The 55,429-nt window shown below is 40.3% G+C and carries 47 protein-coding genes and 1 tRNA gene; 27 read left to right on the top strand and 21 right to left on the bottom strand.

Annotated elements, in window-relative coordinates; all coding sequences use genetic code 11:
- The first annotated feature begins 344 nt into the window (after positions 1-344).
- The 7 genes from KBF71_00785 to KBF71_00755 all read left to right on the top strand — a co-directional run bounded on the left by KBF71_00785 (position 345) and on the right by KBF71_00755 (position 7,752).
- Positions 345-1,721, top strand: a complete 1,377-nt coding sequence (locus KBF71_00785; protein ID MBP9876855.1) for a peptidoglycan DD-metalloendopeptidase family protein — start codon at positions 345-347, stop codon at positions 1,719-1,721.
- Positions 1,722-1,868: 147 nt separating this feature from the next.
- Positions 1,869-2,765: a hypothetical protein gene (locus KBF71_00780; protein MBP9876854.1), complete on the top strand. Its 897-nt coding sequence runs from the start codon at positions 1,869-1,871 to the stop codon at positions 2,763-2,765.
- A 75-nt stretch (positions 2,766-2,840) separates the two neighbouring features.
- The gene (locus KBF71_00775; GenBank protein ID MBP9876853.1) at positions 2,841-3,494 is read left to right on the top strand and encodes a CatB-related O-acetyltransferase; all 654 of its coding nucleotides are present in this window, start codon (positions 2,841-2,843) and stop codon (positions 3,492-3,494) included.
- Positions 3,495-3,521: 27 nt separating this feature from the next.
- Positions 3,522-4,478, top strand: a complete 957-nt coding sequence (locus tag KBF71_00770; protein MBP9876852.1) for a sel1 repeat family protein — start codon at positions 3,522-3,524, stop codon at positions 4,476-4,478.
- A 137-nt stretch (positions 4,479-4,615) separates the two neighbouring features.
- A complete protein-coding gene (dacB, locus tag KBF71_00765) occupies positions 4,616-5,914 on the top strand; it encodes a D-alanyl-D-alanine carboxypeptidase/D-alanyl-D-alanine-endopeptidase (protein MBP9876851.1) in 1,299 nt (432 codons plus the stop codon).
- Positions 5,915-6,059: 145 nt separating this feature from the next.
- The gene (locus tag KBF71_00760; GenBank protein ID MBP9876850.1) at positions 6,060-7,403 is read left to right on the top strand and encodes a short-chain fatty acid transporter; all 1,344 of its coding nucleotides are present in this window, start codon (positions 6,060-6,062) and stop codon (positions 7,401-7,403) included.
- Positions 7,404-7,416: 13 nt separating this feature from the next.
- Complete coding sequence (locus KBF71_00755; GenBank protein MBP9876849.1) at positions 7,417-7,752, top strand: tRNA-binding protein; 336 nt, start codon at positions 7,417-7,419, stop codon at positions 7,750-7,752.
- A 190-nt stretch (positions 7,753-7,942) separates the two neighbouring features.
- On the opposite strand, the gene gyrB is transcribed toward KBF71_00755, so the two are convergent.
- The 5 genes from gyrB to KBF71_00730 form a co-directional block, all read right to left on the bottom strand.
- On the bottom strand, positions 7,943-10,375 hold the full coding sequence (gene gyrB, locus KBF71_00750; protein ID MBP9876848.1) for a DNA topoisomerase (ATP-hydrolyzing) subunit B: 2,433 nt from the start codon (positions 10,373-10,375) through the stop codon (positions 7,943-7,945).
- Positions 10,376-10,481: 106 nt separating this feature from the next.
- The gene (gene recF, locus KBF71_00745; GenBank protein ID MBP9876847.1) at positions 10,482-11,696 is read right to left on the bottom strand and encodes a DNA replication/repair protein RecF; all 1,215 of its coding nucleotides are present in this window, start codon (positions 11,694-11,696) and stop codon (positions 10,482-10,484) included.
- A gap of 87 nt (positions 11,697-11,783) precedes the next feature.
- Positions 11,784-12,905: a DNA polymerase III subunit beta gene (locus KBF71_00740; GenBank protein ID MBP9876846.1), complete on the bottom strand. Its 1,122-nt coding sequence runs from the start codon at positions 12,903-12,905 to the stop codon at positions 11,784-11,786.
- Positions 12,906-13,071: 166 nt separating this feature from the next.
- The gene (locus KBF71_00735; GenBank protein ID MBP9876845.1) at positions 13,072-14,478 is read right to left on the bottom strand and encodes an alkaline phosphatase family protein; all 1,407 of its coding nucleotides are present in this window, start codon (positions 14,476-14,478) and stop codon (positions 13,072-13,074) included.
- 74 nt (positions 14,479-14,552) lie between these two features.
- Positions 14,553-15,848: a putative O-glycosylation ligase, exosortase A system-associated gene (locus tag KBF71_00730; GenBank protein MBP9876844.1), complete on the bottom strand. Its 1,296-nt coding sequence runs from the start codon at positions 15,846-15,848 to the stop codon at positions 14,553-14,555.
- A gap of 80 nt (positions 15,849-15,928) precedes the next feature.
- Between KBF71_00730 and KBF71_00725 the strand changes: the two genes are divergently transcribed.
- Both KBF71_00725 and KBF71_00720 read left to right on the top strand, forming a co-directional pair.
- The gene (locus tag KBF71_00725) at positions 15,929-16,078 is read left to right on the top strand and encodes a hypothetical protein (GenBank protein MBP9876843.1); all 150 of its coding nucleotides are present in this window, start codon (positions 15,929-15,931) and stop codon (positions 16,076-16,078) included.
- Between the two features lie 73 nt (positions 16,079-16,151).
- Positions 16,152-17,159 carry an NAD(P)-dependent glycerol-3-phosphate dehydrogenase gene (locus tag KBF71_00720; protein ID MBP9876842.1) on the top strand — a complete coding sequence of 336 codons (1,008 nt, stop codon included), beginning with the start codon at positions 16,152-16,154 and terminating at the stop codon, positions 17,157-17,159.
- 15 nt (positions 17,160-17,174) lie between these two features.
- Here KBF71_00720 and KBF71_00715 read toward each other — a convergent pair whose 3' ends face one another.
- On the bottom strand, positions 17,175-17,483 hold the full coding sequence (locus tag KBF71_00715) for a hypothetical protein (protein ID MBP9876841.1): 309 nt from the start codon (positions 17,481-17,483) through the stop codon (positions 17,175-17,177).
- Between the two features lie 10 nt (positions 17,484-17,493).
- On the bottom strand, positions 17,494-20,628 hold the full coding sequence (locus KBF71_00710; protein ID MBP9876840.1) for a hypothetical protein: 3,135 nt from the start codon (positions 20,626-20,628) through the stop codon (positions 17,494-17,496).
- Between the two features lie 146 nt (positions 20,629-20,774).
- Between KBF71_00710 and KBF71_00705 the strand changes: the two genes are divergently transcribed.
- The 6 genes from KBF71_00705 to KBF71_00680 all read left to right on the top strand — a co-directional run bounded on the left by KBF71_00705 (position 20,775) and on the right by KBF71_00680 (position 24,732).
- Positions 20,775-21,161, top strand: a complete 387-nt coding sequence (locus tag KBF71_00705; GenBank protein MBP9876839.1) for a tetratricopeptide repeat protein — start codon at positions 20,775-20,777, stop codon at positions 21,159-21,161.
- Between the two features lie 48 nt (positions 21,162-21,209).
- Positions 21,210-21,848 (top strand): hypothetical protein, encoded by a 639-nt coding sequence (locus KBF71_00700; GenBank protein ID MBP9876838.1) that lies wholly within the window; start codon positions 21,210-21,212, stop codon positions 21,846-21,848.
- A gap of 92 nt (positions 21,849-21,940) precedes the next feature.
- Positions 21,941-22,729, top strand: a complete 789-nt coding sequence (gene sctJ / locus KBF71_00695) for a type III secretion inner membrane ring lipoprotein SctJ (GenBank protein MBP9876837.1) — start codon at positions 21,941-21,943, stop codon at positions 22,727-22,729.
- A complete protein-coding gene (locus KBF71_00690; protein MBP9876836.1) occupies positions 22,713-23,450 on the top strand; it encodes a SctK family type III secretion system sorting platform protein in 738 nt (245 codons plus the stop codon). Before sctJ ends, KBF71_00690 begins: the two co-directional genes overlap by 17 nt.
- A complete protein-coding gene (locus KBF71_00685; protein ID MBP9876835.1) occupies positions 23,429-24,439 on the top strand; it encodes an HrpE/YscL family type III secretion apparatus protein in 1,011 nt (336 codons plus the stop codon). Before KBF71_00690 ends, KBF71_00685 begins: the two co-directional genes overlap by 22 nt.
- A gap of 206 nt (positions 24,440-24,645) precedes the next feature.
- Positions 24,646-24,732: transfer RNA gene (locus tag KBF71_00680), tRNA-Leu, on the top strand.
- 95 nt (positions 24,733-24,827) lie between these two features.
- Here KBF71_00680 and xth read toward each other — a convergent pair.
- From xth to KBF71_00625, 11 genes are all read right to left on the bottom strand, one after another.
- Positions 24,828-25,625 (bottom strand): exodeoxyribonuclease III, encoded by a 798-nt coding sequence (gene xth, locus KBF71_00675; GenBank protein MBP9876834.1) that lies wholly within the window; start codon positions 25,623-25,625, stop codon positions 24,828-24,830.
- Between the two features lie 36 nt (positions 25,626-25,661).
- On the bottom strand, positions 25,662-26,273 hold the full coding sequence (locus tag KBF71_00670; protein ID MBP9876833.1) for a hypothetical protein: 612 nt from the start codon (positions 26,271-26,273) through the stop codon (positions 25,662-25,664).
- 103 nt (positions 26,274-26,376) lie between these two features.
- Entirely contained in the window at positions 26,377-27,900 is a 1,524-nt protein-coding gene (gene gcvPB / locus KBF71_00665) for an aminomethyl-transferring glycine dehydrogenase subunit GcvPB (protein MBP9876832.1), read from the bottom strand.
- Positions 27,897-29,243, bottom strand: coding sequence for an aminomethyl-transferring glycine dehydrogenase subunit GcvPA (gene gcvPA / locus KBF71_00660; GenBank protein ID MBP9876831.1), 1,347 nt, complete (start codon positions 29,241-29,243; stop codon positions 27,897-27,899). The genes gcvPB and gcvPA overlap by 4 nt, the downstream gene beginning before the upstream one ends.
- Positions 29,244-29,618 (bottom strand): glycine cleavage system protein GcvH, encoded by a 375-nt coding sequence (gene gcvH / locus KBF71_00655; GenBank protein MBP9876830.1) that lies wholly within the window; start codon positions 29,616-29,618, stop codon positions 29,244-29,246.
- A gap of 22 nt (positions 29,619-29,640) precedes the next feature.
- The gene (gene gcvT, locus KBF71_00650; protein ID MBP9876829.1) at positions 29,641-30,807 is read right to left on the bottom strand and encodes a glycine cleavage system aminomethyltransferase GcvT; all 1,167 of its coding nucleotides are present in this window, start codon (positions 30,805-30,807) and stop codon (positions 29,641-29,643) included.
- Positions 30,808-30,842: 35 nt separating this feature from the next.
- Positions 30,843-31,679 (bottom strand): protein-glutamate O-methyltransferase, encoded by an 837-nt coding sequence (locus KBF71_00645; GenBank protein MBP9876828.1) that lies wholly within the window; start codon positions 31,677-31,679, stop codon positions 30,843-30,845.
- A gap of 25 nt (positions 31,680-31,704) precedes the next feature.
- Positions 31,705-32,874: a chemotaxis-specific protein-glutamate methyltransferase CheB gene (gene cheB, locus KBF71_00640; GenBank protein ID MBP9876827.1), complete on the bottom strand. Its 1,170-nt coding sequence runs from the start codon at positions 32,872-32,874 to the stop codon at positions 31,705-31,707.
- Between the two features lie 13 nt (positions 32,875-32,887).
- Positions 32,888-33,253, bottom strand: coding sequence for a response regulator (locus tag KBF71_00635; GenBank protein MBP9876826.1), 366 nt, complete (start codon positions 33,251-33,253; stop codon positions 32,888-32,890).
- Positions 33,254-33,332: 79 nt separating this feature from the next.
- The gene (locus KBF71_00630; protein MBP9876825.1) at positions 33,333-33,836 is read right to left on the bottom strand and encodes a chemotaxis protein CheW; all 504 of its coding nucleotides are present in this window, start codon (positions 33,834-33,836) and stop codon (positions 33,333-33,335) included.
- Positions 33,833-36,613, bottom strand: coding sequence for a hybrid sensor histidine kinase/response regulator (locus tag KBF71_00625; protein ID MBP9876824.1), 2,781 nt, complete (start codon positions 36,611-36,613; stop codon positions 33,833-33,835). The genes KBF71_00630 and KBF71_00625 overlap by 4 nt, the downstream gene beginning before the upstream one ends.
- 176 nt (positions 36,614-36,789) lie before the next feature.
- Here KBF71_00625 and KBF71_00620 point away from each other — a divergent pair, with 176 nt between their 5' ends.
- From KBF71_00620 to KBF71_00590, 7 genes are all read left to right on the top strand, one after another.
- Positions 36,790-37,629: a cell division protein FtsQ/DivIB gene (locus KBF71_00620; protein ID MBP9876823.1), complete on the top strand. Its 840-nt coding sequence runs from the start codon at positions 36,790-36,792 to the stop codon at positions 37,627-37,629.
- Positions 37,630-37,638: 9 nt separating this feature from the next.
- On the top strand, positions 37,639-38,946 hold the full coding sequence (gene ftsA / locus KBF71_00615) for a cell division protein FtsA (GenBank protein ID MBP9876822.1): 1,308 nt from the start codon (positions 37,639-37,641) through the stop codon (positions 38,944-38,946).
- Positions 38,947-39,008: 62 nt separating this feature from the next.
- Positions 39,009-41,300, top strand: coding sequence for an NADP-dependent malic enzyme (locus tag KBF71_00610; GenBank protein MBP9876821.1), 2,292 nt, complete (start codon positions 39,009-39,011; stop codon positions 41,298-41,300).
- 107 nt (positions 41,301-41,407) lie between these two features.
- Positions 41,408-42,757, top strand: a complete 1,350-nt coding sequence (gene mgtE / locus KBF71_00605) for a magnesium transporter (GenBank protein ID MBP9876820.1) — start codon at positions 41,408-41,410, stop codon at positions 42,755-42,757.
- A 91-nt stretch (positions 42,758-42,848) separates the two neighbouring features.
- Complete coding sequence (locus tag KBF71_00600) at positions 42,849-43,067, top strand: hypothetical protein (GenBank protein MBP9876819.1); 219 nt, start codon at positions 42,849-42,851, stop codon at positions 43,065-43,067.
- Positions 43,064-44,827 (top strand): hypothetical protein, encoded by a 1,764-nt coding sequence (locus KBF71_00595; protein MBP9876818.1) that lies wholly within the window; start codon positions 43,064-43,066, stop codon positions 44,825-44,827. The genes KBF71_00600 and KBF71_00595 overlap by 4 nt, the downstream gene beginning before the upstream one ends.
- A gap of 1 nt (position 44,828) precedes the next feature.
- Complete coding sequence (locus KBF71_00590; GenBank protein MBP9876817.1) at positions 44,829-46,790, top strand: hypothetical protein; 1,962 nt, start codon at positions 44,829-44,831, stop codon at positions 46,788-46,790.
- Here KBF71_00590 and KBF71_00585 read toward each other — a convergent pair.
- Together KBF71_00585 and KBF71_00580 are read right to left on the bottom strand one after the other, a co-directional pair.
- Positions 46,773-48,023, bottom strand: coding sequence for an MFS transporter (locus KBF71_00585; protein MBP9876816.1), 1,251 nt, complete (start codon positions 48,021-48,023; stop codon positions 46,773-46,775). The genes KBF71_00590 and KBF71_00585 overlap by 18 nt on opposite strands.
- Before the next feature lie 125 nt (positions 48,024-48,148).
- Positions 48,149-48,469, bottom strand: coding sequence for a DUF2312 domain-containing protein (locus KBF71_00580; protein MBP9876815.1), 321 nt, complete (start codon positions 48,467-48,469; stop codon positions 48,149-48,151).
- 175 nt (positions 48,470-48,644) lie between these two features.
- Between KBF71_00580 and glmS the strand changes: the two genes are divergently transcribed.
- On the top strand, positions 48,645-50,468 hold the full coding sequence (glmS, locus tag KBF71_00575) for a glutamine--fructose-6-phosphate transaminase (isomerizing) (GenBank protein MBP9876814.1): 1,824 nt from the start codon (positions 48,645-48,647) through the stop codon (positions 50,466-50,468).
- 152 nt (positions 50,469-50,620) lie between these two features.
- On the opposite strand, the gene KBF71_00570 is transcribed toward glmS, so the two are convergent.
- A complete protein-coding gene (locus tag KBF71_00570) occupies positions 50,621-51,826 on the bottom strand; it encodes a pyridoxal phosphate-dependent aminotransferase (protein MBP9876813.1) in 1,206 nt (401 codons plus the stop codon).
- Between the two features lie 180 nt (positions 51,827-52,006).
- Between KBF71_00570 and KBF71_00565 the strand changes: the two genes are divergently transcribed.
- From KBF71_00565 to KBF71_00550, 4 genes are all read left to right on the top strand, one after another.
- Entirely contained in the window at positions 52,007-52,387 is a 381-nt protein-coding gene (locus KBF71_00565; protein MBP9876812.1) for a hypothetical protein, read from the top strand.
- Positions 52,388-52,470: 83 nt separating this feature from the next.
- On the top strand, positions 52,471-52,965 hold the full coding sequence (locus tag KBF71_00560; protein ID MBP9876811.1) for a SycD/LcrH family type III secretion system chaperone: 495 nt from the start codon (positions 52,471-52,473) through the stop codon (positions 52,963-52,965).
- A complete protein-coding gene (locus KBF71_00555; GenBank protein ID MBP9876810.1) occupies positions 52,962-54,467 on the top strand; it encodes a hypothetical protein in 1,506 nt (501 codons plus the stop codon). Before KBF71_00560 ends, KBF71_00555 begins: the two co-directional genes overlap by 4 nt.
- An 18-nt stretch (positions 54,468-54,485) precedes the next feature.
- Positions 54,486-55,429: hypothetical protein (locus tag KBF71_00550; protein ID MBP9876809.1), on the top strand; the 944-nt coding region annotated here is incomplete at its 3' end.

Below are 55,429 nucleotides of genomic sequence, written 5' to 3'. Positions count from 1 at the left end.
GAAATAACAAACTCATAAGTTGTTTCTTCTACTCTTCTAAGAGTGTTTGATACGAACTACTGTTTTTTGTAAATCAATAATTCTGCTACCATCCAACTCCCTTATCTAGCTTACTGTTTTTCAGATCTTACCGCCTCTCATCAAGGCATTTCGTTTCGGTAATGGAATTTATATACCCTCTTAAAACCTTTTGCAAGCCCTTTTTTTCACTTTTTTCATTTTTTTTCACTTTTTTCTGATTTACTAACATTTCTCATTGACATTAACTGAAAATTTAACAATTATAGGTTAAACATATAAGCACTATATAAACAAAATACAAATAAGAACCTGGGATTGGCTGAGTGAGAAGTATACCTAAACAATATCTAACCTATGCATTTGTTGCTTTTTCTGCTGCTGTTGGCTTGTTTTGTATAAACAAAACCCTTTCAAATATCACAGCACCCCATAATGCTGAGTTCATTGAGCAAGCGGAATCAAATGGTTCCTCATATGTTGCAACCTCATTCCAAAAGACCCTGGTCGATCAATCATCCTCTGCTAAAAAGGCATCAAAGGGTGACAAATCTATTCTTCAAGAGATCGAAACCTTTCTCGATGGCGACACACTTTCTGACGTTTTAAAGCGTCATAACATCCCAGACACTCAAATTTCAGAAGTTAGCCAACTCTTAAAATCAAAGAAAATCCCAGTGAACCATCTAAGGCCTGGTGAAGAAATTGAGCTAAACTACACCAATGACGAAGATGAAACTGTTCTGAAAAGACTGTCTATCCCGCAAGGACATACATCAACAATCCATGTTGTTGATAACGGGACAGGCAAGTATGATGTTATGGTTGAAAAGAAAAAGGTGAACCGCGTTGTTGAATTGAAGATTGCAAACATTGAGGGCAATCTCTACACAACAGGTAAAAAACACAATATCCCATCTGAGATTATTCAGTCACTTGCACAGAAATTTTCCCATCAATTTGATTTTAGAAGAGATGTAAAGGCTGGCGATCAGCTCAAAGTTTTGTACGAAGAATCGCATGACAATTATGGCAAACGTGTCAAAACAGGTCCATTTATCTATGCTGCTTTTGAAGTCAAAGGCAAAACGTATGAGCTTTTCAAATATGACTTCCCGGATGGACATACAGACTACTTCGATCGTCAAGGCAATAGCTACAAAAGATCTTTCTTGGTCCAGCCTGTGAAAAATGCACGCATTTCATCTCAATATGGATACAGAGTACACCCAATTCATCACTCTCGCATGCTTCATAAAGGGATTGACTACGCAGCCCCTAAAGGAACACCAATTGTTGCTGCAGCTGATGGTGTCATCAAAGAAGCAAAACGCAAAAATGGGTTTGGTCGTTATATCCGCATTGCACACAATGCAACCTATTCGACTGCTTATGGGCACATGAGTGGCTTCGGAAAAAACGTTAAGGAAGGCATGAGAGTACGCCAGGGTGATGTTATTGGTTATGTTGGTTCAGATGGCCATGCAACCGGTAATCATTTACACTATGAAGTCCTTGTCAACAATGTTCAAGTGAATCCGAAAGCTGTCAACCTGCCAACAGGTGAAAAGCTCGACAAGAAAAACCTTCAAATTCTTCAAGCTAAGATTCATGATCTTTCTAAAAACTACAGCCAGATTAAAACGCTGACGCCTAAAACAACACTATTGCCAAAAGCAAAGGTACAAGCAGCAGCAAAGTAAGACGAAACGTTGCTCTATCTGCTGGCTATAGTACACCGCAGAGTAAGTTTCAATATTGATTGTGACGCAACGTCGCAGACCACAGCAAAGAAGACTACAGACATTTTCATCACACACTTAACACACAGACTGCAACAGATCTTTAAAATGAATCCCGCACCTCAAACATCTCCTCTCCATCAATTGAATCGATTTTTGACTCTCGCCTTCTTTACATTATCTGGCCTTTTGATGCTTCTTTCCGCAACATCATATGCGGCAGAAGATATTTCCCAGGAACCTGAGCATCAATCACACCAAACCATGAACAGTAATGAGAATATTGCTGAAGCACCAGCCTCTTACGCCATTATCATTAACAAGGTTAAAGATAATGGCTCTCAGAAAGAAGTCACCTTTTCACTCGAGAATCAGGCTGATCAAGCACCTTTAACACTTGATGATCTTGCAGAAGTCCATACAAAGAAACTTCACCTGCTCATCATCAATGAAGCACTGGATGATTACCATCACATCCACCCAGAGGCAAAATCAACACCTGGGCAATATTCTTTCTCCTTTACACCAAAGCCAAATGCACATTACAAAATGTGGGTCGATATAACGCCCAAAACAACAAATCAGCAAAGCTATTTGATGACAGATCTTATTACAGGTACCGAGGCAGCAAAACCGACTGAAAAGCTTGCTCTGCGTAGCACAGTTTATCCCTACTCTTTTGCCTTAAGTTTTGACAAAAAAGTAATCACGGCTGGCGCACCTGTTATGGGGAAGATTGTTGTGAGAGATCTGAAACAGAGGCCCATTAAATCTTTAGAGCCAGTCATGGGTGCTTTTGCTCATATTGTTGCTTTTTCTGCTGACTTTAAAACCATCAATCATGCTCACCCCATGGGCGCAGAACCCAAGACTGATCAAGACAGAGGCGGACCGACTCTTGAATTTCATTATGAACCAACACATCCAGGTTTTGTAAAACTTTTCGCTCAAGTCAAAATCAATGGACAAGATGTTGTTGTGCCTTTTGGTTTTTTTGTCAAATAATCAAGTTCGCTCTTGATCATTGGGCATTGTCTTTCTATAGTTTCTGGAATACCATACAAAAAACAAGGAACACCAATGGCAACCCCTCACCCAACTTATAGAGGCTGGGTTCTCTTAAAAGACCATATAAAATCCAAACACATCATCATTGGAGAGCATACATATTATGCCGGCTATTACCATGATAGGCCTTTTAAAGATTGCATTATGTACTTAGATGAACTGGACGATACTAAAGAAGCTCACGAAGTTGACAGACTCTTTATCGGAAAGTTCTGCTCCATTGCAACAGGTGCCAAAATCATGATGGGCGGAACACAAGAACATAATTACAACTGGATATCCTCATACCCTTTAAGTTGTTTTGGCGATGACTATGACATTTTTTCAACCGTCATGCCCAAAGGACAAATATTAAAAGGCGATACCATTATCGGCAATGATGTTTGGATTGGTGCAGAAGCCATGATCATGCCAGGTGTTCATATTGCTGATGGTGCTGTGATCGCAACCAGATCTGTTGTCACCAAAAATGTCGGCCCCTATGAAATTTGGGGTGGCAATCCTGCAAAACTGATCAAAAAAAGATTCTCTGATGACAAAATAGAAAAGCTCCTCCAGATCAAATGGTGGGATTGGGATGATGCTACGATCAAGGCCAATCTTCCGCTTTTACAATCTGATCAAATTGATACTTTATGGGATATGAGCAATAAAAAAATCAAATGAAAAACTTATAAAAAAAGGGATTTTATGATGGCACATCTTCAACAGACACAACGGACGGATCAATATTTTACTTTTTACTTTTATGAACTTGAGATTGGCCCCACTTTGAAAGTGTGCTCAACACCCCCAAACAATGTCAGCATTCATCAAAAGCAAATCATAACCCAGAATCTTTCATTGTTTGACCGATCTATTGTATATCTCTCTCCTCAACAGCAAAATAGATTACCCGAAACGATAAAAAGCAATAAGGGCCTTCTCAATTTTCTAAACGCTTGTAAGTATATGATTCCCGCCGACACCTTACCGACAGATATGACTGTTCAGGATAGATCAAAGCATCAATATAATAACAAAGTGGCTTTCAAACTTTTAGAATTATCAGCAACACAAGGCTTTGCACCAGCGCAAATGATGATGAGTTATTGTTATAATTATGGTGTTGAGGTTAAAACAAAACGTGATGTAGCGATCGAGTGGCTTCAAAAAGCAGCCAAACAAGGTAACCCAAAAGCGGTATATGAGCTTAATACTTATTTTTTGCATCAAATACATAATCCCTACGAAGCCACACCACTCGAAATTGAAATCGTTAAGCCATGGGCTCTGCCTCAAACAGAACCGGCTATACCATCCCCCTCCTCAACGCCATCTCCGTCTTCATCACAATCAGGGCAAAAAAAACTGACTCCTGAATGGGATTTCATTGTTTCAAAAATCCAATCGATGGAGCAAAAACATGAAGAAGCCATAAGGGCTTTACAGCAATCACACGAGTCGATCATCAAGGTTTATGAAGCTGATGCTGACGCTTTAAGACAAACAAATCATTCATTAACAGAGCGCATTCTATTTTTAGAAAATGAACTCAATGAGGCTAGAAAAAATCATGAAGAAAAGTGTGAGTCAAATAAACGTGTTCAAAGCGTCCAAGACAATCCCCCGAAAAGACAAAAACGAGCCCAAAGAAAGGAAAATAATTGATAAAACACAATGACTTACAGAGCTCAAAGAGATATTCTCATTTTTTACAAATAGACACTGGCAATCGGAAAGGTAATATACTATAAAGAGATAAGAGATAATCCAAATCAATCATTAACAAAAATAATAGGGCCCAGATGATAAAGAATTTTCTTTGCACCCTCTTTTTCTCCTTTTCGCTTGTCATAGCATTCCAAGACTCAGCTCAAGCATTGAATAACAATCTTCAGCAAACAATTAAAGCTTCTGTGAAGGCAAGCAATCCGAGCTTGAATGTGGGCGTTGCTGTTATCCCTCTCCATAGCACGGCCTCGAAGGGTGAGCCTGTTGTTGCCCTTAAAGGAGATCGTTTCTTTACGCTTGCGAGCACAACAAAAGTGATCACATCCATTATGGCTTTGCGTGAATTAGGGGCTGATTATACTTACAATACGTCAATCCACTCGCGCAAAAATGAAGACGGTAGTTATGATCTTTATCTCAAATTTGAAGGTGACCCAACACTCACCAGCAGCCGACTTTTGCAGCTGTTTCAAAACGCGAAACAAAAGCTTGGTGAAAATAGCCGCGTTAGGAAACTTCATGTGACGCTTCCTCGTAATCATTTCACCCCAACAGCCCCTGGTTGGCTTGTTGGCGATACATACTATTGCTATGCATCACCCGTCGGTTATGGCATTTTAGATCAAAATTGCGTTGATATTGATGATGAAAAACAAACAAGTCTTGCCAAAAAGGCCGACGCTAGTTACAAGGCTGATACTGCACGCAGAGCACCAGGCAATCTTGAAGGCTATATCGATGAGAAAGTCAGAGCCATCTTGACACAAACAAGCCTTACCAAAGACCACGACCTTCACCATGGCCCTTTGCCTGAAGGTGTGACTGAAATTGCGAGCACAAAATCGGTTCCATTAAAATCGATCTTAAAACCAATTCTCAAAAAATCAAAAAATCTACCAACCGATGCTCTTTATATCAAAATTGGAACCCATAAAGGCCAAAATCAATGGGGCACTGTTGGATCATCCATTTTAACCTCTTTGGGTCAAGCCTATAATATTGATTTTAAAGGGGCTATCATGACTGATGGATCGGGCCTTTCACGATACAATGCCCTTACACCAATCCAAATGGCAAGACTCTTAGAAAGCGCTTATTACGATCCTAGAACGGGAGATCATTTTTATTACTCTCTCCCACAACTTGGCATTGATGGGTCTCTTCAATACCGACATACAGAAACAAATCTGCGCGGAAAATTTTATGGAAAAACAGGATCCATGAAAGGCATTTCAACCTTGGCAGGCTATATGGAAAAAGGCCAAAATGCTTATGTCGTTGTCATTATGATGAACAACTTCACTGAAAAGCAGAAAAAATATCGAGACTTACAGGATAAAATTCTTGAGATCGTCTATAACAACGTGAAATAATAACAATCGTCAGATTAAATCAGACAAATGGATTTAAAAGTCAGGCTGCGTAAGCCTATATAAATAGGTGCGTAAAGCCGAGTCTTGAAAAATCCGTTTGGATCATTTAAAAATGGCGTTTGTTATAACAAAAAGGAGCCTTATCATGATGAGCAGAATCGCCCTTCCCTTTGTACGCCTTTTTAACAGATGGATGCCTGATCCTTTCATTTTCGCTCTCCTATTAACTCTTGTCACTTTTGGCTTTGCAATTGGTGCTGGCCATACAAGCCCTATTGAAGCAACTCAAATCTGGGGTAGCAATATCTGGAAACTCCTGGCTTTTACAGCCCAAATCGGAATGACACTCATTACAGGTCATGTACTTGCTCATACCCCTATTGCACGAATGCTCTTGAGCAAATCTGCAAATCTTGTTCGGACCTCATCATCTGCCTATCTGATTGTTGGCTTCATTGCAGCCGTTGGTTCATTTATCAATTGGGGAATTGGTCTCATTGTGAGTGCCATTATTGCACGTGAAGTTGCTTCAATCTGCTACAAGAAAAAAATCAAAGTTCACTATCCACTTTTGATTGCAACAGCCTATTCTGGCTTTGTGGTTTGGCATCAAGGTCTTTCTGCAACCATCGGTCTTTCGATTGCATCACCTGATCATCTTCTCGTTGAAATGATGGGACAGGTTCCTGTTTCAAAAACAATTTTTTCTGCTTGGAATTTAACAACAGCTGCCATTGTCATTCTCACAATGCCAATTGTCATGATGCTTTTAAAACCAAAGAAAATAGATTGTTTTCCAATGAGCAAAGATCTGGTCTTTGAAGATGAATCAACAACAAACGATACAGAAAAGCACGAATTCATCAAGACACCTGCAGGATGGGTAGAAAATTCGAGATTGCTCAACATTATCTTCGGCCTGATAGGACTTGTTTATATCATTCATCATTGCTTTATTCTAAAGGCTGGCCTTGATCTAAACCTTGTCAATTTCACCTTTTTACTACTTGGCATTTTGTGCGCAAGATCACCTATCCACTTTGTGAATCTTGTTTCACATGCAGCAGCATCACTAGGCCCAATCATGATTCAATTCCCTTTTTATGCAGGAATTATGGGACTCATGCTTGATTCAGGCGTCGGAAAACTCATCATCGACTGGTTCTTAACATTCTCAACAGCTAAAACACTTCCTTTCTGGTCATTCATCAGCTCAGGCATTTTGAACATCTTTGTACCATCAGGCGGCGGTGGCTGGGCTATTCAAGGACCAATTGCTGCTGAAGCTGCTCTCAAACTTAATGCTGATATGGCACGCGTTGCTATGGGGGTTGCGATGGGCGACCAGTGGACCAATATGATTCAGCCTTTCTGGGCCATTCCTGCTCTCTCTATTGCAGGTCTTCAGGTCAAAGATATTATGGGCTACTGCGTGATCTCTCTGATCTGGTCAGGCCTTATTTTCTCAATTGCTCTCCTTTGTTTCTAAGAAAGCTAATAACATGACAATTTCGTATGACGATTTTGAGCGCGTCCAAATACGCTCAGGCACAATTATGAAGGCAGAGCTCTTCCCAAAAGCAAAGAAGCCAGCCTATAAAATCTGGGTTGATTTTGGCGAAGATATTGGCGTTCTGCAAACATCGGCACAAGTAACGGTCCATTATAGTCCGGATACTTTGATTGGCAAACACGTTGCAGGCTGCGTCAATTTAGGGGAGAGAAATATTGCTGGTTTCATCTCGCAATTTTTACTGCTCGGCTTTTCTGATGAAAAAGGAGATATCGTTCTGATCTCTCCCAGCTCAGCTGTACCGAATGGCCAGAAATTACATTGATGAGACTGCTGCGAAAGTCTAATGAAACCAAAATTACGACTTTCTTCCGTCATTCAGAGTCACCGCAAGGCGACGTGGAATCTTATGTAATCAACAACTAGCACAATTTTGTTGAGAAGCTGCAGAGACTCCACGGGCCCTTCAGGCCCTCTGAGTGACGCGGATTAGATTTTCACAGCAGTCTTATTGATTACACGTCTAAGTTCGACACCTTTAGCGCATTACCCTGAATAAAGTCACGACGCGGCTCAACAACATCACCCATGAGGGTTGAGAAGATCTCATCAGCCTTATCCGTGTGATTCACTTGGACCTTCAAGAGAACACGATTCTCAGGATTTAATGTTGTATCCCAAAGTTGTTCAGCATTCATCTCACCAAGACCTTTATAGCGCTGAATATTCACGCCTTGTCTGCCAATCACAATAATGGCTTCATAAAGACTCATGGGCCCTGAAATCAAAGCCTGTTCCTTGCCACGATAGAGCAAACGTCCAACTGCATTTTTATAAATTGACACATTTGATTTCAGTGCATAAATACGGCGTGATTCAAGTGAATTTACAATATCGCGATTGATCTTGAAAACGCTCGTTACGCTTCTTTTGGTCAAAGACAAAATAAACCCACGATCAAGTTCATAATCTGCCTTCCATGCTCCTGCATGAATGCCATAAAGAGACTGCTCTTTTTCTTGTAAGAATTTAACAAACTCTTCTAAAGAAGCTTTTTTAGTCGCTTCATCACCCTGTTCAAACATATCTGGCGTTAAAATGCCATGCAGAAGAGCCATCTCTGTTAAGTCTACATCACCAACTCTTTGAGCTAATTTTTCAAGATGAGGTTTTAACTGACGCGCACTTTCTGCATACTGACGCAAAGTCTCGCTATCAAGCACTTGACCATTATTAAATTCAAGAGTGACATCAGCTGTTCCTTGCTCAATTAAATAATTCTCGAGAGCTCTATCATTTTTCAAATAGCGTTCTTTGGCGGTGCCACGTTTAATTTTATATAGAGGCGGCTGAGCAATGTAAAGGTTACCTTGCTCAATCAACTGAGGCATTTGACGATAGAAAAATGTCAATAGCAGCGTTCTGATGTGGCTACCATCGACGTCAGCATCGGTCATGATAATGATTTTATGATAACGCAATTTCTCAAGATTAAATTCTTCATGACCAATGCTGGTCCCTAAAGCTGTAATGAGCGTTCCAATTTCTTGTGATGAGAGCATTTTATCAAAACGTGCTCTCTCAACGTTCAAGATCTTACCACGCAAAGGCAAAATTGCTTGGAATTGACGTGAACGGCCTTGCTTTGCTGAGCCACCCGCAGAATCTCCCTCAACGAGGAACAATTCAGATTTGGCGGGATCTCTTTCTTGGCAATCTGCCAGTTTTCCAGGCAATGATGTAAAATCAAGCGCGCCTTTACGACGGGTCAGCTCTCTTGCTTTACGCGCAGCTTCTCTGGCAGCTGCAGCTTCACATACTTTCTGGACAATTTTTTTAGCTTCAGTTGGATGCTCTTCAAACCACTCTGACAGTGCTGCATTGATCGCAGATTCAACAGCAGGACGGACCTCTGATGACACAAGCTTATCTTTTGTTTGAGATGAGAATTTTGGATCAGGCACTTTCACTGATAAAACGCACGTAATTCCCTCACGAATATCTTCACCTGTAATTGCGATTTTTTCTTTCTTGAGCATGCCAGATGTTTCTGCATACTGGTTCACAACACGTGTCAATGCACCTCTAAAGCCAGCTAAGTGCGTTCCGCCATCCCTTTGCGGAATATTATTTGTAAAGCAAAGAACATTCTCATGATAACTGTCTGTCCATTGCATCGCTGCTGCAACAGTAATATCATCTTGTTTCTTTAACATAGAAATTGATGGTTTGTGAAGAGCTGTTTTTGCTCTATCCAGCCATTCAACAAAAGCCTCAAGGCCTCCTTGATATTGAAGATCAGTCTTTTTCTCCTCTGGCATTCTGCCATCGCAGAGAATCAAGCGGACGCCAGAATTCAAAAAAGCTAATTCCCGTAAACGATGCTCAAGCCTAGAAAAGTCAAACTCTGTCTGTGTAAAAGTTTCTGTTGATGGCAAAAAAGTAACTTCTGTTCCTGTTTCAGTTGCCGGAACATCATCAATTGCTTTCAAAGGGGCTTCTGCAACACCATGACGGAACCGCATAAACCACAATTTACCGTTACGCTTAATTTTAAGATCGAGGCGCTCAGAAAGAGCATTTACAACAGAAACACCCACGCCATGTAGACCGCCAGATACTTTATAAGAATTCTGGTCAAACTTACCACCTGCATGTAACTGAGTCATAATGACTTCAGCAGCAGAAACACCTTCTGAGTGCATATCAACTGGGATACCGCGCCCATTATCACGCACTGTCACCGATCCATCAGAATTCAGGACCACATCAACATGATCACAATGCCCCGCTAAAGATTCATCGATTGCATTATCAACAACTTCATAAACCATATGGTGAAGCCCTGATCCATCATCAGTATCACCAATGTACATGCCAGGCCTTTTACGAACAGCATCAAGACCTTTTAAAACTTTAATTGATTCAGCATCATATTCCTGAGTCATTTTTTCAGGATTTATTTCTTCATTCTGATTGGTCAAATTATCCATCTCTTTTTTAAGTGCTTGCTCTGACATTATTCTGACTCACATTTTAAAATATTTCTGCGGATTATACGAGCATTTTCGTAATTGTCCCAGGTAGGACATTATAGTAGCATAGTTTTTCCTGAAAAGCACTAAAGAGATTGTGTTCTGTGGTTGTTATCCATGTTTGCGCCCCTGTTTTTAGTATCTCCTCGAAAAGAGCTCTTTTCTTATGCTCATCAAGATGCGCAGCAACTTCATCAAGAAGCAAAATAGGCTCTATGCCTTTTTCGGCTTTAAGCATTTTTGCCTCTGCCAAAATCATTGATATTAAGAATGATTTTTGCTCACCCGTGGAGCAATGTTTTGCCGGTATTTTTTTATCCGGATGAAAAACCGCCAAATCCATTTTGTGGGAGCCCACTTGAGCACCGCCTGTTTCCATATCAATCGCCCTTGACTTCTCGAGCTTAGATAACCACTCAGCCTCAACCTTAATCGCAGGGCTCACTAAGAGAGACTCTTCAACCCAATTGCTAATTGAAATAAGAGGCGATGCGAAGGACTCTGAAGCATGGCGCAGATAAGGCTCAAAGCACCTTAAAAAATCAAGACGCGCCGCCGACAAAGCAACGCCAATTTGTACAATCTGCTCTTCGATGACACGAATCCAGCGCATATCAGGATGCCGCTCTCTCAAGAGCTTCGCGCGATCACGCAAGAGGCGGCTATATTTCGTTAAAAGACCTGAAAATTGGGGATCGAAGTTACTGACAAGAAGGTCGAAAAAACGCCGACGATATTGAGCCTGATCAATAAATATCCTGTCCATTTGCGGGGTAAGCCAAATCATATGAATATAGGATGCAAATTCAGCTGACGTCTTCAGAGGCCTTCCATTCACCTTAAAGGCGCGACTTGATCTTTTACGGCCATTCACATCCGTATCTTCATCATCAAGGTCATCGCCCTCTGAAGCTTCATCCTGACGTCTCACCAATGCAGCCTGTACCTTTTGCGATCCGTAAATGGTCTCGAAATGAGCATTGATTGCCCAGCCCTTGGGAGCAATATCAGCCTCAAAAGACCCATTTGCCACATGACTATAATCTTCAAGGCTCGCCTTACGAAAGCCGCCCATCGGCGTTAAGAGCGATAGAGCTTCGAGCACATTGGTTTTCCCTGCTCCATTTGGCCCAGCCAAAACGACAATCTGATCATTAACATCAAGATGAAGCGCGGGATACGATCGAAATTGATGCAGATGCAAATGTTGAATGAATAAGGAAGAAGTCGCCATCAGGGAAATTACCTAGAATTACCAAAGAAGAAAAGAAAATGGGCCATATTTACAGGCCCATTTCATAGAAAGTTAGAAGAATTAAACTCACACCTTCATGGGCATAAGAACATAAAGAGATTTTCCGTCCTGAATTTCACGTAGAATGGTTGGTGCAGAAGGCTCTGAAAAATCGAGCTGAATTTCTTTACCGCGCATTTGCTGTGCGACATCAAGAACATATTTTGCGTTAAAACCAACAGCCATCTCGTTTTCCTGATACTCAACATCAAGCTCTTCAACAGCACTACCTGAGTCTGCACTGGTTGCTGAGAGGATCATTTGTCCTGGACGAATATCAAGTTTAATGGCACGTGATTTCTCATTTGAAAGGGTTGCCACACGGTCAACGGCCTTTGCAAAGAGATCTGTATTGACACGTAATTTTTTGAAATTTTCCTTTGGAATCACGCGCTCATAATCAGGGAAGGATCCATCAATCAATTTTGATTTGAGTTCAATCGTATCGAATGAGAACTGAATTTTAGTCCCAGACAGGCCAACATGAACAACATCAGCTGCATTATCAATCAGCTTGCAAAGCTCATTGACCGTTTTACGAGGCAGTATAATGCCAGGAACATCAAGATCTTGATTCTCAAGAGCGATATCTGATTGCGCCAGACGGTGACCATCGGTTGCGACAGCTCTTAAAATTTTCTTTCCATTATCATCAAGCAAGGTATGGAAATAGATGCCGTTCAAATAGAAGCGTGTTTCTTCATTTGACATTGAGAATTTAGTCGCATCAATAAGGTTTTTGAGCCCCTGCGATGGAATATCAAGCTGACGTTCACTTTGCTCAACTGGCATCAATGGAAAATCGGAGACAGGAAGGCACCCTAGTTTGAAATTGGATTTGGCTGACTTAACCTGAAGAATCATCTCGCCTTCTGGTTGGATCAACTGAATTTGCGCACCATCTGGTAACTTTTTTGAAATTTCATAGAGCTTAATAGCTGAAGTTGTAACACTTCCTTCGCGTTCGACCTGCCCTGGGGCGGTTTCGATCACTTCAATTTCCATATCCGTTGCGATGAATTGCACAGCACCTTCCGTTGCTCTGATGAGCACATTTGAGAGGATTGGAATGGTGTTCCGTTTTTCAACGATACTTTGAATATGTCCGAGAGCTCTGACGAGAGCTGCGCGTTCGATTGTTAATTTCATGATAACCTACAGCTGTTGTTAAATGTGAAGACCTGAATGTATGTTTTCTATATAGCCCTTTAGCCATAACAAAGATACGTTATTTTTAAACAGCTTGGAAGAAAAATCAATCACAAAGTAAAAGAATCTAAAATCCCCTTAGGGAGAGGGCGATTCAATTTGCAATTCACCAACTCTTCATTAAACTCTGACCTTTGAAAGGATGCCCCTCTGACGGCTTATAATCAACATCCAGCATGTCCAATATAGTTGGGAATATATCACGAAGAGGTATTTTAGACGAAACTTCTTTTTTCTTACCGATTCTAAACCAAAGAGCCCCATCTTTATGATGACAGCCGCTCTTAATTTCCTCAATCTCATAAAACCAATCAAAAAAACTTTCATTTTTAGAGGCCAGACCTTTAAAACAGATCAATAGATCCTCAGGCATTTCCTGACGCAACTGACAACCAATATAAAGTGAATTGCCTACGTTTTCTATAACATTCATGACAGGTTGCTCTCCAGCATGAAGTGACGTTAGAATTTCCATTGCATTTTGACGTTTCTCTGAGGTCTCGAAGTGCAATATAAATTGATGAGTCATCACTGGCTGACAATTCTCATAGGCAACACCTATATGATTTAAAAATTTTGCAATATCATACGGCCTATAAAAATGCTGACCACCAATCCCCTCATATTTTAAGAACGGTTGCTGACTCAAAGCCGTGGCGAAAATAAAAGTCGTATTCTCATCTTCCAACTCTAATAGCTTGCCCAATGTTATATCCATATTACAATATCCAAACTTAATGGCACCTTGATACCTATCCACATCAGTCTTTGAAGGCTTAACTTCGAATTTTTCAGGTTCAAAATATCTCCAATAGCCGTGCTGGAAATGCGCTGTACTATTTAAGAAAAAGGTCGCGAACTCAGGCTTTGTTTTCTTCCAAAAATATTTAAAAATATCTGTTAATATCCAATCTAACACAACCGCTTTTTTCCAAGCCATCCCAGGATTAACAACTTTCTCCTCAAAGAGGAGAAACGCAATTTTGAACAATGTAGATATTTTTAAACCATGGGTCAGACAAAAAAACAAAAACCCGAGCGACTCAGTAAAGCTTGGCTTGTTTGACTTATTTGAATATTCTTGAACTCTATTTGAAACAAACCTATATAATTTATTGAGCTTTTCAGGATATGCTTTTTCCGTTGTCGACCATGGATCTGGGATGAAAAATGACCCCTCATTTTCAAACCCCTTAACATTCATACTTGAACAGCTCGAGGCCGTCTTGCCATTTTTATGAAGAACAGACCAGATGTCAGGAAACTTTGCTCGAGGACCATCTGTTAGATTTTTTACTTGGTGCTGTTCAAAATCTAAGCCTGTATGTAATGAATACCATTGCACCCACGGCTCTAGATGCGGCGGATCTGAGTCAGCCTCAGTCACATATGAAATGGAATGATCATAAAACTTTTTGAAATTCGGCAATATGCCTTCCCCCATCCATCTCTGCAATAAAGATGGGCAAAGCTCATTAAATTCAACGACAATCAAACGCTTAGTTTTATTCATTCTCAGTCTCCTCTTTGTTGATTATTTTATCATAGAAAAATTAATTCTTTGTTAGATCAAAAAACATTTATAATTCATCTCGATATCACCTGAGCGATAGAGGGTAAGCCTTGTATTCGATTATTGACAATTACTTCCTGCACCATCAACCTTAGGCGCGCAAGGATAATTGCGTAAATATAAAACAAATCATAATAAGCCATTGAAAGAGCCGCTCCGGCAACAATATAAGCAATTACCCCCACCTGAAGCATTTTTGAAAGCTCCTGGACCCAGAGATGACCTGCAAGACCTCTTGTATTCTTGATAAGCCAAGAACCATTGAACCAAGAGATAGTGATCATTGATAAAAAAATAAAGAGACCAATAAAGCCTTGATCTCCCAGAACCTGAAAATAAATACTATGGGCTGCACGACCACCTTGAGTAACTTTACTCTCCTGATTATATTTTTGGAATATATAAGGAACAATCGTCGATGAAATCCCCCCACCAGTCATCGGCCTGCTAAGGGCAACATTCCAAGCATAGTGCCAAGCATCAAGGCGCCCACGAAATGAATCATCTTTCTCAGCCGTTTGAATCGTATCAGCTCGATTAAAGAATTTATCCGGCATAAATGACAGGGCCGCAATCGCTAGAACACTTAAAAATAAGAGACTTCTCATTTTATGCTTACTCTTAAACCACAGAAAAATGGTCACTGCAGCAAGACCGATCATCCCGCCGCGAGAATAAGTTGTCAGCACCGCCAAAAAAGTTAAACACATCGAGAGCAACAATACATATTGCGCCAGTTTATTCTTTGTTGTGAGACGTAAATAATTCATCAAAGGAAGTGTCATAAGAAGCGCCAAGGCCATATGGTTATTATCGCCTATCTGAGTACCATCCGGGCCCTGGAAACGGTACTGCCCTAATGTGTTAATCGAAAAGGCACCACCTTTAATACCAAAATACCCCAGAGATACAATGGCTACCCAAACAAGAGCCTGCACCCTCAGTTTTGTTGTCATCATGATAAAGGCAAGCAAACAAAAAAAGAGTGTCTTCATATAACGATTCCACAGATCCCATGAGATCTCTGGCGTTAATGAGAAAATGGCTGAAATTGTCAATGTCACCATAAAGCAACAGATCAAAACAAAAATAGGAGATTTTGGCAGAGACCTTTTTTTATCAAGAAAAAATGCGACCATGGTCATCAAAGCAATAATAAAGGCTGTTGGAATAGATTGAGCAAAGCCCCATGTCAATTGATGCGGATTCATCAGAGAAAACCAAACATACATTAAAACCCCTGTGAAAGGGTGTAAAAAAATACCTGGCAATAATGCCCCTACAAAAATGACGAAGAAAAGATCTCTCATTCTTTACAAATCCATTTTATACTGTTTTCGAGAACCATCGTAAGACACCCTTCTTAACATAGTCTTTAAAGGAGCCGCCTATGATTGAAAATATTTTATTTTTATCTGCAATGATAGCAATTTTTGTCATCATCAGATGGTACATCCTCAATAAAAGCGATGAAAACAATCCCACGAAGGGCTTTCTTGGGATGAAAGACGAAAAATCACAACACTCCGAAAACAAGTAACTTTTTCACTTGCCTTTCAAGACGCCTCTTTCTAAAGTGGTATTCATCATCAAATGCGTATGGATAAAACTTTATGACCAAAACACAGAAAATAGGCATTATTGGCGCAGGCGCCTGGGGATGCGCCCTTGCAATCGCCTTTGAACGCGCCGGATTTGAAATCCTGATCTGGTCTTTTGAAACCGACGTTCGTGATCAAATCAATCAAAATCATGAAAATAAAACCTATCTTCAAGATCATAAATTATCACCTCGAATAAAAGCCACCTCTTCTTTTGCAGATTTTGAAGACTTTACAACTTTGCTTCTCGTGTGCCCAACACAACACATTAGCACCATCAGTAAAGAACTCTATCAATTTATTGATCCTAAAACACTCATCGTTATTTGTTCAAAAGGCGTTGATATCAAAAGCGCAAAATTACCATCTGAACTTCTTCACGATATCAATCCAAATGCAAATCTTGCAATCCTCTCCGGCCCTAGCTTTGCCAGAGACGTTGCTCTTAATTTACCCACAGCACTTACTTTTGCTTATGCTGACAACAAAAAGGGCCTTGAATTCTGTAAAGAATTTGCCACAAAAACTTTTAGACCTTACTGGTCTGATGACATCATCGGCGCTCAAATAGGAGGCGCCATTAAAAATATTATCGCTATTGGCTGCGGTATCATTCTTGGTAAAAAATGGGGAGACAATGCCCGTGCCGCTCTCATCACCAGGGGCCTTAATGAGATGGCACAATTAAGTCATATAATGGGAGGAAAACCCCAAAGTCTTATGGGTCTTGCTGGTATCGGAGATTTGACTCTCACTTGCAATAGTCTTGAATCTCGGAACATGTCTTTAGGCTATGCTTTGGGACAAGGACAAAGTCTTGCTGACTATATCCAGGACAAAAAAACCGTTTGTGAAGGGCTCAAAACGGTTGAAGCGATACCTGCCCTTAAAGCAAAATACCCCGAGCTTGACATGCCAACCTGTGAGGCTCTCTATGAAGTCCTGATTAAAGGAGCATCTATTGACCAAACGCTCAATGGCCTTTTATCACGTCCGATTAAAGAAGAAATCCTCTATTAAAAGTATCCCTCTTATCTAAACGCGTCCGGTTCTGAATGACTTTTTTGTTTTAACACTTGAAGATGCTTTACCCTCTTTTGTGTGAGACATAAATTCAGCTGTTTCAATTTCTCGTTTCTTGCGCTCAACCGAGCCTTGAATAATGCCAACAATCTTTGTGACTTTCTCTTCAATGATACTTTGCTCCTCTGGCGTCAACTTTGACTTTGCATCTCTTTGTGCAGCCTTTAGATTAGGTTTCTGCAATTCTTTTTTCAGAAGCTCTTTTAATTTCTCAATCTGATTCTGTAAAAGATCTTTTTCATTTTTTATACTACGAACCATTCCATCATCCTTATTTTATATTTTGAGCATCAGTTAGCAATGATTGTCCATATTGCTGGATCAGTGTATTTGCTGTGGTGATAACTGTGTTAAGCTCTTGAGTGTCCTCACTAATTTGGGCTTGCAATTGTTGCGTAATGATATTTGAGACAGAGGTTATATTTGTTGTGATATCTGTCGCCATGTTATTAAAGGTTGTCGCAAGACTTGTGGGCGATGTCAATGTGGGAGGAGTCGTTCCTGTATCATAAGTCCAGGTCGATGTATCAAATTTCAAATCTGGTTTACTGGCTTGAACAGTTGCGACATCAACAGCACCAGCCCAATCACTCGCGATACTCGAATTTGAAGACAAAACAGCTTGATAACCTTGGTCCAATATTGTGTTCTCATCTGCTGACAAGGGGATCCCACCTTGAATTTTATTAATGATATCACCAACACCTTCTGGTGGGGACAGATTTGCCAGATTTGCATTGATCCCATCGAGAGCATCAGGATTGTAAGCTGCAATAATAGAGAGTTGAAATTTCTCAGGAGAAATTGATTTCCCGGCTTCAATATCTGTCAAATAATAGTTCGACACATTGTTCATAGCTGTAACTTTATCTTGAGCAACAACAAACAGAGCATTGTCCTGATCAAGCTTATCTTGTTCATTCTTCAAAAGACCAACCATTGCTGCCGCGATCGCATATAAAATACTCACGCCTGCAAGCGAAGCTATTGCGCTACTCTGTTGATCTTGGACTTGAATTGAAGATGCCATTGATTGAAGTTGTTTTTGAGTTGCATCTGTTACATAAGGCATTAAATCATTGATTTGATCTGTTGTAAGAGGCGTAGAATAACCTAATGATTGGGCGATTTTATTAAGCTGATCTATAGCAGAAAAATTGTTTGCTTGAATTGAAAAAGTACCTGCAGTGAGCTCTTTTTGATATTCATTGAATATCTGCGTTTCTTCTGACGTTAATTGATTTAATAAATCGGACAGTTCAGTGTCTGATGGTGCCATTGCAGCTAAAGCCTTATTAAAACCATCGATCGCTGCTTGCGTAATACTTCCATCTTCAAGACCAGCCTGTATACTCGCTGTAATAGTTGCTTGCGTTGCTGTTGGCAGCATCAAAAAGTCTGTTGCAATCGTCTGATACGCCGCATCTTGCGTTGCTGGATCTAATAGGCTCACCCAATTACTTGCATCAAATAGAGTTTGAACAGACGGATTTGATGTAAAATTCGCGACCATATAAGATTGATAAATAAAGCTTGTCATCGGATAATAGACAGCTTTGTCTGCATTCGTTGTGGTTGAATTGCCAAAGTAAGTCACGATCCCTGAAACTAAACTTGCTTGCGTCGATGCAGGCAATGATGAGAATTGACTTTCAAGCTCAGTATACTTACCTGCTTGATCTGCAGCAGGCAACTTAGAGATCGCTGTCAAAGCATCCGTCAAGGTTTCTTGACTTGGATTTGACGCAAAGGCTCCTTCAGTCTTATTGACTTTTGCAAATTGAATAATGCTTTTAATAGCAGCTTTTGTTGTATTTAATAAAGTAGATGTTGCTTTTTGCGCGTTCAAGCCATCCATAATTGATTTAAAAGCAGTTGGAGGTTTAGCTTGCCCTAAAGCTGACAATTGATCTGCGACGCCTTGATAAAAACCTGCTTGTTGTGATGCTGGCAAATCACTTATCGCCGTTGCTAAAGCGACAAATGAATTCAAAGAGGGTTTACTGTTAAATGCAGCAGCTGCTGCATTGTAGTTTTGAGTCACAATATAGCTTGTAAAATCGCTAAATTGTGTATCTGTTAGAGGCGCCAAATTCAACGTTGTGAGCATTTTATTCAAGGCTGTTTGGAGCTCAGAAAGCGATGTTGCTGAATTGATATTTACATCTGTAAACTTAATTTCAAAATTAGGCGCTGCACTGTATATGATTTGCAAATAAGCCTGTTCAATGGTTTGATTCGATATGCTTGACCCTAAAAAGGCACCAAACTCCTGGAGTTTCACTGTGGGCGTCTTTGATGTATCAGAAACAATACTATCCATCAAAGATGTTTGCTGGCTGAGAGGAAGACGATAAAACGCCGTAAAAATAACTTGGGATAAAGATATATCATCGGGCTCTTGAAACAAACCTCCATCTGAATAAATCAGCCCCTCAAAATTGCTAAGAGTTGGATTGATATGAAAAGCAATCAAACTCATTTCTGCAGCGCGATACCGCGTATCTTGACTAGATCCAGAGACAGCTGCATAAAAAGTATTTCCAACCGCTTGTTGATCTTCTGCTGACAAGCTTAGGTATGAATTATAGGCTGCTATGAATGTTGTAACGCTCGGATTTTGTTCATAGGCTGCAAGATTGTTTTGGAACAACGTATTATTTAAATAATCCTCAACTTGATCATCACTTAAAGAGAGTCCAGAATATTGTTGAATCGCCTGTTTCAAACTCGCAACTGTCGTTGAATTTGACATAGTGACATTAAATTTCATGAGCAAATATGAGAGCATATTATTGCCCGTTTCTGCGACAAGAGAACCTCCAAATCCTGAAAGTAAAAAGCCACCATATTTTTTGGCTTCAGTTGTAATATTTGACTGAAACTTTTTCGTAATATCTTGCATCATGGATGTTTGCAAATCCGGTGATAGCGTTGCAAAAGCCGTTGCGATTTGCTGATATGATGTTGTTTGACTCATGTTTTGCGGAAAATTCGAGACAGCCTCGAGCAATGCGTCAAATGACGTTGGTGTTGGATTCGATGTAAAAGATGCAAATGTTGTCTCAAAATTACTCAAAGCCTGCGTCTGAGTTAAAACTGTTGTCACATCACTCTTTGGTGAACTAACTGTTAAAGATTCAACCTCAGTATAGATCTGAGACAAAGCAGCGGATAAGACCACGTCTGGAATTGGTGAACTCTGAATGACCTGATTTAACGCATCCAACTCAGCACTCAAAGCATTCAGTTGATCTGTTGTCAAAAGGCCTGACAATTCGCCCCCAGAAGAAAAGGAGGCCTTGATCGCCAAAAGCTCCATTCCGGATGAACCTTGACTGGAGACTGTTTGTGCAACAGGCTGAACATTTACTGAAGGGGTGACTGGACCCGAACTCTCAACCATCTGATTTCTCCATCGATCTGAACCAATATCACTTTAAGCTAGTATATCATATTTTATGAAAATTATACATTTATATTTGACGGATGCATAATTCTAACTTGTCATATGAACAATTTACCTTTATCCTATTAAAAAAGGATAAAAAGATGGATATACCTTCAGAAATTATAAGAAAAATTCATGAAATTGGCTTCTATGCTGCCGAAGAGGGCGACGTAGCAACGGCTCTTCGGATTTTTGAGGGCATGCGCGCTGTCAGACCTGATTCTGTATACCCTGATATAGGGATCGCCATGACTCTGATGCTAACCGGAAAATCTCAAGAAGCGCAACAATTACTTGCGAAAAAGAAAGCAGAGCATCCGGAACATGAAGATGAGATTGATGCCATGATTGCCTTTTCTCTCGACTTTGAGGCAAAAAAAGATGAAGCAAAGACAATTTTTGAACAGATCATGGTAAGATCACAGAATCCAGAATGGGTTATGATTGCTAAAAATTACCTGGCCGGGGATAATTCTAAGAATTTATAGAATTTTTTAATCTTTAAAAATCATAATAAAGAAAAAAGGACTTATCTCATGCCCGCACAAATTATAGATCCTGCTTTAATAAAGGCTTTTCAGCCAGACCTTGCACCTTCCGTACCTATACAAAACATCAATCCAAATTTACAAGCAAAATTTGATCAGCATCTGACAACCGCAACATCGCTAGCCGATCAAAATGCTCAAGGCAAAATACAGCTTAATCCACAAGAATTACAAATTTTTCAAAACATAAAACAAGCTGCTTTAAATTTTGAATCCAATCAAGCAAAAGCACAACAGGCTTCATTTAATGAAGAAGCCTCATCAAAAGCACACAAACGCCAAAATGACTATGAAAAAACTGCCTATTCGCCAGAAAAGGCACCGAGTAGCGCTGCAATTCAATCTTTTCAAACCGGACAACCTCTGCCAACAGAGAGCGCACAAGCCTCCACCTTACCTGAACCGATTCAAGCCTTTGCCAACTCACTTTCAGAATTCAGACAAAGCTATAAAGAAATGGCCTCTGTTGTAAATACGACTTCTTCAAAAGAAATGGGACAATTTACACAACAAGATGTCATACAAAGCCAAATGACAATTGCAACAATGAATGTTTATACAACCATTTTTGCAAATACAGAAGCCAGCATTATTGCAACACTCAAACAATTCTTAGCGGCTCAGTAGCCTAGGAGCAGACTCATAAAATCATTGTTTCTATAACAGCTGAACCCTATAATAGAGTACAAACACGACCATAACACTTCGGAACCAGAATCATGAAATCTTTGAAATCTTATCTAAAACTACCATTCTTTGGCCTCTTCCTTTTATTAGGAGGCTGTAATGTAGTTCTTTACACAGATATTTCAGAGAATGATGCTAATGAAATGCTTGTTTTGCTTCTTGAAAATGGTATTTCAGCGACCAAGGTTGACGGAAGTAAATCTCCGATGAAAAACCTGATGGTCCAGAGCAGTCAGATTGCTCAAGCTCTCGACATTCTGCAATCACAGGGCTTTCCAAAGCAAGTCTATTCTGACCTTGGTACTCTCTTCGCAAAGCAAGGCCTCATCTCTTCACCAACAGAAGAAAAAGTTCGCTTCATTTATGGTGTGTCACAGCAATTAGCGGAAACAATTTCACAAATTGATGGTGTTGTTGTTGCCAGAGTCAACGTGGTAATCCCAGACACAAATGTCAGCTCTCAAACGACAGAACCTTCATCCGCATCAGTACTCATCAAGTACAACCGCGCTTATGAATTAGATTCACAAATCCCACAAATTAAGCTCCTTGTCGCAAACTCAGTTGAAGGACTTACTTATGAAAAAGTGACTGTTGTTCTTTTCCCTGCGCTTGATGTTAAATATGGTAAATCAGCTGAAAGCTACCAGCCAACCTCTTCAAAATCGATGGGTATGCATTTTGGAGATATTAAAAACATCATGAGCACCCTGATTGCAACACTGTTAGTTGTCGGCGCACTCTTGTTTATTTTCTTACAAGCAACGCGCAAAAAAACGGTCAATAATACAGAAGATGACTTCTATGATCCAAAACAGTAATGCAAATAGCGCAATCATCACCTTCTTAAAGTCGAAGAATCCGAATTTCGCTATCCTCTATGGATTAAACTTTGCTCCATTTGATTATCTTGATACAGGCTGGAAACAAGAAATACCTGAGCTCAATAACTTATCCGATGAGACATTCCAAGCTTTAAAGAAATCCAAAAGAGGGCAAGGGACTTTAAATGATATTGTCCTCAAGCACTTTGAAGCAGATCAAAGCTTTATTGAGCAACTAACAAGCTTCCAGAGCCGCTTTTGTCTTTTGCCAGGGGATTATATTCTCAATCTGATCTCATATATTGGGATCGCCCTTCATGCTCATTGGATTCATAAAATCATCCTCGGAAAAGACATTAGGCTTATCAAAGATACGGTCGGAGAAGATCTTTATGCTTTCTGTCTTAAACGTCTTCCTTTTATGATGAATTGGATAATCTCACAAGACTCATACACACAAAAGCCTACCCTTGATCAATCCCTGTCTACAATTGTTGAAAAAACAGGTGTAGATCTTCTTTATCACTGGTTTCAAAATGAATCTGAGGCTGTGCGTAAAAGACTTGAAATGAAAATGCCCCCGAAATTTTCTTTCGCTAAACTCGGAGGCGCTGACAGCATTTCTTATCTCGCTTCTCTGGATCAGGCAAAGATTGATCTCTTTATTCGTAAACTCATCAAAGAAAGGTATCCACCATGGGCGTCCCTCTTCTCATAGAGCCTGTCGGCTTAAAACTTCCTTTCGGTAAAAAAATCATCAAATCAGCTGAATATAAAGCCTATATTTCAGCACGTGAGATTATTGAACGTGCTCATGAAAAGGCGACCATGATTGAAGTTGATGCCAAACAAGCCTATCAAGATGAAAAAAAGCGCGGATATGATGAAGGGCTCCGGAATGGAAATGATGCTATTGCAGAAAAAATGATGGATACAATTTCAGACACCATCAATTATTTTGAAACAGTTGAAGTCAAAATTGTGGACGTTGTTTTGGTCGCCTTACGCAAAATCTTAAGTGACTTTGATCAAGTTGACATCGTCAAACGCGTTGTCAAAACAGCATTACAAATCGCACGCAATCAAAAACATGTCACCATCCGAGTGCATCCTGATATAAAAGATGCGCTCACAAAGCATTTTGCTGAAATCGCTTCATCAGCGCCAAGCGTTAATTTTATCGAAGTTGAAGCTGATGTGCGCGTCTCAAAAGATGGTTGTATCATCGATAGCGATATGGGCATTATCGATGCAAGCCTCCAAAAACAAATCAGCATTCTTGAAAAAGCATTACGTGCGAGTCTCGGCAGTCATCAAGATATCCCTCATGCAAAAATCGCATTTCCTCCTGGGTTTACTATCTACAAAGATGCCCCTCAGGATGAGAAAAAGACTATAGCTTCTTCAGTCAAAACCTCAGAAGAACCCGTGAAAAAGACATCAAAATCGCCTGCAAAAATAAAGGCTCCAAAGGCAACAGCATCCAAAGCAAAGCCTTCTAAAACCTCTCCACCTAAAAAGAAAACGGAAATTGTAGAGGTCAAGAAAAAAACCATTCCAAAACCAGAAATGAACATCAAAAGCAAAATCAAAGTTCAGTCTATACCCGTTGAAAATAAAAAGGCTCCGTCCAAAGCAAAGTCCAAATCGACCACAAAAAAAGCAACAGCTTCAAAGCCTAAAACGACAAAAAAGAAAGACACTTAAAAAAATCATTTCCAATGATTTTTGAGCCTCTTTTCCTCTTGATCTTTAATAACGATTCCGCTATTAATAAAGACAATACACAAGATAAAATTATACTATGAGCGAGGAGCGCGGTGTAGTTTACCTACATAAGCGACGAGCGAAGCAGTAGAATTTTAAAATGGTGTATTGTCTAAGTCAGCTTTGTAAAAAGCGTTTTATATGATGCGGTCGTGGCGGAATTGGTAGACGCGCAGCGTTGAGGTCGCTGTGGTAGAAATGCTGTGGAAGTTCGAGTCTTCTCGACCGCACCAAAAAATTGATCTCTCTATCTTATATGAAAAAAAATTCATCCCAGATTAGAACTGAGATGAATTTTTAATTGTACCAAGCAATACGAAACGTCAGATCAAAACGATAAAGTCAAGCTCACAGGCACATGATCTGATGGCTTTGGCTCCCAACCACGCGCTTCGCGGATTGAATCATAAGCTCGTAGATTCTCCTTTAAATGCGGAGATACCCAAATATGATCTAAGCGGCGCCCTCTATCTGGCGCATCCCAATCTGGCGTTCTATAACTCCACCAACTATAGGCTTTTTGGTGAGCTGGGATAAAGTGCCTTGCGGAATCAATAAAAGATCCACGGTTCATAAAAGCATTTAATCTTTCAATTTCAATCTCAGTATGTGACACAACATTCTTCAATTGCTTATGAGACCAAACGTCATGTTCTAAAGGTGCAATATTAAAATCACCCGTGAGAATCATTTTCTTTTCACTGGATTGAGGCGAAAGATCTTTGGTCAACTCATCCAAAAATGATAATTTATGTGCAAACTTCTCATTCAAAGCTGGATCCGGAATATCACCACCCGCCGGAATATAAAGACAATGGAGCTCAATTGGGAATGGTTTTAAAAGTTGAACACTGATATGCCGACAATCTGTTTTACCACAATGATTATATAGCTGCGGATTATCGAATGGAATCTTACTCAAGATGGCAACGCCATTATAGCTCTTCATTCCTTCAAAATAAGCATAATGAAATCCAAGCTCTCGAAAAGCAGCAAGTGGAAACAAATCATTCACTGTTTTTGTTTCTTGTAAACAAATCACATCCGGCTGATGATCTTGAAAATACTTTAAAACCAACTCTTCACGCAAGCGAACTGAGTTTATATTCCATGTGGCAATTTTCATAAGGGGGCCTCTCTTTCAATAGACCCCCATTATATATTAACGCTCAATCGATACAACATCCAATTGTTTTAAATCGGATATTGGCATCTCAAAAACGTCTTCAAAGAATGCTTCTCCAGAATTACGTTTCAACGCCACCTCTCTCACACTCTTAAGATGCGAATAGGCATAACGACTCTCTTTAAAAATAACAATACCATCTTTTACCTCTTGAATTTTCAGGCAAACATACGGTGTGTTTTTCTCACTCATATCCTTATAAATGACGACATCATTTGCTTGCGGAGAAGCCAAATATTGTTCTTGCTTATTTGAATCTATAGCTCCAGAAATCATGCCCAATCCGATTAAGAGCACGAGAATGATAGGGCCAGCGAACCCCCAAAGAGGTGTTTTTGCTGCAGGCATATCTTTGGTCTCTATCCCTAGCGCCTTTGGATTATACTCCGTTGAACAAGCACAACAGACAAGCGCCTGAGTCTTATTTAACGGAATTGCAGGCACAAAGAATAATGTAAAGAATCTTTGAAATGTCACCATAACAAGCCCATCTTGTTGACAATGTGAACAAACCCAGTCTGTTACAACTTGACCAGTATTTTTAGTAGTCCAACCCCAAATTAGCATTTTGTATCCTTTCTTTATCAATAAAATACCATTTATATATTATTATTATTGAAGGAAGAGTACTGAATAAGAATGTACTTGTAAAGTTCTTTTTTTGTTTTTTTAAAAAAATATTGAATAAATCCTATCTGACTTTTGAATCAACCAATATAGGCTCGCGCGCAGCACGTGTTTCATCCAATCTTGTTCTATGAGCTCTTTGAGGCAAATGTGCAAATGAGGCAGCTCCTTCATCATGAGCCAATTGTGCAATTTTTCGCATAGCTGTAATGAAGGCATCTAGCGTTTTTTTGCTCTCTGTCTCCGTTGGCTCAATAAGCATTGCGCCTTTCACAACAAGAGGAAAATAAATCGTCATCGGGTGAAAACCTTCATCAATCAAAGCTTTTGCAATATCGAGCGTTGTGACTGACTGGGCTGCAAATAGAGAATCATCAAACAGGACCTCATGCATTGTCCCCTCAGAAAATGGTGCGTTATAAAGATCTGCAAGCGATGCCTTCACATAATTGGCATTCAAAACAGCATCACCACTTGCCTGCCTGATGCCATCAATTCCAAGGGATAGGATGTAAGTATAAGCGCGGATAAACATACCCATTTGACCAACAAAAGACCTAAGCCTATTTGGACTGTCATTGCCTGATATATCTTGTTCAATAAGAGCAAAAGATCCATCAGATTTTTTTACAATACGTGGATAAGGGGCATAAGGAGCTAAAGACTCAGCCAGAAACACAGGTCCTGCACCTGGACCGCCCCCCCCATGCGGCGTTGAAAAAGTCTTATGTAAATTGAGATGCAACACATCAATCCCCAAATCACCTGGTCGTACGCGGCCCATAATCGCATTGAAATTGGCACCATCTCCATAAAAATACCCGCCTGCTTCATGGATTGCTTTTGCCATTACCACAATATCTTGCTCAAAAATACCGCATGTATTTGGATTGGTCAGCATCATGCCTGCTAAATTTTGAGCATGAAGCCTACACTTCTCCTTAAAATCGGCTAGATCAACTTGCCCTTTCTCATTCGCCTTAATCGAAATCACCTGGAACCCACAAGCCATTGCTGTTGCAGGATTTGTCCCATGAGCGCTTTCTGGAACAAGCACAATAAGCCTATGCTCTTCACCGCGCGCCTTTAAAGCAGCTTTAATTGCCATCATACCGCAAAGCTCACCATGAGCGCCCGCAGAGGGTGACATCACAGCAGCTCCAAGACCTGTCAGATTGAGCAAATGCTCTTGCAACAAATGGATAAGTTCAAGAGCTCCTTGCGTTTGGGAATCATCCTGCAAAGGATGCAATTGTGCAAAGCCTTCCAAACGAGCCATTTTTTCATTCAGCCTTGGATTATATTTCATTGTACATGACCCCAAAGGATACATAACAGAGTCAATCGCATAATTTTGTTGAGATAATCTTGTATAATGGCGCACAGCAAGCGGCTCAGGAACATCAGGTAATCCGATTTTTTCTCTGATCGGCAAGCCTCCAAACTTTTGATTTGTAATAGACCTATCCTCACAATCAATCCCTGATGATCCAGGAATCGATAGCTCAAAAATCAAAGGCTCTTCTAAATTTGCTTTCTTCAAATCGAGTTGAGGTTCGCTCGATTGCATTTTGACAATCTGACTCATTTTAAGACCTCCTTTGCGTCATCAAAAAAGGCCTGCTGGTCACCTTGGCTTGTTAACTCAGTTATCGATACCAAAAGCATCTTTTGAGCCTCAGCCTGCGGATAAAAACGACTAAGAGGGATGCCCGCTAAAACACCTCTTTTAGCCATCTCTTCACAAAATGATTTGGCCGAGATTGGCAGCTCAATCGTAAATTCATTAAAATAGCTCTGATTGAGAATTTTCACTTTTGGCAAATGAGCACGCAAACCTGCTTCAAAATCAGACGTCATGGCATGATTCAAACGTGCTAGTTTTTGCATGCCTGATTCTCCCAAAAGAGTCATATGAATCGAAAAAGCAAGAGCACAAAGACCTGCATTTGTACAAATATTGCTCGTTGCCTTCTCCCGTCTGATATGTTGTTCACGAGCAGTCAGGGTTAAGACAAAACTTCGCCTTCCTTCTGCATCAACTGTTTGCCCACATAATCGACCAGGCATTTGACGGACATACTCAGCTTTTGTAGCAAAAAGACCTAGTCCAGGCCCTCCAAATGAAAGCCCTATCCCAAAGCTTTGGCCTTCACCCACCACAATATCAGCCCCCATCTCACCAAAAGATGGCAGTAAAGCCAGAGCAAGAGGCTCTGTGAAAACAAGGATAAGCAATGCTCCTTTTTCCTTACATTTCTGTGATATTTTGGCGAGATCTGTTATATAACCAAAAAAGGAGGGACACTGGATCACAACAGAAGATGTTGCTTCTGTAATATCATCAAGCAGATTCTCACGATGATAAAAATCAGGAATTGCACACTGTACCTGACCATTTTGTAAAGAGAGATATGTTTGGATCACATCACGGTAATGTGGATGCAACCCACCAGAAAGTAAAACATGATCTTTTTTATTGATGCGTCTTGCCATCATGACCGCTTCAGCTGCAGCTGTTGCCCCTTCATACATGGATGCATTCGCAATTTCCATTCCTGTCAAGCGCGCAACTTGTGTCTGAAATTCAAAAAGAACCTGTAGAGTCCCTTGACTAATTTCTGGCTGATAGGGCGTGTAAGCCGTCATAAATTCACCACGCTGAATGAGATAATCAACAGCTGCCGGAATATGATGTCTGTAAAGCCCGCCTCCCACAAAGGATGGACATTCACTTAACGGTAAATTTTTGGATGCTAAAGTCTTTAAATGAGCTTCTACATCCCACTCTGCTCGCCCTTCTGGAAGAGAGAAAAAATGCTGATCTGATATCACTTTAGGCAGTAATGAAAAAAAATCATCAGTGGACTTCACGCCCACCTTATGGCACATCTGGGTTCTATCAGTTTCATTTAAAGGAAGATAACGCATCTATGCTAGGTCTTTCAAATAGGCTTTATAAGCTTGCTCATCCATCAATTCATTCAATTGACTAGCATCTGTCATTTTAAGTTTAAAAAACCATCCATCAGATTCAGCTTTATTGTTCACGAGTGCGGGATCGCCAGTGAGCTTATCATTCACAAGAATAATTTCTCCATCTATTGGCGCGTAAACCTCACTTGCCGCTTTCACAGATTCAACCACTGCTGCCTCTGATCCTTTTGAGACTATTTTCCCTAAAGCAGGCAAGTCAACAAAAACAATGTCTCCCAGCTGCTTTTGGGCATAATCTGTGATTCCAATCTTGGCAATCTGATTGTCTTCAACCATAATCCATTCATGGTCTTTACTAAATTTTTTCATTTTCTTATCCTAATTGATTCAATCAGTTGAATTTTTGCTTCTTATATTTATGACTTACGAAAGGCATTTCAACAATATCAGCATGAAGCATTTTCTCTCGCACTTCAATAAGGACTGTATTATTTTTTGGAATCGAAGCAACATCAACATATCCCATTGCAATTGGCTTTTGCAGTGTTGGACTAAAGGTACCACTTGTCACAAGGCCTATTTTTTCTTTCTTGTCGTTGTAAATAATAGCGCCGGTTCTTGCTGGCAAGCGTCCATCTAAAACAAAACCAATTCTTTTATATTCACAATTTTTGTTCTCTAATGCCTTCCAACCTGTAAAAGCACGCGCTGCACATTTTTTTTGATTCACGATAAATGAAATATTGGCCTCATATGGATTCATCTCTTCGTCCATATCTTGACCATAGAGCGGCAATGCGGCTTCTAAACGCAAACTATCTCTTGCGCCAAGACCTATCAATTTTACATCTTTTTCATCAAGAAAGAGTTCCATAATCTCTTGCCCATAAGGCTCTGCAACAGATATTTCAAAACCGTCTTCACCTGTATAACCCGTCCGCGTAATAAATACTTCAACACCATTCAGGTCAAATCCTGATCCTGCCATAAAGGCCAGTTCTGCTGCTTCTGGTAAAACGGCCTTCATCACCCGTTCTGCAAGGGGACCTTGCAGCGCAAAAAGGCAACGATTATGCAATATCTCAAGCTGTCCATTCTCACCAAGCGCTTCTTCAATCAACATAAAATCGACATTCTTTTGTGAAGCGTTCACAACAATATACAAAAGCTCTAGACCCAACATATCATTTATCTTGGTAATAATAAGATCATCTACGATTCCACCATGCTCATTCAGCAAAGCACTATACTTTGATTTCCCAATTTCCATATTGATAATATCTGTGGGAACAAGTCTATCAAATGCAGTGATATGAGCTGTTTCATCTTCCACATCAGCTGCAGGAAGCACCAAAGCTTGCCCCATATGTGACACATCAAATAATCCAACTTTTTCACGAACATGCTGGTGCTCTTTAACAATACCATCCTCATAGTGAAGAGGCATTTCAAATCCACCAAAAGAAAGCATTTTCGCTCCGTGATCTAAGTGAAAATAATGGAGAGGAATTTTTTGTAAGAATGGTGTTTGTTGGGATTGCGCCTGATTCATAATCATTTATCTTTCATTTAAAAAGTTCATAAGCCAGTTAATTAAGCACTTTTTTGAAGGCTCACGACACTTTCTGCTTTTACATACATACCACGATGTCCTTCAACAGGCTTAAATTCAGAAGTCACACCTATGACTGTTTCAGCACCTCCTAGATAAAGAGTGCCATCAGGCGGCATTATCTTGAAGGCTTTATTTAAGATTGTTTTTTTCAAGGCAGCATCAAAATAAATCAACACATTACGACAAAATATAATATCGAAATTTCCCAATGAACCATAGTCATTTAGCAAATTAAAAGTATTATACTGTACCATCTGACGGAGCTCTGGTTTGATTTGCCATCTATCTCCTTTTTGCTCAAAATATTTGACCAAATGAGTAATTGGCAGGCCTCTTTGAACTTCAAATTGGGTATACATACCTTCCTTTGCTTTTTCAATCATTTCTTTGGATAGATCAGTTGCGATAATATCAACTTTCCAACCCATAAGCGTGCTTTTCATTTCATCTAGAATCATGGCTAAAGAATATGGTTCTTGACCAGAAGAACAAGCTGCACACCAAATTCTAATTTTCTTTTGAGCACTGCGTGATTTCATATATTGCGGCAATAGAATCGTTTTAAATTGCTCAAATGGTTTTGTATCTCTAAAGAAAGTTGATTCATTGGTTGTCATTCCCTCAACGATATCATTAATCACACCTAAATCATTATTTCTAACCTTCAGAGCCAAATCTTCTAGCCCTTTCAGATTCCATTTCCGGGCAACAGGCGTAAGCCGTGATTCCAGCAGATATGATTTATCTGTTGTGAGCAATAGACCTGACCGTTGCTTCAATAAATCTGCGAAGAGGTTAAAATCATCTATATGCATCTTATATTTTCCTTACCATTTAAGATCATCCAATCAATTTTCTGGCAACTTTGCCTATGTTTTCCAAAGGTTCAATTGCATGACAAGCACCAATAGCAGCAACTGCCCCCGGCATTCCCCATACAACACTCGTTTTTTCATCTTGTGCGATGACAATTCCACCTTGATCTGCAATAGCTTTAGATTCAAGCATACCGTCCTGACCCATTCCGGTTAAAATAATTGTCATAATAGATTTAGGCTCAACACACTCTCTCAAACTTTGTAACATATAATCAACCGCAGGCCTGCAATAATTAATCTGAGGACCATTGCTCAATGCGACTTGAAATTGCCCTGAGGCTGTTTTCTTAAAGCCCATGTGATAATCTCCCGGAGCAAGATAGACTTTACCTGCTTCAACAAGATCTCCTTCTTGAGCCTCTTTGCACTCTAATCCTATATTTTTACAAATATGTTCTGCGAGAATCATTGTAAATGTTGACGGCATATGCTGCGTAATAACAATTGGCATACCAATACCTTTTAGATGAGGCAAAATTGTCATCAAAGCTTGTGGTCCACCTGTTGAACTCCCGATGGATACAACTTTTGGAAAAAAAACTGTCGGCATTTTTCGCAATATAATTGGCTCAATAGATTTACCGAGAGAATAAACGTTCTTCGGAATCGTGGAATCTATCCCTGATTTTTTCACCTCTTCTGACTCTGGAAGAGGAAGGTTTTGAGACCGCCTATATTGAGCCCCAAATGTCTTGACTTTATAGATAAGGTCCCTAAAAAATGAATCATCCTGCTGCCCATCTTCTCGTGTTTGAGGCTTTGCAATGTAATCTGATGCTCCCGCTTTTAAAGCACTCAGAGAAATTTCAGCATTCCTCTTTGTCAAAGTAGACGACATAATAATTTTAAGATCGGGCTTCTTCTCTAGCAATCTTGGAATAGCACTTATCCCATCAAGGATTGGCATTTCAATATCTAAAATAACAATTTCAATATCAGGAAATTCAGTTAGCCGACGAATCGCAGACTCTCCATTTGATGCCGTTGCCACGATATCAATCAAAGGATCTGCAACCAATTTCTTTTTAATAAGGCCAACCAGCAAAGCACTATCGTCAACCACCATAACCTTATACGCGAGGCTTGACTTTTTTTCTTTTATATCTGGCGCTTGCTGATTCAGGCTAATCATTACCAGACCTTCCTCACACAAGTCCAACTTGAGCGAACTTATTTTCTATGATTTCACTATCAAAGGGCTTCATGATATATTCATTCGCACCGGCACTCAAAGCTTTTTGAATGAAAGAAAAGTCATTCTCTGTTGTACAGAAAATAACTTTAGGATCTGCACCATTCTCAAGTCCTCTTAGCTTCTCTAAGAACTCAATTCCTGACATTTTTGGCATATTCCAATCAAGCAAAATCGCATCAGGCATTTTTTGCTTGCACTGTGCTAAAGCTTCTTCGCCATCTTCTGCCTCTGAACATTCAAATGAGAGTTCTTCAAGAATTCTCCTGGCAACTTTTCGAACCACTTTGCTATCATCAACGACCAAACAAGATTTCATTTTTTATCCTTTCATTTCAAATATTATTCTTATTATACTCTGAATTATATTTCCGAATTGTATACTTTATATTATTTTATCACTCAATCTGGGATGCCTTATCAAGATTCAGCATTTTCCTCACATCAAGAACAACCAACAATTGATCATTTAATCGATAAACACTATGCGCCACACTCGCCCATACAGGATCTAAGGTTGATGGATTTTTCTCATGATCATCTTCATAAAGATTCAAGACTTCCCCAACTGTATCAACAATTAAACTATAGAGCTCACCATTATAATCAATCACCACACTCATCGATTTCTTGTTCTCACCAGCCTCACGCTTTGGTAAATTAAGTCTTGTTCTCACATCAATTGCTGTTACAATTCTTCCTCTAAGATTCAAAGCGCCAGCTATTTCTTTAGGAGCAAGGGGAATCTTTGTTATTTTTTGCTCCGATAAAACATCTTGAACTTGCAATATAGGAATTCCGAACAACTGATTGTCAATTTTGAGAGTCACAAACACTTCTGAAGAGCGATGAATTGCACTTTCGTCATCATAACTTGTCTGCAGCAATCTATGATTTGTCATACCGCCTCCTTTACTTGAAACATAATTGAGGTCAAACTTTTTAACAAAGCTTCACTGTCATTTTTTGCAACATAATCAGAAAAACCAACCTTCCGGCCTTTAGCCAAATCTTTTGGTGAAGAATGTGAAGACAAGGCGATAACGGGTGTATCAGCCCAATTTTTTTCATTTTTGACTGCTTCTGCAAATTCAAACCCATTCATACCAGGCATCTCAATGTCACTCACGATAACATCAAACTGATATCCTCGCTCACATAAATCTAAAGCTTTTGTAGGGCTATCAACTGTCACAACCTTAAATCCAGCAAGATTTAGAACAGGACCAATCAAATTTTGATAAAACCGACTATCATCAACAAGCAATATTTTTTTACCAGCTTCTGCGTCCATTTCTTGATTCTCTGACCCAAACCAATCTGGATATGATTGAAGCAAATAATAACTCGTATCCAAAACATCGGTTGCTTTTCCACTTATAATGCAACTACCCATAATGCCCGGTTTGCGATCTGTGAGCTCAATCTGTAATTCTTCATCAACAATATCGAGAATATCTTCTACAATCAGCCCCATATTTCTTTGATTTTCTGAAAAAACCAAAACAGGAAAATGCGATCGAGATGTCAGATCTAGATCTTCTCTTATCTTGACTAAAGGCATTAAATGTCCTCTGTACTGCACAACCAATTTCCCATTTGACGTTTCAATTTTATTGACAAGAACATCTTCTAATCTTGCTATTAAAGCAAGTGGGACAGCTTTAGGTACCTGGTCATTTCCTTTAAAAAGCAGAATTGCAATTTTGTGATTTTCACTCGCATCTTGTTTTTCATCTTCAGCAACAGCTGAGTCGTGACTTGTATCACACGTTCCAATTGCGGCAGCAATACCATTTGGGTCAAGAATCATGATAACGCTCCCGTCTCCAAGAATTGTGTTGCCTGAGAACATATCAATATCGCGCAAAATTGGAGACACTGGCTTCACAACAATCTCTTCTGTGTCATAAACACGATCAACAATAATACCAAAACTATTTGAACCAACCTTAGTCACAATGATAAAAGCATCTTCAAAAATTGATCTATCATTATATTGTTCTTGCTGATTGCTCTCCTCATTCAACTGCAACAGATTTCTTAAAGACACAAGAGGCAAGAGCCTGTTTCTCAAACGTAAAACCGGAACATCATTAATTCTTTCAATGCGGTGCTCTGAATTTTTCGATGCACGAACAAGTTCTAAAACGCTAATTTGAGGGACAGCAAATTTCTCTTTCCCAGCTTCAACAATCAAAGCAGAAACAATTGCAAGCGTCAGTGGGATCTTAATGAAAAATCCGGATCCTTTGCCTGGCGTAGAGCGAAGTTCAATTGTTCCACCAATTTTTTCGATGTTACTGCGCACCACGTCCATTCCAACACCACGACCTGATATATTTGTAACAACAGCAGCTGTTGAAAACCCTGCTTTGAATATAAATTGATAAATTTGTTGATCTGACATTCCTGCAATTTCGTCAGCCGTTGCAAGATTATTCTCTAGAGCCTTTTGCTTAATTCGCTCAATATTAAGCCCCCGACCATCATCTTTAATTTCAATCATAATATGCCCGCCCTCATGGTAGGCATTTAAAATAATCTGACCTGTTTCGTTTTTACCAACCTTACGACGTTCCTCTGGCGTTTCAATTCCATGATCTCCAGAGTTCCGAACCATATGGGTTAATGGATCTTTGATGAGCTCAAGAACTTGACGATCAAGTTCTGTTTCTGCACCGAGCATTTTCAAGTCAATTTTCTTTTTCAAATCAACCGACAAATCCCGAACGATTCGCGGCAATTTTGCCCAAGCATTTCCAATCGGTTGCATTCTGGTTTTCATAACGCCTTCTTGTAATTCGGCTGTAACATGATTCAATCTTTGTAATGGCGCTGAAAAGCGAGTATCTCCCTGATCTCGCAAAATTTGTAATAACTGATTTCTTGTGAGAACCAATTCACTCACAACAGTCATCAAATTTTCTAGATGTTCAACATTAACCCGGATCGTCTGCTGCACACCACCTTTTTCAAAACGCTCTTCATTATTCCCTAAAGAAGATACAGCCTGAGAAACAACCTTTTGTGCATTTTGCTGTGCAAAAGCCTCTTGTATCGCTTCAATTCCTGGTTTTTCATTTACATGACCAACAAAAGCATCATCTTGTTGCATCTGAATGGCCTCGTCTTCATCTTCTTCAGACTCCGCTTTATTTTCAAACATAGCATCAAGCTCTTCTAATGAAGGCTCTTGTCCTGTTGTACGCACTCTTTCTTGAATGTCTTCAGCTGTTAATCTAAGCTTTTGTTTCGCTTTTGTTATATTTTGCATATCCGATGAAGGAGCTTGACCATCTTCACTTTTAGCCATCGCATTTAATTGAGCGATAAATTGTGAATTATCTATTTCTGGTTCTTGCTCAGTTTGCTCTATCACTTCAAGGATATGTTTAATCTTATCTATTGATTCTAAAATCAATGTAACAGCTGCTGCTGTTACCGGAATCTGACCATCACGAAACTTTCCCAATATATTCTCTGAAGCATGAGCAACAGCCTCTAAACGAGGAAGCCCTAGAAACCCGCAGGTTCCTTTTATTGTATGCATAATTCTAAAAATATTACCCAATAGCTCAGGGTCATTTGGATTCTGTTCAAAGCGTACAATTTCGGTATCTAATAGAGCTAAACCCTCATTTGTTTCAGTTAAAAACTCGTTCAACAAATCATCCATCGGACTGTCCTTATGTATCACGCATTATGTCTTGATAGAGCGATTAAAAAAAGTTATGCTATGCTTTCTTTACACTATAGATAAAAAGTTACTTTTGACTTAAAATGCACTGTGTTAGCTTAAGTCAGCAATTTACATTCGTGACTTTTTAAAATCAGAGGTTCCTTAAAACGACCATGACAAGAATAAAAATAAATAACCCGTCAGGGATCAAAAAAACAAACTGGATAAAGACCTGTCTTCTTCTATTGACCTTTATCATCAGCCTTTGCGCAACTGCTCTCTTTTTATACAGAGATTCAGCCAAACACATGTGGTCATCTTTTGAAAATACGCTAGAAAATGAGACGCTCAATATTTATGAAACACATATTGTGCCTCACTTTGAAACACATAAAATGACAATCTTAAATCGTGAATTCACCCCTTTAGAAGACATTCAAAATCAACTCAAAGATGAGGATCTAAACCTTTTAACACTCTCCGCACAAAAAATTAATGAGAAACTCGAAAGCCTCCCATGGGTCCGAAAAAGCATCATACAAAAGAAATTTCCTCATGAACTTGTCATTAAACTCCAAGAAAGAATGCCTCGTGCCAAATGGCAATCTGATCACAAGCTCTTTATCATCGATGCTGAAGGAAATACACTGCAAGAAACAAACTTAACTGAATGGTCAAATCTTATCATCTTTGCAGGGAAAGATGCACCAACACATGCGGACCTCTTACTGAATGATCTAAGCCATTTTCCTGAATTATTAAACAAGGTTGTTTCAGCTTCTTGGATTGGAAATAGACGTTGGAACATTTATCTGGGAAACGGTATTGAAATCAAACTCCCTGAGAAAGATTCAGGGAAACACCTTGCTCTTATTGAAAGATTAGACCAATCAAAAGACTTATTTAACCGAAACATTGAAACAATTGATTTAAGGCAACCAAATAAAATTATCCTTCGCATCGAAAAAAACACCCTTTTTGTTCCAAAATCTGATAAAGATAAAAGAATATGAAAATCCTTTATGAGGACTTTCATCTCAAACATCATTTTAAACCCTTTTCAACCCATGGCAATCTTCCAAAAAATTTATCATAAAAATTCGGGACAAAACCTTTTAGCTGCTCTCGATATTGGCTCACAGAAAATAGCTTGTATTATTGCCAAGCCAACCGAAACGAATGGCCTAAAAGTCATTGGCATTGGCCATAATGCCTCTGCAGGTATCCATCGCGGACAAATTGCTGATCTTCAAAAAGCATCTTATGTTATAGGACAAGCCATTCAAGCCGCCGAAAAAATGGCTGATGAAGTGCTCAGTTCAGTCTATGTCGGACTTGGCGGCAATGCAGATCGCTCTCAAAACGTCATTATCGAAACAGATCTACCTAACCAACCTATTCACTCTGATGATCTGTCAGCGATTGCAAAAGAAATCCAGATTCAATTGCCCGAAAAAGGAGAAATCCTTATTCACTCTCAACCAATTCAATATACGCTCGATGGTCATATACGTGTGGTCGATCCTCGCGGCATGATTGGCGAAAAGCTTGATATTGAGTTCTACACCCTCACAGCAAGGCAATCTCTTTTAAAAAATATTCAGAACTGCTTGAACAATTGTCATATTGACCCTCAAGGCTTTATCAAATCTTCTGTCGCTTCTGGTTTTTCCTGCCTTCAGGATGATGAAATGCAAATTGGGACAACCCTCATCGATATGGGCGCTGAAACAACCTCTATCATCCTATTCTACCAAAATCGTCCTTTGTATTCGGTCACCGTTCCACTCGGCGGCCAAGACATCACCAATGATATCGCACGCGGCTTAAATACGTCACTCTTTGATGCTGAGCGCTTAAAAATTCTCTACGGACACGCACTACATGTATCAGGAGATGATGATTTCATTGATGTGCCTTTAATCGGCGAGCAAGTCAAAGCAATCACACGTGCATTACCAAAAAATCTTCTGCATCAGATTATCCGCGCTCGTATGGAAGAAATTTTTGAAATGGTGAGCGATGCCATTTACCAGTCAAACTATCACCATTTAACGGGTAACCGCATTGTTCTCACTGGGGGCGCAAGTCAGCTCCCGGGCATTACTGAACTTGCTGAGAAATTCTTTCCTGGACAATTACGCCTCGGAACACCCTTTCCTCTTCAAGGTCTATCTCATTATGGCAACAATCCTTCATTTGCTTGCGCAACAGGTATTTTACTCTACATGAACAAAGACGTACAAGATTTTGCCCAATTTCAACTCACAAAAGATCAATCACAAAGCGTCTTCAAAAAATTTGGACGCTGGCTTCAGGATAATTTTTAAGACCTTTTTCATCTAATTCACGCATTCTATTTCATATATCAAATCGTTATATAGGTTCAACCATGCCACAAGATTTTAAACAAGAAGCTCTTGATTATCACCGCTCAGCGCCAGCGGGCAAAATTGAAGTGATTGCAACAAAACCACTTGCAAATCAGCATGATCTCTCGCTTGCCTATTCACCAGGCGTTGCCTATGCTTGTGAAGAAATTGCAGCCGATCCAAGTCAAGCATCGGAATATACAGCACGCGGCAATTTGGTTGGCGTTATCACAAATGGGACCGCCGTTCTTGGACTTGGCAATATTGGTCCTCTCGCCTCAAAACCAGTCATGGAAGGCAAAGGCGTTTTGTTCAAATCTTTCTCTGGCATCAATGTGTTCGATATTGAAATCAAGGAAGAAGACCCATATAAACTCGTCGAGATTATTGCGTCTCTTGAACCAACTTTCGGCGGAATTAATCTGGAAGATATCAAAGCACCCGAGTGTTTCATTGTTGAAGAAAAACTCAGGGAAAGGCTCAAAATTCCTGTCTTCCATGATGATCAGCACGGTACAGCCATTATTGTCGCAGCCGCGATGAAAAATGCTCTTGAAGTTGCAGGTAAAAAAATTGATAAAGTGAAACTTGTGACCTCTGGCGCAGGAGCAGCAGCTCTCTCTTGCCTTGGTCTTTTGGTCAAAATAGGCCTGCCGATTGAAAATATTTTTGTAACCGACATTGAAGGTGTTGTTTATAAAGGACGCACCAAATTGATGGATCCGATCAAAGAACAATATGCGCAAGAAACAAAAGCAAGGTCTCTTGCTGAAGTTCTTGATGGCGCCGATATCTTCCTAGGTCTCTCTGCTGGCGGTGTTTTAAAACCAGACATGATCAAAAAAATGACAGATAAGCCTATCATTTTCGCGCTCGCAAATCCAACACCCGAAATTCATCCAGATGAAGCCAAAAAAGTACGCCCTGATGCCATTATTGCAACAGGACGCACTGATTTCCCGAACCAGGTAAATAATGTTCTCTGCTTTCCTTTCATCTTCAGAGGGGCTTTAGATGTCGGCGCAACAACAATCAATGAAGAGATGAAAATTGCTTGTGTCAAAGCGCTCTCTGATCTTGCCAAAGCAGAAACATCTGATATCGTTGCACGTGCTTATGGGAATGATTCTTTAGCCTTTGGAGCAGATTATCTCATTCCTAAACCTTTTGATCCAAGACTCATTTCTAAAATTGCCCCTGCCGTTGCGAAAGCAGCAATCGATTCAGGCGTCGCCACAAAAAAAATCGATGACTTTAAGGCCTATGAAAATAAATTGATTGAATTTGTGTTTCGCTCTAGCCTCGTCATGCGACCTATTTTTGCAAGCGCCCGTAATGATCCAAAACGCCTTGTCTTTTCCGAAGGTGAGGATGAACGCGTTCTTCGTGCTGTTCAAGTCCTTGTTGATGATCATTTAGCAAAACCCATTCTAATTGGACGTAAATCAGTTGTTGATACGCGCATCAAGCGTCTCAATCTTCGTCTCGAGCAAAATGTTCATTTTGAACTTTGTGATCCTGAAGATGATCCACGTTATCCACTCTATTGGCGTGATTATCAGCATGTTATGGAACGCAAAGGTGTCTCTCCTGAAATGGCCAAAAAAGCTGTCAGAACAAATACATCTGTTATCGCAGCCCTCATGGTTCATCGAGGTGAAGCTGATGCCATGATTGCAAATTCCATAGGCCGCTATCAACGTTACTTACATAATGTGGTAGATATTTTAGGCCTTACGCCTGGCATTCAAAAATCAGCTGCCATGAATGCTGTTATCATGCCAAGTGGCACGTATTTTATCTGTGATACTTATGTAAACCCAGATCCAACAGTCGATGATATTGTTGAAATGACTTGTCTTGCGGCTGATGAAGTTTGTCGCTTTGGCATCACGCCAAAAGTTGCTCTCTTATCACATTCAAGCTTCGGGACACATGATGATAGTGATGCTGAAAAAATGAGACAAGCTCTCCGCAAAATCCGTGACAGAGCTCCTGATCTTGAGATTGATGGTGAAATGCACGCAGATGCAGCCCTCGATCCTGATATTCGCAGCCATATCTTTCCAAATTCTACATTGACAGGTCGTGCAAATTTGCTGATCATGCCAAACTTATCTGCAGCGAATATCTGTTACAATCTCATGAAAAGTATCGATAATTCTCTCTCAATCGGTCCGATGCTTTTAGGCGTATCAAAACCTGTTCATATCTTAACGCCTTCAGTGACAGTCAGAGGTATCATCAATATGAGCGCCCTTGCTGTTGTTGATGCACAGAGACTTGCCTCAATGTCTTCTGGCCAATCTTGAATCTTTCTGCTATGATCTGTTAAAATCAAACTTAAATGTGAGCAATATCTGTGATTCGTAAGTCCCACCAATCATCAAACAACGACACTAAATCAAAGACTGATTCTTTGACAGGGACTGCTATTACTGTTGCTCTTTTAACACAATTCAATCAGTGGATCGAACATCGAGACTACGATGCGCTTCAAAAAGCTTTATCTGATCTTCATAGCGCCGATATTGCAGATCTGTTCATTCAGCTCTCAGCCGAAAACAGAAAGCTTTTAGCTGACTATATGGCTCCCACTTTTGATGCAGAGATTCTCACCTATCTTGATCCATCGGTCAAAGATCAACTTGTGGCAATCTTATCACCAAGAGACATTGCTGAATCAGTTGCAAGACTCGATTCAGATGATGCAATCGAACTTGTTGAAGATTTAAATGAATCTGCAAAAGAAGAGATTATTAGCTATCTTCCTATGGCATCTCGGCAGGTTGTTGAAGAAGGATTGACTTTCCCAGAGGACAGCGCGGGACGCTTAATGCAACGTGAATTTGTTGCAGCTCCTGAATTTTGGACTATTGAAGAATTATTCGCTTATATCCGAAAAGATGACACACTTCCTGAGGACTTCTACAGTGTCTTTATCATTGATCCGTCTCATAAAATTTTAGGCTATATCCCCATCAGCCATCTTTTAAAATCACATAATAAAGTTATCCTGCGCGATTTAATTATGCCCGATGTCCACAAGATCCGTTTTGATGAGGATCAAGAGGATGTTGCATACCTTTTCCGTCACTATAATTTGATCTCTGCTCCTGTTGTAGATGATGCTGAAAGACTCATCGGAGTGATCACCGTTGATGACATCGTCGATGTTATCGATGAAGAAGCAGAGGAAGATTTCCTAAGTGCCGTTGGTATGGGTTCTGTTGACTTTCACGCCAATACTTTTCTAACAGCATTCAATCGCATTCGCTGGCTATTGCTCCTTCTTGCAAATACCATCCTATCATCGATCGTGATCAATCATTTCAAAGGCACAATCAATGAAGCCGTCATCTTGGCTGTATTGATGCCCATTGTGACATCCATGGGTGGTAATGCGGGAATCCAGGTTGTAACAGTGACAGTCAGAGCGATTGCCACAAGAGACATTCGGCCCAATAATGTGAAAAAAATCATCCTCAAAGAACTGACCATCGCGCTCATTAATGGTCTCGTTTTTGCAACCATTGCAGGATCGCTTGCAACACTCTGGTTCCATAATTTCTTAGTTGGTGGCATTCTCGCAACTGCCATTGGCCTTAACCTTCTCTGGGCAGGCCTTGCAGGCATCATGATTCCACTCATCTTAGCTCGCCTTAAAATAGATCCTGCGGTGACTGCAGCACCGATCTTAACAACAACCACAGATGTCCTCGGATTTTTCCTCTTCCTTGGCCTTGCAACCTTACTCATGGTTCACTAAACCCTTTTCTCTCCTCCCATATCCGTAAAATAAATTTTTCATAAAATTTTATGATATAATGATCTTATCAATGCATTTTTGGGAGAGAAAAATGCCAAAAGGGATCACAGATTTACCGTCCACGACGGCTCAGCAAATACCATCTACAGAAAAAGAGAATATAGCTGTCAACAAAGCAGCAAAGCCTCGTGCTCAGAGCAGTCCCAAAGAGGCTGCTCAATCAACACCTCTCATCGCCCGAACATCAGAGTGGATGAAAAATGCACGCCCTCTCAGCCTCTCTTTGAGGCTCTGGACCAAAATGATATGACCGCATTTTCTGAGCTCATTAAAGGATTCGATCCAGCAAACGTTGCAAAGCTTCAAAATAAGGATGGCCAAACAATCACACACCAAGCCGTCAAAAATCAGAATATAGAAGCTTTTTTATTACTACGTGCCGCTAACGATGGAGCTCCTCTAGCTGGCATTACCAACCAGCAAGGTGAAAGCGTGAATGACTATATCACGCAACAAGGAGAGGATTTTGCAACAAAACTAACAGGGGCCGTTCAGGGACAAAATATGCAGCTGCATGACCTACGAGCTCAAAAGCTTTTTATTGCCCTTGAAAAAAATGACATGGCCCAGTTCAAAAATCTGATTGACAAGCTCGATCACCAAAGACTTGGTAGCTTGCGCAATGCCGAGGGTCAAACAATCACACACTGCGCCATTCAAAACCAAAACTTGGAAGCCTTCCTTCTTTTACGGAAGGCCAATGAAGGAGCACTCGGGGGCATTCGGAATGATAAAGGGGAAACTGTCTCTGATTTTATTCAGCAACAGCCTGCAGCTTTTAAAGAAAAGCTCAGTGCTGCTATCCAAGAGCAAAGCAAAAGCCTAGGGGTCACGCAAACTCTTCTATTAGAGAAAGCCCACGCCTTTCTCACCTATCGCCTTGAAGATCTTAAAAAGCAAAATTTACCAACAGAACATGTTGAGGAGCTCGATTCTGTTATTAAAGCTGTTCAAATCAAAGGCCATTGTAATGGCTTTGCTTTGTGCTGGGCTGAAATGTTCTTGCTGGATATGGAAAAAGATTATTACGCAGAGGTCTCACTCCTCAGAGACTGGGATGAACAGAAGGATACAATCACCCCTGCGCTCACCAATATGATAGATACTCTTTTTCAGCGCGTTCTTTTTTATCAATTCGGTAGAGGTTCTGTTGATCAGCAAATAGGACAGGGCGATGATCTTCTCTTGCCTTCAAGGCAAACCTCTCCTATCTCTCTTTTTATCGATAATCCTGATTTTATCTTTCCTATCGAAAGATTGACCATCAAATCAGACCTCATCCCCGTCCCTCTTCTCACGTCTCTCCTGCAAGAGGGAGCGACTCTTCAGATTGGTACTTTAGCAACTCATTCAATTGCTGTCGGGATGAAAAAGGGAGCCTATTACCTCTTTGATTCAAACTATAAAGGGGATGAAACTGATTTCAAACAGGATACAGGAGCCGTGCAGTTCAATTCAATAGAGGCCCTTTCTGCTGACATTCGACATCGCGCTTATGGCATCTTCAAAAAAGACCCGAAAAGGTTCCCAGGCTATACGTTAAGTGTCATGGATCTCAAAGCCTCAAATCATACCTACCCAACAAAAGCTAAAGTACAACAAGACATAGCCTTGGAGAAAATTAATGAAAACAAGAGCCTAAGCCCCATTGAGAAATTCTCCTTACTGATTGGAAAGGAAATCAATGATCACAGAGTTCTATTTGAGACTCTCAACCAGATACCACAAGCCGCTTTAAATCAGGCAAGACCAGAAGGATTTGCTTTTAAAACAACCCTCTCAGAAGTTGTTGAATCAGACCATCCTTTAAAGCATGAGATCATCGAGTTTCTTCTGAAAAAGGGAGTTCCTATTATATACCCCGAAGCATCCCTTCATATTCTTGAAACTGCCCTTCAAGTGCGCGACCGCAAGGCCATCAATCTCATTCTTCAATTTCACCCTGAAGCTGCCGAGACAATCTCTGAGGACTATAAGTATCTGTTTAAATTTCTAACAGAGGGAGGGTAAAATGCCAAAAGAGATCACAAATTTACCCACTTCCATTATTGAACCACTGGATCAAATGGAACCCGGAAAGGCGAAAATCAAGGTCATGACTGCTGACATCCATCGGCGCGTTCTTGAAAATCAAGACATGCTTGCCATGGTGAAAGATCCCAAAACACTCGATAAAAGAGAGAGTAAAAAATATTCAGAGCTCCAAAAATCCAAAGACATACTCGATGAACTTCTCATCAAGATGGGGCAATTATATGTTCAGAAAAAAGACTTAAAGGCGAAAATTCCGAGGCTTGTCAAAGAGCTCGAAACACAAAAAGAAAACTTTAAAATCTATAAGCAAAAGGATAAAGTTGCGGCAGCTGAAAAAGCACTCAAAACAGCACAAAAAGATTATGCACAACTACGAAAAGAGCTTGCATCGCTTGAGCAGAAAATTGACAAAACACAAAAACTGTTTAATGAAAAATCTTCTCTTCTTTTCAAAAGTACAGCACCCAAGACTACCCCAGTCACTTCCGTCCCTTTTTATCCTGAGGCAACCCGACAAAAAATTGCCGATCTTTTTAAAGCTCTTCCTCCAGAGATGCGTGCAAAGCTTGCTGACATTCATCAAGATTATGAAAATGTGATGAGTGACTCACCTTCTTTCTATGACGAGATTTTGGCTTTACTCGAGAAAACATCTGAAACAGTTGACCTTGAACCTAACCCCCATATCGCCGCCCTAAAGACGCTCATTAAAGCAGAGAAAGATGAGATTTCAAGTATCTCTGCAAGGAAGGAAGCATCAGAAAAAATACTCAGTGAACGCATCGACAAACAGTGGCAGGCCTATGAATCAAGCTTTAGTAACAGAATGAGAATCCTGAATGAGATTCAAATTTATAAAGAAAGCGAAGAGCTATATTTAGTGCTCCGTGAACTGCAGCCATTGTTAGTTGAAAGCGTCAAGCTCTTTAGTCCAAGAGGCTCCTTTTATGAGGATATTCTAGCGCTTCTCACAAAGGCACACCCTCAATCAAAACCACCCTCTTTGATGGAGAGAATGTCGATTTTACAAGGGAACAACGTCAGTACCCTCGTTCAGGACGTACAAGACCTAATTGATGCTGAAAAAAAATATTTAGCAACGGACCTATGTGCTCAAAAGCTCAGACCAAAGGTTGAAAATCATTATATGAATCACCTGATTCAGGAAGATAATCGCCTTCATCAAGAAGAAAGACTTAAAACAGACCAAGAAGTTCTCTCGCTCTTTGATCAATTTTTGGAAACAGTTCAAAATGATCCCTCTACACAGTTCGATCAAAAATTGCCTGCTATACAATCTATTATAATATTTCGTAATGCCTATAATGCAGCTGCAAGCCCAAACCCTTTTTATTACAAAACAGTAAAAGGGATCCTCGAAACATACTTCAAGGATTATAAAACAAACCCGCTTGCAATGCATATGTATGATCTACGACAAGAAATAGACTATCTACCTCACAAGGGAACTTTTATAAAAACGAATCTTGAAATAACCACGAATGAATTGTTCCTAGCGCCGAAGATTCAAAGAGAACATGCTCAGCTTCAGCTTCATCATCTTAAACAAGAGAACCCTAATTGGGCTCAAAATATTACTTTTATCGAAAAATCAATTCTACCCAAACTCAATAAAGACCAAAAACAAGCTCTAAAAGATCTATTAAAAACCTATCCCGTTCGAAATAGCCCCATATTAATACGCATAGACTATGATCCTCATCTTGACCAAAGACTCCACGACTATCTTACAGAATGGTCTCAAACAAAAAATGCCAATCCAGAAGCGCTCATCGTCGGTTTAAAAGACATATTATCTAAATATGATTATGTCGTAAAAACAAAGTGGATCAGCGGCAGCAAGTGGCTTCAGGAGTATACGAACAGCATTCTTTTGTTTGAAGAAGATATGCCCTCAGGTCTACCGAATCCTTCTTAAAAAGCGAGCCATCGCAAAACTGAAAAAGGCAACACCTACATAAAAAAGGATGATTGTTAAAGAGCCTTTATAAAAGATTTGCAGGTAGCTCAAAATCATTGGAACCATGCCCGCTAGCGAGAAAACAATGTTATACGACAAGGCAATGGCCGTAAAGCGAATCTCTGTAGGGAAAAGCTGACTTAAAATAGGGAAGTAATTCACAACAAGCCCTGAAATAAAGGTCTGATAGAGACAGAAAAATGCAACCAATGCCGTAAAATGTTTTAAATCCAAAAGACCAAACATGGACCAAATCCCAAAGATCAGCAACAGCGCCATCAAACTAAAAAGACGCTTACGACCAACTCGATCGCTGATGAATCCCATAAGGGGCAGGCTCAAAGCTGACCAGACCAAACTAAGCGTATTTGCCAGGAACAAATCTGACTTCTCATACCCATATTCCATATTTAGGAACGAGAGCAAATAAATCACACCGATAATCATCGTTGCAATAATCATCAACACACCCATTGCTCTGATAACAGACCATAGGTGATTCTGGAAAATTTCCTTCAAGGGCAACATTAAAGATTTAGCCTTATGTTCCTCTTTCAAGAAGGCATCTGGTTCAACCAGCTTTATTCTTAAATAAAGACCAATGATCGCAAGTAAGCCTCCGAACAAAAAGGGCATGCGCCAAGCATATGAGAGAATATCTTCTTTCACAAAATGAGCTGCCAGAAAATACGAAAACAAACTGGCAAGCATCGAGCCTAGAGCAGCACTCGACATGACATATCCAGTTTGGACGGCACGATTTTTTTCTTCAACAAATTCACATGACATCGTCATCGCATTCGGCAAATCTGCTCCGAACGAAAAACCTTGGATAATACGAAGAACAAGAAGAAGCAGAGGGGCTAGCAGTCCAATCTGATCAAAATCAGGCAGGCAGCCAATTAAAAAAGTAGAAGCCGCCATAAGAAGCATCACAACAATAAAGGTCTTTTTTCGACCATAGCGATCTCCCATCAGACCAAAAAAAACACCGCCTAAAGGCCGCACCAAATAGCCCGTAAAGAAGATTGCAAATGTTTGAAAAAGAGCAACGGCAGGATCAGCGCTTTTAAAAAACAACTCACTCAGATACCCAGCAAGCATGCCATAAATGATAAAATCATAATATTCAAAGCCCGCACCAATACTCGTAAGCAACACATTGCGATTTACTTTTAATTTTTTAAACATCGCTTTATCACCTTTCAAATCCGTCATTACGAGGCGCAACTTGTTGCGAGTCGGTAATCTCATTACTCGTTAGAAAAAAGATTGCCACGTCGCTCTCGCTCCTCGCAATGACAGATTCCTCTTCACTATATCGTAAGACCAATTGCCTGCTTATAAACTTCAAGAAGCTCTTCTTCTTCCATGCGCTTTTGACGATCCATTTTACGCAGTTTAATCAAAGTACGCATGATCTTTACATCAAAGCCAAAACCCTTTGCTTCTGAGAAAATTTCTTTAATATCGTTTGCAATGCCTGCTTTTTCTTCTTCAAGCCTCTCAATGCGCTCAATATAGCTTTTTAATCTCTGACCAGAGACACCTTGAACATCAGCAGGAACTGCTGGGGCTGAAGCCTTTGGGGCGCCTTGTGGGGTATATGCGGCTGTATCTTCTTGTATATCTGACATTTTTATCTCCTTAAAAAAACAATGAACTGAATCCATTTGATCTTACTGAATTGAGATTAGTGGCGCAAGAACAAAATTTTTTCCCTTTTCCTGTTACAATTTGTTACAAAAAATTAGTATTTTTTCAAATCATATCTTATAAACTAGTATCAATATATTACAAAAGGAGCCATCTATGTGCGGAATCGTCGGAATTATCGGGAAAGAAAACGTAGCCCCAATCATCATTGAAAGCCTCAAAAGGCTTGAATACAGAGGCTATGATAGCGCCGGTATTGCAACACTTGTTGGTGGAGAAATTGAACGTCGCCGGGCAAAAGGAAAGCTCATCAATCTTGAAGATAAATTACGTGAAAACCCACTCACAGGAACGATCGGCATTGGCCATACCCGTTGGGCAACGCATGGCGTTCCAAATGAGACAAATGCACATCCCCATGCAACAACTGAACTTGCAATTGTACACAATGGCATCATCGAAAATTACCAAACGCTCAAAGAAGAACTTTTGAACCTTGGACATAATTTTGCAACAGAAACAGATACGGAAATTGTAGCTGCTCTTGTGACACAATATATCCACGAAAAAATGGATCCTATCTCAGCTGTCCGCAAAGCAGTGAAAAGACTCGAAGGCGCTTATTCAATGGCCATGATCTTCGCAAACCATGATGATTTGATGATTGGCGTTAGATCAGGCACACCACTCACCATTGGCTATACCGATGATGCAAAATGCATTGCATCAGATGCGATCGCCCTTGCCAATTTCACAAGTCAAGTCAGTCATCTTGATGATGGTGATATGGTTGTTATCCGCAATAACACTGTTGCCATTGAAGATAAAAATGGAACAGCTGTAACAAGAGCAATCGTAAAATCAAGTTACACAGGCAATCTGACAAGCAAAGGTGATTTCCGTCACTTTATGCAAAAAGAGATCTTTGAGCAGCCAGAAGTGATTGCTGAGACAATCTCATCTTTCCTACATTCATCACAAGAGCTCATTGCCATGCCGGACATGAACATTGACTGGAACAATATTGAGCGCCTCACCATCACAGCTTGCGGTACAGCTTTTTACGCAGGCATGGTTGGTAAATATTGGTTTGAAGAATTTGCGCGCCTACCTGTTGAACTCGATATCGCCTCCGAATTCCGCTATCGCAATCCGCCTTTGCCTAAAAATGGCGCATGTCTTTTCATTACACAATCTGGTGAAACACTCGATACACTTGAGGCTTTGAAGCATTGCCAAAAGCAAAATCAAAAAATCGTGAGCATTGTGAATGTGCCCGAAAGCACGATTGCCAGAGCCTCTGATTTGATCTTACCAACATTAGCAGGGCCAGAAATCGGCGTCGCGTCAACAAAAGCTTTTACAACACAGCTTTCTGTTTTACTCACCTTAGCGCTCTATGTCGGACTCCGCAAAAAGACAATAACAGCAGAAAAAGCCAAAGAAATACTAACAGCCCTCAGAGAACTCCCAGGCCTTATTGTTGATGCGCTCACGCTTGATTCAAAAATTCATGATATTGCCAAAAAAATCGCTGAAGCGAGAGATGCTCTTTATATCGGCAGAGGCACACTTTATCCGATTGCTCTTGAAGGCGCTTTGAAGCTCAAAGAAATCTCGTATATTCATGCTGAAGGATATGCAGCGGGTGAACTAAAGCATGGTCCAATTGCGCTGATTGATGATTTGGTGCCTGTGATTGCCATTGCACCATCGAATGATTTGTTTGATAAAGTAGCCTCAAACATCCAAGAAGTCTCTGCGCGTGGCGCAAAAGTATTGATGATTTCTGATGCCGATGGTTTCAAAAAGCATAAAGGGAACCTAGAATGGCAAATCGAAATGCCGAAATGCCATCCAGCAATTGCACCTATTTTGTATTCAATCCCGATACAATTGCTTTCTTATCACACAGCTGTTCTGAAAGGGACCGACGTTGATCAACCACGGAATCTCGCTAAAAGCGTAACAGTTGAGTAAGGTTTCTTTGACGAGATCGTCATCGCGAGCCGAACAAGGTGAGGCGTGGCGATCTCCTCTTCAAAGCTATAAGATTGCCACGTCAGCCTTCGGCTGCCTCGCAATGACGTATTTCTTTTATAATCGTTCGCATCGGGCTATCCCATACAGATCTAGACTCTTAAAACCGCAACAGCTTTTTGAATGGCCTCACATGCATCCATCAAGACATCATCAGATGTTGCATAGGAAATTCTAAAATAGGGCGAAAGACCGAAGGCAGCACCATGGACCAAGGCAACGCCATAATCATCAAGCAAATAGGTTGCAAAATCCTCATCTGTTTGAATGACCTTACCTGATGGCGTTTTCTTGCCAATGGCTATTGTACAAGAGGCAAAAATGTAAAAAGCGCCTTGTGGCTTAATTACCTTCATCCCAGGAATATCATTCAAATAAGCGCAAACAAGATCTCGTCTTCTAACATAGACCTTCTTCCACTCTGCCAGAAAGCTCATATCGCCATTTAAAGCCGCAAGGCAGGCAGCTTGACTAATTGAGCATGGATTTGATGTACTATGACCCTGCACATCAACCATGGCCTTAATAAGAACTTTTGGCCCACCTGCATAGCCTATGCGCCAACCTGTCATCGAAAAGACTTTTGAAGCACCATTCATGGTCAAGATTCTATCCTTTAAATCAGGCGCCAATTGTGCTGCTGTCAAAAATTCACAATCATCATAGGTCAAATGCTCATAAATATCATCACTCATGATCATCACGCTTGGATGAGATCTCACAACCTCAAGCAATGCCTCAAGTTCACTTTTCGTATAAATCATTCCTGTTGGGTTGCTTGGGGAGTTTAAGATAATCCATTTGGTCTGTTTGGTGAGAGCCTTTTTTAATTGATCAGCTGTCAGTTTAAAATGATTTGCTTCTGTGGTTTGCACAATAACAGGCTTTCCGCCTGCAAGCAAAACCATATCTGGGTATGAAACCCAATAAGGTGCCGGAATAATAACCTCATCACCTTCAGACAGGCTTGCCATGAAAGCGTTGAACAAAACTTGCTTACCCCCTGATGAGACAATAATTTCATCTAGACCGTAATCCAGCCCATTTTCTTTTTTGAATTTTGCCTGAATGGCTTTGCGTAAATCTTGTGTGCCTTCAACAGGTGTATATTTTGTAAGCCCTTTTTGAATGGCTTCAATCCCAGCTTGCTTGATATGATCCGGCGTTTGAAAATCAGGCTCACCTGCCCCCAAGCCATATATCTTTACGCCCTTCTCTTTCTGCTCAATCACCTTCTTGGTGATTGCAAAAGTCGGTGAGGTTTTAATTAAAGCGAGTTTACTGGCTAAATGAAACATAAAAGATCCTTCCTGCAGATAAGTATTGAGACTACTTAAATCGATTTTCACTTTTTTTACCAGAGATATCCACTTTTGTCCTTTAATCTATAATTTGTGTTAAAATATAAAATATTCGTCCGTTTAAGAACATCTCAATCAGTTTCAAATATACTTGTTAAAAATAGTAAGGAGAATACGATGACAGGCACTGAAAATCAAAACAAACCCGCACCCATGCAAACTGACTTTATGGCGGTCTATCAAGACATTCTCAATCGCTATAATGAAGAGCATGCAAAACTCACAAAAATGCTTGCTGAAATTGAAGTTATGAAAAGAGATATGCCCGCCCCCAATAAATCTCCTGAAGAAATAGAGAAAATCACTCAAACAATTCATAAATTAGCAGGAGAGGTATTAAAAGCAAATGGCCTGCCTGAAACCATAGAAGAACTTGAAATGCTACCGCAAAAAATGGTGATTAATGCAAGCGTTCAAGTTAAACGCAAAGCGCAGGATGCAACCGTCAAACAAAACAGAGAAACAAGAGAACTTAAAAAGCAACAGCGCAAAGTATAATTATACAATTTTATTTTTATTTGAAATAAAATTGTATTTTGTGCTATAATGAACGCAACATCCACGAGTAGGAGGATATACAAATGGCAATAGCAGATCTAACACAAAAAGAGCAAGATGCCCTCGTCAAACTAAGTGAAATTTTTAGTTTCCAGAAACCTTTTTCTGAGGTGATGGGGATTAAGCCTGAGTCGCTTGAAACTGTTTATGCGGTCGGTCACTTGTACTATGAGCAAGGAAAGTATGACCAAGCCTTACAGATTTTTCAACTTTTAAGCGTCCTTGATTCTGATAATTTGAAGTTCTGGAAAGCCTATGCGGGCGCTCTTCAAATGGTTGATCGCTTAACTGATGCCATTACAGCTTATTCTTTCTGCGTTTATCTTGATGCAACAGATCCTGAAGTTCCTTTCCATGCTGGTAAATGCTACCTCGCTCTTGGCGATTTAGCCAAAGCACAAATGGCTTTTCAAGGCGCTGCTTATTTCGCCAAGATGAATCCGAAAAAATATGCAAATCTTGAAAAACAAGCAGATCTTTATATCAAAGCCATCCTTGAAAAAGGAGGAAAAGCATGAGTGATATCAGCAATGTAACAAATAAACCTGATCTCTCAGGCGTAACGCCTACACAATTTAGTACGCAACAAGTCGTATCAACGGCCACAAATCCTGATTTGGGCGCAGATGTTCTGGAATCTGTTGCAAAAAAAACATCTCATGTCTCAAATGATTATGCATCTCCTGCTCCTAAACTTGCATCACCGTCCGTATCCATCACAGCAACAACTAATCCCGATTTACTCGCTGAGGGTAATTTTGCAACACTTATGCCGACAGATTTGTCAGTCACTTTGCTGTCAGCTCTGACCAAAACACAAGATCCATCATCAACAACACCAAGCGATATTATGTTAAATGATCAATCCATCTTCGCGCCCCTTGTTGCAAACCTGACACCGCTTGTCACAAACACCGCTTCAGCATCTGATGCAACAAAAAGCCTATTGCAGCAAATGGCATCTGATCCCAATTCACCTCTTTATGGAACAAATATTCCAGATGTCGATGCAAATGGCAATCCGATGGATTATTCTGGCATCAAAGATATCGTTTACTTGCTCGCCCTGCTTCTTGGGCAATTGCCAACAATGCAATCACAAAACACCTCTGAAGTCCTTCAATCCCTCCAAAATATGACAAGCGCTATTTCAAACAGCATTAAAGAACAAATTGCTCAACAAGAAGCTGCGCAGAAAGCACAAGAACAAGCTGAAGAAGCTGCTAAAAAGACATCCTTCTGGAGCGATTTATTTGGATGGGTCTCAGCAGGCCTTGCCATTATTGCAGGGATCGCTCTGATTGCAACAGGTGTCGGAACAGCAGCAGGCGTTGGCCTTCTCATTGGTGGAGGCCTCATGCTTGCCAACCAAATTTTCCAAGATACCGGTCTTTATACAAAATCACCTGTATTCGCAACAGTTATGTCCTATTTTATGCCGATCGCGCAAGCAATCATTGCTGTTGCAACGGGCGGTGCAAGTGAAGGTTTTCTGGCTGCAACTTCTGTTGCACTCACCTGTCTCTCTTCTGCGACAACCGTGACTGACAATATTTTGGTTGAAACAGGGACAATTTCACAAGATAGCACAGCTGACCAGGCCCTCGGCTATACCGCAATGGGATTAGGAATTGCATCTTCTGCCATTGGCGTTGGAAGCTCTATCAAAGGCGAAGGGGCAGCAGTTGAGTCTGATCCAGATCCAACACCCGTTCAAAAGGGAATGAAAGTTGTTAAAAATGTAGCTCAAACAACAGAGGCTGGTACACTTGCTGTTAAGAGTGGCCTTGATATTGCAACGGGCGTGACTGAATTGAAAATAGCTGATCTTGTCTATCAAATCTCATTGATCAAAACAAATATTACAAAACTTAATACAACAAGCGATGTGGACCAACAGTTCATTCAAACGCTCGTCACAGCTCTACAACAATATCTATCAATGATTCCCAATATTTCAAAATCTCTCAACAGTCTCATCAGCTCACAAGGTCAAGCAGCTACGGCTCCCTTATCATAATGGGAAAGGAACAAAGTCATGGTCGGTCCAACTGATAAATCAAATACTAACCGTGTAGGTACAGTTACTGATACTGAACCGCTCAATACCTTAGGCACGGCAAATACCAATATGAACCTTCACCCTGGTTTTCTTGATCTGATTAACGGAAAGGTGAATCAGAATATTGCGCCTAAAGACGTCATTCCGACAATCCCTCCGGCTAACTCAAACCTTGATCCTGATTCAATTGATGATTCAACAAATGATCTCAATCAAGCGTCCCAAGAGTTCCAAGACATGATGTCAACTTTTGAAACTGCATATGAGGGAGCTCAAAACAGAAATCAGTCTGCTGTACTATTGCTCAGTCTTGGCAATCAAATGATCAGTCTCATCAATACCTGGATGACAAATTCATTTGATCAAATGTTAGCGCAACTCAACCTTACACTCTCTCTGGCCGAAGAAATTGCAAAACAACAAATAGAACAAGCAGAAGAAACGAAAAAATCATCCGAATATGCCGCCATCGGCAGCATTGTCAGTGGCGCCGCAGGACTTACAGTTGCAGTAGGCTCATTAACTGTGCAAATTTATCAAAGCGCCAAAGCTGCAAGTGCAGCATCAGCGCTCACAGAAGCAGAATCGACAGCTACCAAAAATGTTGGCCTCGCTGATTTAGAAAAAGAACAAACCAGCATTACTGAGCAGATAAAAGAAAACACATCTCAACAAGCGCTCCTTGAAAAGGAATTTATCCCTGATCTTGAAAAAACACTTGGCTCATACATGGATCCTGAAACAAGAACGCCAGAACAAACAAGCCAATTAAAGAATATACTTGTCAAAGGGGGCGTTCCCGAAAATATGGTTGATCAACTGCTTGCAGAACCTATGGAGACCTGGACATCTATTTATGATGACGAAATAAAAGCTAGCTTCACCGGAGCGCTTGAAACAAACAAATCCTACACAGATTC

Source organism: Alphaproteobacteria bacterium (assembly GCA_018063245.1).
GTDB lineage: Bacteria > Pseudomonadota > Alphaproteobacteria > JAGPBS01 > JAGPBS01 > JAGPBS01.
This window is presented reverse-complemented; position numbering and strand designations above follow the sequence as displayed.

Excerpts from the sequence above, each read along its gene's own strand:
- KBF71_00735 (MBP9876845.1), bottom strand. The coding sequence starts at position 14,478 with ATGAATAAAACTAAGCGTTTGATTGTCGTTGAATTTAATGAGCTTTGC.
- KBF71_00705 (MBP9876839.1), top strand. The coding sequence starts at position 20,775 with ATGGATATACCTTCAGAAATTATAAGAAAAATTCATGAAATTGGCTTC.
- KBF71_00625 (MBP9876824.1), bottom strand. The coding sequence starts at position 36,613 with ATGGATGATTTGTTGAACGAGTTTTTAACTGAAACAAATGAGGGTTTA.
- KBF71_00590 (MBP9876817.1), top strand. The coding sequence starts at position 44,829 with ATGCCAAAAGAGATCACAAATTTACCCACTTCCATTATTGAACCACTG.
- KBF71_00715 (MBP9876841.1), bottom strand. The coding sequence starts at position 17,483 with ATGGTTCGTAGTATAAAAAATGAAAAAGATCTTTTACAGAATCAGATT.
- KBF71_00770 (MBP9876852.1), top strand. The coding sequence starts at position 3,522 with ATGGCACATCTTCAACAGACACAACGGACGGATCAATATTTTACTTTT.
- KBF71_00690 (MBP9876836.1), top strand. The coding sequence starts at position 22,713 with ATGATCCAAAACAGTAATGCAAATAGCGCAATCATCACCTTCTTAAAG.
- ftsA (MBP9876822.1), top strand. The coding sequence starts at position 37,639 with ATGAGGACTTTCATCTCAAACATCATTTTAAACCCTTTTCAACCCATG.
- KBF71_00730 (MBP9876844.1), bottom strand. The coding sequence starts at position 15,848 with ATGAGAGATCTTTTCTTCGTCATTTTTGTAGGGGCATTATTGCCAGGT.
- KBF71_00585 (MBP9876816.1), bottom strand. The coding sequence starts at position 48,023 with ATGTTTAAAAAATTAAAAGTAAATCGCAATGTGTTGCTTACGAGTATT.
- KBF71_00760 (MBP9876850.1), top strand. The coding sequence starts at position 6,060 with ATGATGAGCAGAATCGCCCTTCCCTTTGTACGCCTTTTTAACAGATGG.
- gcvH (MBP9876830.1), bottom strand. The coding sequence starts at position 29,618 with ATGAAAAAATTTAGTAAAGACCATGAATGGATTATGGTTGAAGACAAT.
- recF (MBP9876847.1), bottom strand. The coding sequence starts at position 11,696 with ATGGCGACTTCTTCCTTATTCATTCAACATTTGCATCTGCATCAATTT.
- KBF71_00645 (MBP9876828.1), bottom strand. The coding sequence starts at position 31,679 with ATGCATATAGATGATTTTAACCTCTTCGCAGATTTATTGAAGCAACGG.
- sctJ (MBP9876837.1), top strand. The coding sequence starts at position 21,941 with ATGAAATCTTTGAAATCTTATCTAAAACTACCATTCTTTGGCCTCTTC.
- KBF71_00565 (MBP9876812.1), top strand. The coding sequence starts at position 52,007 with ATGACAGGCACTGAAAATCAAAACAAACCCGCACCCATGCAAACTGAC.
- KBF71_00755 (MBP9876849.1), top strand. The coding sequence starts at position 7,417 with ATGACAATTTCGTATGACGATTTTGAGCGCGTCCAAATACGCTCAGGC.
- KBF71_00610 (MBP9876821.1), top strand. The coding sequence starts at position 39,009 with ATGCCACAAGATTTTAAACAAGAAGCTCTTGATTATCACCGCTCAGCG.
- KBF71_00775 (MBP9876853.1), top strand. The coding sequence starts at position 2,841 with ATGGCAACCCCTCACCCAACTTATAGAGGCTGGGTTCTCTTAAAAGAC.
- KBF71_00635 (MBP9876826.1), bottom strand. The coding sequence starts at position 33,253 with ATGAAATCTTGTTTGGTCGTTGATGATAGCAAAGTGGTTCGAAAAGTT.
- KBF71_00600 (MBP9876819.1), top strand. The coding sequence starts at position 42,849 with ATGCCAAAAGGGATCACAGATTTACCGTCCACGACGGCTCAGCAAATA.
- KBF71_00595 (MBP9876818.1), top strand. The coding sequence starts at position 43,064 with ATGACCGCATTTTCTGAGCTCATTAAAGGATTCGATCCAGCAAACGTT.
- xth (MBP9876834.1), bottom strand. The coding sequence starts at position 25,625 with ATGAAAATTGCCACATGGAATATAAACTCAGTTCGCTTGCGTGAAGAG.
- KBF71_00725 (MBP9876843.1), top strand. The coding sequence starts at position 15,929 with ATGATTGAAAATATTTTATTTTTATCTGCAATGATAGCAATTTTTGTC.
- dacB (MBP9876851.1), top strand. The coding sequence starts at position 4,616 with ATGATAAAGAATTTTCTTTGCACCCTCTTTTTCTCCTTTTCGCTTGTC.
- KBF71_00570 (MBP9876813.1), bottom strand. The coding sequence starts at position 51,826 with ATGTTTCATTTAGCCAGTAAACTCGCTTTAATTAAAACCTCACCGACT.
- KBF71_00580 (MBP9876815.1), bottom strand. The coding sequence starts at position 48,469 with ATGTCAGATATACAAGAAGATACAGCCGCATATACCCCACAAGGCGCC.
- glmS (MBP9876814.1), top strand. The coding sequence starts at position 48,645 with ATGTGCGGAATCGTCGGAATTATCGGGAAAGAAAACGTAGCCCCAATC.
- gcvT (MBP9876829.1), bottom strand. The coding sequence starts at position 30,807 with ATGATTATGAATCAGGCGCAATCCCAACAAACACCATTCTTACAAAAA.
- gcvPB (MBP9876832.1), bottom strand. The coding sequence starts at position 27,900 with ATGAGTCAGATTGTCAAAATGCAATCGAGCGAACCTCAACTCGATTTG.
- KBF71_00560 (MBP9876811.1), top strand. The coding sequence starts at position 52,471 with ATGGCAATAGCAGATCTAACACAAAAAGAGCAAGATGCCCTCGTCAAA.
- cheB (MBP9876827.1), bottom strand. The coding sequence starts at position 32,874 with ATGATTAGCCTGAATCAGCAAGCGCCAGATATAAAAGAAAAAAAGTCA.
- KBF71_00555 (MBP9876810.1), top strand. The coding sequence starts at position 52,962 with ATGAGTGATATCAGCAATGTAACAAATAAACCTGATCTCTCAGGCGTA.
- KBF71_00740 (MBP9876846.1), bottom strand. The coding sequence starts at position 12,905 with ATGAAATTAACAATCGAACGCGCAGCTCTCGTCAGAGCTCTCGGACAT.
- KBF71_00700 (MBP9876838.1), top strand. The coding sequence starts at position 21,210 with ATGCCCGCACAAATTATAGATCCTGCTTTAATAAAGGCTTTTCAGCCA.
- KBF71_00620 (MBP9876823.1), top strand. The coding sequence starts at position 36,790 with ATGACAAGAATAAAAATAAATAACCCGTCAGGGATCAAAAAAACAAAC.
- KBF71_00710 (MBP9876840.1), bottom strand. The coding sequence starts at position 20,628 with ATGGTTGAGAGTTCGGGTCCAGTCACCCCTTCAGTAAATGTTCAGCCT.
- gyrB (MBP9876848.1), bottom strand. The coding sequence starts at position 10,375 with ATGACTCAGGAATATGATGCTGAATCAATTAAAGTTTTAAAAGGTCTT.
- KBF71_00780 (MBP9876854.1), top strand. The coding sequence starts at position 1,869 with ATGAATCCCGCACCTCAAACATCTCCTCTCCATCAATTGAATCGATTT.
- KBF71_00720 (MBP9876842.1), top strand. The coding sequence starts at position 16,152 with ATGACCAAAACACAGAAAATAGGCATTATTGGCGCAGGCGCCTGGGGA.
- gcvPA (MBP9876831.1), bottom strand. The coding sequence starts at position 29,243 with ATGCGTTATCTTCCTTTAAATGAAACTGATAGAACCCAGATGTGCCAT.
- KBF71_00630 (MBP9876825.1), bottom strand. The coding sequence starts at position 33,836 with ATGACAAATCATAGATTGCTGCAGACAAGTTATGATGACGAAAGTGCA.
- KBF71_00685 (MBP9876835.1), top strand. The coding sequence starts at position 23,429 with ATGGGCGTCCCTCTTCTCATAGAGCCTGTCGGCTTAAAACTTCCTTTC.